Origin of the sequence: Streptomyces sp. NPDC002793, from assembly GCF_040295485.1 — a bacterium.
Classification (GTDB): Bacteria; Actinomycetota; Actinomycetes; order Streptomycetales; family Streptomycetaceae; genus Streptomyces.
Window position 1 is genome coordinate 1 of record NZ_JBEOVL010000033.1, and the last position, 55,644, is coordinate 55,644.

A 55,644-nucleotide genomic window follows, 5' to 3' on the forward strand; every position below is an offset into this window, starting at 1 on the left:
TCAAGGCGAGTTGGTCACGAGTTCTGTCCGCGATGCGCATACCACAACAACGACAACCGGAACGGGAAGCAACACCTTGATTCCCTGCAAGCCCTAAGCCGCCTCACGGCTGACTTCCGCACTCGGTCCGGAATGTGTCGTCCTGCTGACGACGCTTTTACGTGACGGCATGGGAACTCCATGTGGATGCGGAAAAGATTCAGAGATTCTCTTCGGGATGGGACTCGGGGGGCCGTCGACGGTCGGCCGCGCGGCGCCGCACGGTGCGCACCAGGGTGCCGGTCAGGGCCCCGGTCGCCAGAACCAGAAGGCCGGCGAGGTACTCGGGCCCCGTCTCTCGCAAAACGTCCATCATCATTGCAGGTCATCACGCATGCGGGCTGTCCCGATGCGTGCCCCCTCTCCGGGAGGTCTCGGACGGCGTGACGCCGCACCACGGCTACGGCCGGCTTCGGACGGGCCGTCTCGCCTCGTGTCCACGGTCGGATGAATATGAGGCTGCCCGCTTCTTGCTATTCTTATGGACACCCGCGCATCTCTTCACACAGTTCCGGGAAGCGCCACCCTCCGCCACCCTTGCGAGGAACTTCCGATCTCTGAATTCATCGCTGATGCGCGGTTTATGGGCTGCGCCACGCATGGTTGAGGATCGATTTCAGAGGCATTCCCCGGCCCGGGCGGTTCGTCCTGCGGGGCAGGTCGAAGAGGCGGAGCGGTGGAGCATCCCGGATCGGGTCGGCCTTGTCGGACAAGAGGGTGTCAGAGCGCCTGGACCGTCTGTGTGCATGCAGCCCACGGGCGGAGGCGGTCCAGGTAATAGGCCAGGCGGGTGCCGCGTGCGTCGGGGCCGCCGTCGGGGAGTGCCGCGGTGACGGCCCCCCAGCACACGGCAACCGCGTCCTTGAAGAACGCTGCGGACGTGGACTCGTGGTCGGTGCCGGTGACTTCCACCAACAGGCGTTGCGGGCCCCTCGGTCCTTGCTTCGTCGGGCTGTGCTCGGCAAGGTTCTCCGTCGTAGGCCGGTTGGGTAGGCACCGGCTCGTCTCCTGCGTCGTCGCGGAAGGAAGCTGTGGTGTGCGGAGTCCGGCAGCCGTCCGGGGGGAGGAGGCCGCTGTCAGGGAGGGCGAGGCTGCCGCGACGAAGACCCTCAGATGTTCGGCGAAGTCTGTCCCGGGCAAGGGAATTTCCAGGTCGGGGTGGCGGTCGTAGCCGATGGCGACAGCGGTGGCCACGAAGTCGATGACCGCGGTGGCGGTCTCTGTGTGCCGGCGCGAGGTGGCCTTGGTGAGGCGAACGAGGATCCGCAGGACGGTGGGGACGCTGGCGTCGGCGGTGACCATCCTGTTGGCGGGGGAGTCTCCCGCGCGTACAGCGTCTGTGCCGTCGTGGTGCGTTCCGGCATCGGCCTGGCGCTGCCACAGGGCGGCGGCGTGGCTGTCACCGTGGGCGAGGTGCTGCAGGTAGAGGCAGTAGGAGGCCGGCGCATCGTCGCCGCCGGCCGCGTACTGCCACCAGAAGCGGGCTCCGTCGTCGGCGCCGGCGAGTTGCAGGAAGCAGCCGAGGATCCAGGCGGCGCGTGGCTGCGGCAGTTGGTCGGTGAGGAAGTCGGTGAGCTGTTCGGCGGTGCAGTGTGCGACGACCGCCTCGCACAGGGCGGCAAGGCTCTGCGCGGCGCCGTCGTCGGCCAAGCCGTCGCTCCTGTAGCCGTCCCATGACGGGACGGTGTCGTCGGCGAACGCGTGGTAGGCCGTGTCGTCGTAGAGGACGACATCGGAGGGAACTCGGGGGGCATCCATCAGCAGGGACTGGGCGAGGAGGTCGTCGACGGTGCTCAGGGTGATCACTCCCGTGTGTCGGTGTGGGGGTACAGGCCGTTCAGTGCCCCTCGGGCGTGGTGGTCCAGGGTGTGGGCGATGGCCAGGGGCAGACCGACGATGCCGGGCACGGCGTCGGCGTCGATTCCGCACAGATATCGAAGAACGGTGACATCCAACTGGTCCTGCGGCAGGCGTGCGACAGCGTCGAAGAAGTCCGCGAGCCTGCCGATGCGGGCCATACGTTCGGCGAGATCGTCGATTTCGGCCTGCCCCGCCGTCTGGAACGCCGCCGCACGCAGGTCCGGGTGGTTTTCGCGCTGAAAAGCGCGGGACATGACCCTGGAACGCAACAGTAGCCAGGCGTGACGGGGCGTGTCAGGGCTGGCAGTGGCCTCTCTCCAGTTCACCCAGAGAATGTCGAAGGTCTCCGCGACCACCCACTGGGCGCGTTGGTCGGTCTGCAGGAAGGCGCGCGCGTACGTGGTGTAGGGACGGCGCATGGCCTGCGTGAAACCGAGGTGGGCGGTGGGCGGTTCCTCGGGGCCGAGTGGCTGCACTGCGTGAATGCCGTTCCTGATCCAGACAGAGTCCTTCCGGGCCTCCCTGGCGGCCGCGCTCCACAGCCGACGCACCGGCCACGGGGGCATGTTCAGGGCCTTGACCACGCTGTAGGTGATCTCCCAGCCGGGATAGTAGCCCTTGCCTCGCAGGAGTTCGGACAGCCGGGTCTTGGAGTAACCGGATCGGCTGACGAGGTCATCGAGAGTCAGGCCGCTCTCGGCAAGCCGGCTGCGGACCGACTCCAGCCACGTCCGATGTGCCACACCGGCAGCGTCGCAGATCGGCTCCGGCGGGCGTCCCCGGCGGCTGGGAGGTTCCCCTCCGGACTGGTCCTGCGCCGTGGGCGGCTTCACCGTGCAGACTCCTGACTTACGGCCGACGAGGCCGTCGCCATGTCCAGCGGTGGATCCGCGCCTTCGAACGCAGAGACGATCTGCTGGGCGAGGAGCCCGGATATGGAGAACAGTGCGGCCGTGGCGGTGAGGCACCCGAGCCCGGTCATCACCGCGCTCCACACGAGGGCCGGCGCCGGTCCAGCGACCGTCATCATCTGCCTGCTTGTCATCGCACCTTCCCTGAACGGAAAATGGGTCTGGAAGGAGGCTTCTTCGCAGCGGTGCTGAAGCGCCGTGAAGAAGTCGGAACGACAGCATGGAGCGCCGACGTCCCACGACTCAACGTGATCATGGAGTTACGGAACAATGGCCTCACGTCACCCGTACGGCTTAGTGGTCAGCACGCGAAGTCCTTCGGGGGTTGATCATGCTGCGAGTGCGGTGGAGGATCTTTCCTGTCGGTCGGTGAGTGTGTGCCGGTCGAGTCTGGTCAGTAGATCGTCCAGGTCGGTGGTGGTGAACTTCCACTGGAACGGCTGTGCCGTGGCGTTATAGCGGTCTTCGAATGCTCGGAGCCGGTCCCGGACCTCGTCGAGGTTCGTGAAGTCGTTGGGTGAGACGACCTTGCGTTGCACGATGGAGAAGAAGATCTCTATCAGGTTCAGCCAGGAGGCGTGGACGGGTGTATGGACCATGACGGCGTTCGGGAACCTGCTGTCCATGCGGTTGATGGCTGACTTGCCGCGCTGCGAGGAGCCGTTGTCGACGATCCAGTACACGCGTTTCGCGCTGGCGTAGGGCTCGATGGTCATGACCTGCTCGACCAGTTTCATGAACGGCACGATGCCGGTGGTCTGTTCGCAGCGGCCGAAGACTTCGGCCCGGTGGATCTCGTAGGCGGCCAGGTAGGCCAGGGCTACTCCGCGCCCGTAGGTGTGGTTGACACGCATCGCGCGGGCCTGGCCCGGCGCCAGGGTGGGGTGACAGCGGCAGCGGGCCTGGACAGAGGTCTTCTCATCCGCGGAGATGACGTACTCGTCATCGCCGAGCGGAGCGCCCTCGAAGACACGGCCATACAAGTCCAGGATTCGCTGCGCGGTGCCCTGGTGCGGAGTCTTGCGTTCGTAGGCCATCTTCTTGAACCGGTGGCGCTCGAAAGCGGTCAGCTCCACGGGCGCGGCGGAGCACACGGGCATGGAAGGAGAGCGGCCCATCTCTCGGAGGCGGTAACGGGAGCGGCAGCGCCTGCTTCCTGCACCGCCTGCGGGAAGCCTTCGCGGCGCATCGACCAACGTTCGCCCCGTAGTGGCGCGCTATTTGAAGGATGTGGCCGCAAGAGGGGAAAGCCCCGGCCAACTCCGGAGGCCGGATGCTCCATTGCTGCTGAAACGGTCATGAGGTCAGCGGTTGCCGTCCGTGGAGCTGGCGGAGGTTCGAGGACTGTGAGACTGGCGGTGGCGTGCGTGGTGAGGTTTTCGCCGTCCTCGGTGGCTTAGCGGGATCCCGCCGGGGCACGGAGCTGTTCGGCCAGCCGCTCGAGTTCGGCCGTCGTGGCAGACGAGGGTGCGTTGAGTCCGCTGTGCGCAGCCGTCGGGCTCTTCAGGAAGCGCCGGAGCACGGCCGCGAGGAGTCCTTGCGGCAGCATCTGCAACGCGGTGAACGCGCGGGGCACCGGCGGCGTCTTCATCGCGGCGAGATTTTCTCGCATGCGGTGGAGCATGCCGCGGACCGCGTCCGGGTCGTCGGCCAGCATTGCCGGACCACCCGCCGCGTGTACCGCCTGCCCGAGCGGGACTTCGAAGGCGGCGTGCGTCTTGAGCCAGGCATCCATGTGCGGCTCGGCCTTGGCGGTAATCCCGGCGGTGCGGAACGTCTCCACGATCCGTTCGATTCTCGGGGTGGTGCGGCCGTCGGGTTCGCCGATCGGCATCGCCACCCGGCGGGTCATGAAGTTGGTCTTGCGGTAGCGGACCACGTCGCCGTCCATGGTGCCGGCGGCCGCGGGGAAGCCGAGCAGCACCCGCTCGTGGCCGATCACCGCGCCCAGCGGCTCCGGGCCGGCGGCCCAGTTGTGAAGGAACAGCACGTCACCTTGGACGCCGACGAGTGATTCCAGCACCGCATCCACCTGGTGGGTGCGCACGAGGACGGTGATCAGGTCGTAGCCGCCGTCCGGGTGCTCTATCACCCGTACCGGCACCCGCCTGACCGGGCCGCCCTCCTCGGCGAGCTGCACTCCCCGCCGGCGCAGGGCGGTCAGCCGTTCGCCCCGAGCGAGGAGCGAGACGTCGTGGCCGACCTCATGCATGCGGGCGGCGAACAGGCTGCCGAGAACCCCGGCGCCATACACAAGTAGCTTCATAGCGAATCCTCACTCATGCGTTCGTTTGAATCATACGTTCGTTTCATTGAAACATATGTATCGTCCTCTATGTGGCAACCCCAGACACCCGCACCCAGATCCTCGACGCGGCCGAGCACCTCTTCGCCGAGCACGGATACCGCGGCACCTCCATCCGCGCGATCACCAAACTCGCCGGAGCGAACCTGGCCGCCGTCGGCTATCACTTCGGCTCGAAGGCGGAGCTGATGGCGGCAGTCGTCCGCCGCGTGACCGAGCCCGTCACCGCCGCCCAGAGCGCCGGGCTCGACAAACTCCTCGCCCGGACCCCCGACCCACCGGTCAGCGAACTGGTGGAGGCATTCGCGGGGCCGCTGTTCGACGAGATGCCGACCGGCGACGAGGGCGGCGCCCGGACGTCCCGGCTGATCGTGACGATCCTCAGCGACCCGGCCGAGGAGGCACGCAGCTGGACCGGCCCAGCCGAGGACTCGGTCCGTGAGCGCTACTTCGCAACCTTCGCGCGCGTACTGCCCGGCCTTTCCCCGGATGAGCTGTCGTTCCGGATGCGGGGGATCTTTGCCGTGACGGCCGTCGACCGCCTCCAGGTCCACCAGCAGCCCTCCCCTGGCTGCGCGTCCCCGGTAGCGGGCGAGGCGGCCCGGCGATGGGCTATCACGTTCCTGACGGCAGCGATGAGTGCACCACCGGTCCGCCCCTGACGACCCAAGACAGACGCCGGCGGCGCGAGTCACGCGGGTCAGCACGCTGCTCGAGTGTTTGCACGCGGCGAGCCGCGAGGTCAGGGAGTCACAGCACAGGGTCGTACCGCTGAGCTCCGGAACCAAGCGGCTGCGTCATCCTGCCCTCAGGGAGATCGAGTTGGAGCACGGCGTGCTCCAACTCGCCGACGATCCCGAGCAGAAACTGATCACCTTCAACGTCACCGACCAGGACCAGGCCTGGATCTCCCAGCTGTTGTAGACGAGCCTCACCCTGCCAGCCTGCGAAGACCACACGGCCAGATCTCCGGTCAACCCCCGAAGGACTTCGAGCGTCGACCACTTAGTCAGTCCATACTCGATGACGGCCCTCGATATAGGCAAAACATGACTGAATGAATGTCTTTGGTGGCAAGGTCGCACTTCTCGTTGTGGCACGCGTCGGAGAGTGCACCATGGGTAGCGGACGCCTCTTCAGGCGTGCACCTTCCGGTCTGGAAGGCCGCGCGGGACCCTTGTGCTGAGAGAACGACCAGAGGGGACCGCCCCGCTTCCGTCCAGCCGACCACGTGCTGGGCGGAAGCGGGCTCGGAGGAAACTCGGGTCTCGACGTCGGCCGCGCTCCCGCGCGGCCGGCTGGGTGATCTCCTGGCGCGGGTCCACCACCCGTCGGACGCGGCGAACCGGCTGCCCCGGGAGCCGGGCGACGCCCATGCCGTCACCACCGACCCGCGGCACCCCTGCACCCGGGCCCTCTTGCTCTCCGCCCCCGTGGCCGACGTCGCGGAGCAACGACGGAGCAGGGACTCGGCCGCCGCGCTCCGCCGTTCGGCGGTGCCCTCGGGCGCGGAAGTGACCTGAGTACGCGTCAGGAGGCCCGGGGACCCGCCGTCCAGGCTCCGTGCCCGGGGACGCACCGCGCGTAGACTGCCCCTTCCCAAAGCCGGGGAAGCGGTCCAGGATTGTCCCTCCGCGACGCAGGCCGCGACGAGCTGTGCCCCGCGTGCGCCAGGTGTCAGTACGTCGAGTAGGAGCATCTGTCATGGATTTCGGACTCGTCCTGCAGACCGACCCGCCCGCCTCGGCCGTCGTCGGACTCATGCGCCGCGCGGAGCGGAACGGCTTCCGCTACGGCTGGACCTTCGACTCCGCGGTGCTGTGGCAGGAGCCCTTCGTCATCCACAGCCGGATCCTGGAGCACACCGAACGACTGATCGTGGGCCCGATGGTGACGAATCCGGGGACCCGCACCTGGGAGGTCACCGCCTCCACGTTCGCCACGCTCAACGAGATGTACGGCAACCGCACCGTCTGCGGCATCGGGCGCGGTGACTCCGCGATGAGAGTGGCCGGCCGCAAGCCCGACACGCTGGCCCGGCTGGGCGAGGCCATCGAGGTGATCCGGGACCTCGCCGAAGGGCGCGAGGCCACCGTCGGCGGCCGGCCGGTCCGGATCCCCTGGGTGAAGGAGGGCCGGCTGCCCCTCTGGATGGGCGCGTACGGGCCCAAGGCCCTCGCGCTGGCCGGGGAGAAGGCCGACGGCTTCATCCTCCAGCTGGCAGACCCCTACCTTGCCGAGTGGATGATCAAGGCGGTGCGCGACGCGGCCGCCGCCGCGGGCCGCGACCCGGACTCCGTCACGATCTGCGTCGCCGCGCCCGCGTACGTGAGCGAGGACCTGGATCACGCGCGTGAGCAGTGCCGCTGGTTCGGCGGGATGGTCGGCAACCACGTGGCCGATCTCGTCTCCCGGTACGGGGAGCACTCCGGAATGGTGCCCGACGCCCTCACGGAGTACATCGCCGGACGCTCCGGCTACGACTACAGCCACCACGGCCGCACCGGGAACCCGGACACCGCCTTCGTCCCGGACGAGATCGTGGACCGCTTCTGTCTGCTGGGTCCCGCCGACGCCCACATCGAGAAGCTCCGGGTCCTGCGGGACCTGGGCGTCGACCAGTTCGCCCTCTACGACATGCACGACGCGCGTGAGGCGACCATCGACGCCTACGGCTCCACGGTCATCCCCGCGCTGTCCCGCTGAGCCCCTCGGTCGCCCTAGGAGACCTTGCTCAGGGCAGGATCGGTGCGCCAGACGAACGCCAATTCGGACAGCGGTACGCCGAGGACCTCGCTGAGCCGGACGACGGTGCCGAACGCGGGCGTGGGCAGCCGGCCGGTCTCGATCTTGCGGAGGGTCTCCGGCGAGATCTCCGCCGCCACGGCCACGTCGACGAGGCCGCGTCCGGCCCGGGCGGTGCGCAACGCGGCCCCGAGACGACGGCCCGCCTCGATCTGTTCGGGGGCGAGCGGATGACGAACCATGCGCACATGCTAGAGCGGCGGGCGTTCCGGCAGCAACCACTCCGGCCCCTGGTATAAATATACCTACCAGTGCCCCGGAGACATCGAGGATCGCAGTGATTGAGCACAAGACCCCCCAGGACATCGAGCGCATGCACGTCACCGGGCAGTTCCTCGGGCAGGTGCTGGCGGAGCTCGGGGACCTCGCCGCGGTGGGGGTCAACCTGATGGACCTGGAGCACCACGCGCGCCGACGGATCAAGGAGCGCGGCGCGGAGTCCTGCTACTGGGACTACGAGCCCTCGTTCGGGAAGGGGCCGTTCCGCAACGTGGTGTGCCTCTCGGTCAACGATGCCGTGCTGCACGGCCTGCCGCACAGCTACACGCTGCGCGACGGGGATCTGCTGACCATGGACATGGCGGTGGTCCTCGACGGCTGGGCCGCGGACTCGGCCCACTCCGTGATCGTCGGTACCCCGGCCCCGGAGGACCTGCGGCTGATCGAGGCCACCGAGGTCGCCCTGGAGGCCGCCATCGAGGCCGCTCAGCCGGGCAACAGGCTCGGGGACATCTCGGCGGCCATCGGCGGGGTCGCCGCCCAGTACGGCTACCCGGTCAATCTGGAGTTCGGCGGTCACGGGATCGGCCGCACGATGCACGAGGACCTGCACATCCCCAACGACGGCCGTCCCGGCCGCGGCTGGAAGCTGCGTCCCGGCCTGACCCTCGCGATCGAGCCCTGGTTCGCCGCCGGCACCGACAAGATCGTCTACGACCCCGACGGCTGGACGATCCGCTCGGCCGACGGCTCACGCACCGCTCACTCCGAACACACGGTCGCCATCACCGAGACCGGCCCGCTCGTACTCACCCGCCGCCCGCAGAGCACCTGAGGGCCGGGAGGGACGGGCCGTAGCTCCCGTCCCTCGCGCCGGGCGGCCGTGCCGCCGCCCTACTTCGCCCGCGCCATCTCCTGCACCCGGCCGCGGACGACGAACCAGCCGCCGACCAGGGCCGCGGCGATCAGCGGCAGGCACATCACGGTCGTCCGGCCGACGCCGCCGCCCCACCACATCAGGAACGCCACCCCGACGAGGAACAGCAGGGTGACGATCTGGGTGTAGGGAGCCCAGGGCAGGCGGTAGGCGGGCCTGGTGACCCGGCCGTCCTGCGAGCGGTGCCAGAACACCAGGGAGCAGAGCATGATCATGCCCCAGGTCCCGAGGATCCCGATCGACGCGAAGTTCAGCACGATCTCGAACGCCTGGCCGGGAACCACGTAGTTCAGTCCCACCCCCAGCACCCCGAAGCCCGCGGTCAGCAGGATGCCGCCGTAGGGGACCTGCCCCTTGTTCATCAGGCCGGTGAAGCGGGGTGCGGAACCCGACAGGGCCATGGAGCGCAGGATGCGGCCGGTGGAGTACAGGCCCGAGTTCAGGCTCGACAGGGCGGCGGTCAGCACGACCAGATTCATCACGCCGGCCGCACCCGGTACACCGAGCTTGTCCATGACGGTGACGAACGGGCTCTGATTCCCGGAGTACGCGGTGTAGGGCAGCAGCAGCGCGAGCAGCACGACCGAGCCGACGTAGAACAGTCCGACGCGCCACATGATGGAGTTGATGGCGCGGGGCATGATCTTCTCGGGGTTCTCGGTCTCGCCGGCGGCGACGCCGCACAGCTCCACGGACGCGTAGGCGAAGACGACGCCCTGGATCACGAGCAGCATCGGAAGTGTGCCGAGGGGGAAGACGCCGGAATCCGAGACGGTGGACAGGCCTGGGGTGTGGCCGTCCACCGGATGTTGGGTGACCACGAGGAAGACACCGATCAGCATGAAGGCGACCAGGGCCGCCACCTTGATGATCGCGAACCAGAACTCCATCTCGCCGAAGTACTTCACCGAGATCAGATTGGCCGTGAGCACCACGGCGAGGGCGATCAGGGCGAGGATCCACTGCGGGATGTCGCTGAACATGCCCCAGAAGTGGGCGTACGTCGCCGCCGCGGTGATGTCCGCGATCGCCGTGGTCGACCAGTTGAGGAAGTACAGCCAGCCGGCCGCGAAGGCGCCCTTCTCGCCCATGAACTCACGGGCGTAGGAGACGAAGGCGCCGGACGAGGGGCGGTAGAGGATCAGCTCGCCCAGCGCGCGGACGACGAAGAACGCGAAGACACCGCAGACGGCGTAGGCGATGGCGAGGGAGGGGCCGGCGTCGGCGAGACGTCCGCCCGCACCGAGGAAGAGCCCGGTGCCGATCGCGCCGCCGATGGCGATCATGTTGATGTGGCGGGACTTGAGGTCCTTGCTGTAACCGGCGTCGCCGGCGTCCACGTGGGGGGAGCTCGCCGCCGGTGCGCCGGAGGCGGGCTGATCAGCTGCCGTGATGCTGCCGTCACTCATGGAGGGGGTTCGCCTTTGAGAGGGGGGAGACGGCCGGTTCCGGCCAGGGCTCCGTGGGGGAGCGACCCGGCGTCGGCCTTACGTTCATGATCAGGAACCCTGTGATTCTGGCAGCGCGCTCTGCCCGGCGGAAACAAATCTGAGGTATTCCAGAGGTTTCGGCACGGTAAAGGAGGTGAGCGCATGGGCCCCCTCAGGTGCGCTCAGCCGCCCCGTCGACGGGGACACTCAGCCGGTCGGCCACCGCGGTGAGGGCCGGGCCCAGCGGCAGTGCGACGCGGGTGGTGGCGTACCGGTCGCCCCGTGTCGGGTCCCGGTTGACGATCAGTACCGGCTTTCCCGCCTCGGCCGCCTGGCGGACGAACCTGAGCCCGGACATCACCGTCAGTGAAGAGCCCAGGACCAGCAGCGAGGACGCCTCGCGGACCAGTTCGCGGCAGAGTTCGACCCGCCGCGGGGGCACGGCCTCGCCGAAGAAGACCACGTCCGGCTTGAGGACGCCGCCGCAGACCACGCAGGGCACCACGTGGAAGTCCCCGACCTGTTCGTCGGTGAGGTCGGCGTCACCGTCCGGGTTCATCGCGGCGGCCACGGGCCTGAAGCCCGCATTGGCCTCCTCCAGCCGCCGGGCCAGTTCGCGGCGCGGGCTGAGCGCGCCGCAGGACAGGCAGACCACCCGGTCCAGGCTTCCGTGGAGCTCCACGACGCCCTCGCTGCCGGCGGCCTGGTGCAGACCGTCGACGTTCTGGGTGATCACACCCGAGAGCAGACCGTGCCGTCCGAACGCGGTCACGGCCCGGTGTCCCGCATTGGGGCGGGCGCGGCCGAAGGTGCGCCAGCCGAGGTGGCTGCGCGCCCAGTACCGGCGCCGGGCCTGGGCGCCGCCGGTGAAGTCCTGGTAGGTCATCGGGGTGTGCCGGCTCAGGCTCCCGCCCTCGCCCCGGTAGTCGGGGATGCCCGACTCCGTGGAGATGCCCGCCCCGCTGAGCACCAGCACACCGCCGGAGCCCAGGGCCTCGGTGACCGGCTCCGGATCCGTGGTGCCCGGCGGCAGGTCCGCGGCGGGGGTCCAGCTCAGGGTGGGGCGCATGCGCATGCCCTCCAGCGTACGGAACGGGCTGCCCGGTGCGGCGGCCCTGGGGATATCCCCCGCAGGAGTCCTGCGGGCAGCAGGCTGTGCGGGCACCGCGGCCCGCGGGGAGGCTTGATCCATGGCACTCTCGCACCGATCACCTCACCTGCTCCGGTTACCTCTGCTCCTGCTCCTGCTGGTGCTGACGCTCGCGTTCACCACGTCGACCGTCGCCACCGGACGGGCGCACGCGACCGCGGCGACCACCGCCGATCCGGTACGCGACCTGGCCCGCGCCGCGCACCCGCTGCGCTTCACGGAGCCCGGCGCCCCCGACGGCGACCTGCGCGCACTCGGCCGCATGACCGGTGCGGCGAAGATCGTCGGGCTGGGTGAGGCCACCCACGGCTCCCGGCAGTTCTTCACGATGAAGCAACGCGTCTTCCGGTACCTCGTCGAGGAGAAGGGCTTCACCACCTTCGCCCTGGAGGCGCCCTGGTCCACCGGCCTGGTCCTCAACGACTACGTACTGCACGGCAACGGCGACCCGGAGCAGATCATGCGGAAGGAGTTCCAGAGCTCGTACCGGATATGGAACACCCGCGAGTACCTCGATCTGCTGAAGTGGATGCGCGCGCACAACGTCCGCCATCCCGGCCGCCCCGTGCAGTTCATGGGTAACGACAACGGCTACGCGGGGCCCGAGCTCTTCGACGCGGTCACGGACTACGTGTCCGCGCACCACCCGGAGCTGCTGCCGGAGTTCCGCCGCCTCTACGACGGGTTCCGGCCGACGAAGAGCGTCGAGGAGACCGTCTACGAGAACATGACCCGACCCCTCGCCGAGCGTGAACGGACGGCCGCACTCGTGGGGCACGCCTACGAGCTGCTCCGTGAGCAGGGCCCGGACGGGGACCGGGAGGCGTACGCGTGGGCCCTCCAGCACGCCAGGGCCATCTCCCAGACCGGCACCCTGTACGCGTACTACGACTTCTCCGACCCGGCGAAGATCGCTCAGGCCATGCTCCTCCGCGACCGGACCATGGCGGAGAACACCGCGTGGTGGCAGCGTCACACCGGTCACCGGATGCTGCTGTCGGCCCACAACGGCCATGTCTCCTACGAGTCCGACAATCCCGAGCAGTATCCGAGGACCCAGGGGGAGTTCCTGCGTGAGGTGGTCGGCGCCGACTACATGAACATCGGCTACACCTTCGGGCAGGGCTCGTTCAACGCGATGGACCTGACGGACCCGGAGGAGCCCTACCGCCGTTTCTCGGTGGGACCGCTGGGCGCGGGCAGCAACGAGGAGGTGCTGGAGCGGGTCATGCGCCGTGACTACTACGTCGATCTGCGTGCCGTACCCGGTCCGACCCGGGGCTGGCTGTCGGAGAAGCGGCTGACCCGGTCCATCGGGAACGCCTGGCCGGAGGACGCCTACCAGACCTCGCTCGGGCGCCAGTTCGATGTGCTGGTGCATCTCCACCGTGTCACCGCCGCGGACCTCCTGCCGACCGGCTGACGGCGCCCGGGCCGCGCCGGGCCCGGCTGTCAGGACTGAGCCGGAGCCCGGCCGAGCAGGGCGCTGACGTCCACCGTCTCGTCGGCGGGCGGCGTGGCCGTGGGCACCGGCTCGTCGAAGCCGGAGAAGTCCACGGCCGCGTCCGCCCCGTCGCCCCGTACGGTGATCCGCACCGGGTGGTGCGCGCCCTCGGTGTCCACGTAGGCCGTCAGCCGTTGTCCGTGGAGCGTCCTGGTGACGGGGACGGTCCTCACGCCGTCGACCGTCGTCACCTCACCCTTGGTGAACGACCCCGCGGCCGTGCCGGCGTTGTCGGTGACCAGTTCGCGGAAGGTGTCCAGATCGCACGCCTCCACGACGGGCCGCAGCCTGGCGTCCTCGGCCGACCCCTTCATGTACCGTCCGGCGAGGACGGCGTCGAAGGCCGAGCCGCCGACCGGTACCTGGTTCTCCCAGAAGTCCGCGTCCGGCTTCAGCCAGACCGAGTCGCCCCGCTTGACGATGTCGACCGTGCCCTTGCCCTCGCCCAGGTCGACGTCGCCCGCGCAGTTGCCGTCCCGGTCCAGGCTGAGGTCGGCCGTCATGGGGGAGCGGCCCTCCCCGAAATCGCCCCGTGCCTCCATGCGCAGGGACCGGACGTCCAGCAGGGCGTCACGGGATCGGTCGGCGATCTGCTCCGCGGGCAGCGACTCGATGTCGTCGTCCGCCTGCGCCACGGTGCCGCCGCTGACGGCGAGCACGACCACTGCGGTGCACGCCGCGGCCCGTGCGGCGATGTGCTGTCCTGTCACCGCGCCTCCTCGGAAACATCCCTGGTCAGGGCCCTTGCGAGCGAGGTTCACCCTATGGCCGAGGCTACGCCCGCGCACGGTCGCCCGCGCGGCGGGCCGGGCGTGGCGGATGGGCCGGAACCCGTTGCGCGCGGAAGCCGCTCCCGTCGCGCCGCGCCGGACAGGAGTGGCCGGTTCCGCCGGAAAGGGCGCGGGCCACTGTGGAGAGGGGACGGCCGAGGAGATATCTTGATGTCAAGCAATGTTGCAGACGTGGAGCGGAGCACCCGGTGACTGACTCGACCATCATCTATACGCACACCGACGAGGCCCCTGCCCTGGCGACGTACTCGTTCCTGCCGGTCATCGAGGCCTACGCCTCGACCGCGGGTGTCACGGTGGAGCGCCGCGACATCTCCCTGGCGGGGCGGATCATCGCCGGCTTCCCGGAGCGTCTCAAGGCCGATCAGCGTATCGATGACGCGCTTGCCGAGCTCGGCGAGCTGGCCAGGACTCCCGGCGCGAACATCATCAAGCTGCCCAACATCTCGGCCTCGATCCCGCAGCTGAAGGCCGCGATCGCGGAGCTGCAGGAGCAGGGCTACGCCCTCCCGGACTACCCGGACGACCCGCAGACCGACGAGGACAAGGACGTCCGCGCCCGGTACGACAAGGTCAAGGGCAGCGCGGTGAACCCCGTCCTGCGTGAGGGCAACTCCGACCGCCGTGCCCCCGCGTCGGTCAAGAACTACGCGAAGGCGCACCCGCACCGCATGGGTGCCTGGACCGCCGACTCGAAGACCAACGTCGCCACCATGGGTGTCGACGACTTCCGCTCGACGGAGAAGTCCGTCGTCATCTCCGAGGCCGGCTCGCTGCGCATCGAGCTCGCGGGCGACGACGGCACGACCACCGTGCTGCGTGAGTCCGTCCCGGTCCTCGCCGGTGAGGTCGTGGACGCGGCCGTCATGCGCGTCGCCGCGCTGCGTGAGTTCTTCACCGCCCAGGTCGCGCGTGCCAAGGCCGAGAACGTGCTGTTCTCCGTGCACCTCAAGGCCACGATGATGAAGGTCTCCGACCCGATCATCTTCGGCCACGTGGTCCGCGCCTTCTTCCCCAACACCTTCGCCAAGTACGGCGACGTGCTCGCGGCGGCCGGCCTGACCCCGAACGACGGTCTCGGCGGCATCCTCAAGGGCCTCGACTCCGTGCCGCACATCGGCGCAGAGATCAAGGCGTCCTTCGAGGCCGAGCTCGCCGAGGGCCCCGCCCTGGCGATGGTCGACTCCGACAAGGGCATCACCAACCTGCACGTGCCGAGCGATGTCATCGTCGACGCGTCCATGCCGGCCATGATCCGTACGTCCGGCCACATGTGGGGCCCGGACGGCAACGAGGCCGACACCCTCGCGGTCCTGCCGGACAGCAGCTACGCCGGCGTCTACCAGGTCGTCCTCGACGACTGCCGCGCCAACGGCGCCTTCGACCCGTCGACCATGGGCTCCGTACCCAACGTCGGCCTGATGGCGCAGAAGGCCGAGGAGTACGGCAGCCACGACAAGACCTTCGAGATCCCCGCCACCGGCACGGTGCGTGTCGTCGACGGCAAGGGCGACGTCGTCCTGGAGCAGGCCGTCGGCGCCGGTGACATCTTCCGGATGTGCCAGACCAAGGACCTCCCGATCCAGGACTGGGTCAAGCTCGCCGTCACCCGCGCCCGCGCGACCGGCAACCCGGCCGTGTTCTGGCTCGACGAGGGCCGCGCGCACGACGCCAACCTCATCGCCAAGGTCAACACCTACCTGGCCGACCACGACACCGACGGCCTGGACATCTCCATCCGTACGCCGGAGGAGGCCACCGCGTTCTCCCTGGAGCGCATCCGCCGCGGCGAGGACACCATCTCGGTCACCGGCAACGTCCTGCGTGACTACCTCACCGACCTGTTCCCCATCCTCGAGCTGGGCACCAGCGCGAAGATGCTCTCCGTCGTCCCGCTCATGAACGGCGGCGGACTGTTCGAGACCGGCGCCGGCGGCTCCGCGCCCAAGCACGTCCAGCAGCTGGTCAAGGAGGACTACCTGCGCTGGGACAGCCTGGGTGAGTTCCTCGCGCTCGCCGTCAGCTTCGAGCACCTCGCCACCACCACGGACAACGCGCGCGCCAAGGTGCTCGCCGAGACCCTGGACCGGGCCACGGGCACCTTCCTCAACGAGGACAAGTCCCCGAGCCGCAGGCTCGGCGGCATCGACAACCGTGGCAGCCACTTCTACCTGGCGCTCTACTGGGCCCAGGAGCTGGCGAAGCAGAGCGACGACGCCGCGCTCGCGGAGGCGTTCGGGCCGCTCGCCAAGACGCTGGCCGAGCAGGAGGAGACCATCGTCGCCGAGCTCGTCGCCGTCCAGGGCAAGCCGGCCGACATCGGCGGCTACTACCAGCCCGACCCGGCGAAGGCGGAGGCCGTCATGCGTCCGTCGGCCACCTTCAACAAGGCCATCGCGACCCTGGGCTGATCCCGGCCGCGTACCCGCACGGAACGGCCGCCCCGGCAGGCACACGCCTGCCGGGGCGGCCGTTCCCGCGTCAGTGGGCCGGGAGCGCCGGGTCCCTTACGGCACTCGCGCCGTCCACTCCGCGCTGCTGAACTTCGTCGCGGCCAGTTCCTCCGCACGCGCCAGCTCCTCGCCGGTGACGCTGCCGGGTGCCAGGCCGTAGCGGTCGTGGAAGGACTGCACCATGCGGTCGATGACAGCCTCCCTGGGCAGGCCCGTCTGACGGCGCAACGGATCGACGCGCTTCTTGGCGGACTTGGTGCCCTTGTCCGACATCTTCTCCTTGCCGATGCGGAGGACCTCCAGCATCTTTCCAGCGTCGATGTCGTAGGACATGGTGACGTGGTGGAGGATCGCGCCCGGTCCTCCGTCCGGGCCGACCATGCGCTTCTGGGCTGCGCCCGCGATCTTCCCGACATCCGTGGCGATGTCGTTGAGAGGCTGGTACCACGCCTTGATTCCCATGTCTCCGAGCGCCTCCAGGACCCATTCGTCGAGATAGGCGTAGGAGTCGGCGAAGGAGAGTCCCGATACCAGGGACGAGGGGACCGACAGGGAGTACGTAATGGTGTTCCCCGCCTCCACGAACATGGCTCCGCCGCCCGAGATACGGCGTACGACGGTGACGCCGTGGCGTGCGGCGCCCTCGGCATCGACCTCGTTGCGGAGGGACTGGAAGCTGCCGATGATGACGGCGGGGGCGCCCCACTCCCAGACGCGGAGCGTCGGGGGCCGACGCCCGGCGGCGACCTCGGTGGTGAGCACCTCGTCGAGGGCCATGTGCAGAGCCGGGGCCTGTGGGCCCGCGTGGATGAACTGCCAGTCGTAGTCGGTCCAGTCGGTGGCCTGCGCGAGCGCCCGGCGCACCGCCACCGCGACCCCCTCGGCGGTGATCCCGTACATCACCGTGCCCTCGGGCAGTGCCGCTTCGATGCGGGCGGCCAGTCCGGTGGCGTCGGTGTCGGCGGGGGCACCTTCCAGGGCTGCGTCGATCGCCGCGATCGCCTCGTCGGGTTCCAGGAAGAAATCGCCCGCGACCCGGACACCGCGCAGTACGCCCCCTTGGTTCTCCAGGTCGACCACCACGAGTTTGCCGCCAGGAACCTTGTATTCGCCGTGCATCGTCTGGCCTCCGCTGAGTGTGAATCCCTTCCACGTTAGCGCGCGGCGACCGGGTTCTCTTCCCTGTGCGGGACGGGCCGCCAGTCGGTCGTGGCCATTCGCCCTCACCGAGTGGGGCACCGGAAACCACCGAAGCTGGACACACTGCTCACCGAGGCGGAGAACGCGGTGCTTGTGCCTCTCTGACCTCGCCGGAACGCGAGCAGCCGGCCCAGCTCCTCACCGTCCTGGTGGACCATCACGGCCAAAACATGTGAACGAGTGACGCCGCAGTCCCTCGTGGCTGAAGGGCTGAAGGGCTGGAGCGGCCAGGGGTGGCCATTCTTCGGCCGCCCGGCGGATGCGAGCGAGATCGGGCAGCTCGACGCCGACGGATGCGTATTCGGCTGTTCCACCACAACTGAGGTCAGCCGCGAGGCAGGACGCCCATGAGGGTCGCGGTCAGGGCCAGCTTCAAGGAGATTGCCAGCTCCAGGTGGAAGCGGGCCAGGACCGGCTCGGCCTCGTAGGCGGCCCGCAGGCTGGGTGGGGGTGTGCTGTACGCCGACAGCGCGCCGGCCATGACCATGGTTTGCAGGGCGAACAGGGTCGCGTTCTCGCCCAGCTCCGGCAGGTACCTCTCGATCAGGGCGGTCATGGTGGTAAGGCGGTCCAGCGAGGCGTGCTTGTAGCGTGCCACGACCTCGACGGAGACGTTGTGTTCCAGGACGCTGCCCTGTGCGCCGAAGAGGTCGCACAGCACCGGTCGGCCGGAGAGTGAGCGGCTGAGGATCTCGGCCACCGCTGCCGCCCGCTCGGACATGGGTAGATCTTCGTGGACGCCGGCAGCCAGCTCGTCCGCCAGTTCCGTCAGCCACTCCTGCAGGAAGTGGTCCAGCAGTTCCAGCAGCACCGCCTCGCGCGACTCGAAGTAGCGCAGCACGTTCGGCTTCGCCAGGCCCACCCGGCGGCTGAGCTCGTTCAGGGTGACCGCGGCCACCGGCATCTCGTCGAGCATCGCCGACGCCGCGTCGAGGATCGCCCGTCGCCGGACCTCCCTCTGTTCTTCGGTTCGCGCCCGCTGAAAAGTCACGATCACCAGCCTAACTTAAGTACCTTCGGTACGTTGGCAACGTACCGAAAGTACTTTAACGTCGGCATGGAAGATACCTCCGGTACGATAAAGCAGTTGGGGGCCTGACATGAGCGACAAGTGGACGACGGCGAACGTTCCGGACCAGCGCGGGCGGGTGGCCGTGGTGACCGGGGCCAACACCGGACTGGGGTACGAGACCGCCAAGGTGCTCGCCGAGCGTGGGGCGTCCGTGGTGCTCGCCGTGCGCGACGTCGAGAAGGGCGAGCGGGCAGCGGCCCGCATGACCGGCGATGTGACCGTGCAGGCGCTGGACCTGACCTCGCTCGAGTCCGTCCGGACCGCGGCGGCGGCGCTGCGGTCCCGGCTCGACCGGATCGACTTGCTGATCAACAACGCCGGCGTGATGTACACCCCGAAGCAGACCACCCGGGACGGCTTCGAGATGCAGTTCGGCACCAACCACCTCGGCCATTTCGCGCTCACCGGGCTGCTGCTGGACCTGATGCTGCCGGTGCCGGGCTCGCGCGTGGTGACGGTCAGCAGCACCGGCCACCGCATTCGGGCCGCGATCCACTTCGACGACCTGCATTGGGAGCGGTCGTACGGTCGGGCCGCCGCCTACGGTCAGTCCAAACTGGCCAACCTGATGTTCACGTACGAGCTGCAGCGTCGGCTCGCCACGCGCGGCACCACCGTCGCGGTGGCCGCGCACCCCGGCATGTCCAGCACCGAGCTCGCCCGCAACACCCCCGCCGCCCTCCGGCTTCCGCTCACCTGGCTCGCGCCGCTGATCACCCAGACGCCGGCCATGGGCGCGCTGCCGAGCCTGCGCGCCGCCACCGACCCCGGCGTGCTCGGTGGCCAGTACTACGGTCCCGGCGGACGCAACGAGGTCAAGGGCCACCCCCGCCTGGTCACCTCCAGCCCGCAATCGTACGAGGTGGCCGTCCAGCAGCGGCTGTGGGCCGTCTCCGAAGACCTCACCGGGGTGAAGTTTCCCGTCGTCCAACCCGAGCAGCACGCGTCACCGGCCATCACCCTCGATCACTATGCGCGCCTCATGCCGTAGGGGGTCGCAGAGGGCGACAGGCGATCGATAGCCTGCTCGGCGATCAGGTGAACGACCTTGCAGGGTGAAACTCCCCAGATTCTCCCCAAGCCCGATCGTGAGCCGTGATCGGCCCGTCTGACCCGCACAACTGGCAAGGTGACGCGCGATGTTCACGACCCGGCCCACCCTCCAGGGCACCTTCGGCATGGTGTCCTCCACCCACTGGCTCGCCTCGCAGTCCGCGATGGCCGTCCTGGAGGGCGGCGGAAACGCCTACGACGCGGCCGTCGCCGCCGGATTCGTCCTGCACGTCGTCGAACCGCACCTCAACGGCCCGGCCGGCGAGGTCCCGATGATCCTGGCGCCGAAGGACGGCGACGTACAGGTGCTCTGCGGCCAAGGCCCCGCCCCCGCGGGGGCCTCCGCCGCGCACTACCGCTCGCTCGGCCTGGACCTGGTCCCCGGCACCGGCCCGCTCGCCGCCGCCGTGCCGGGCGCGTTCGACGCCTGGATGCTGCTGCTGCGAGACCACGGGACGAAGACCCTCGCCGAGGTCCTGCGCTACGCGATCGAATACGCCGAGGACGGCCATGCCCCCGTCGAGCGGGTCGGCCGGACCGTGGAGACCGTCCGCGCGCTCTTCGAGACGGAGTGGCCGAGCTCCGCCGAGGTCTACCTCCCCGGAGGAGAGGCGCCCCGGCCCGGCACGCTGTTCCGCAACCCGGCCCTCGCCGCGACCTGGCGCCGTCTGCTGGCCGAGGCCGAGGAGAAGGGCGGCCGGGACCGGGACGCCCAGATCGACGCGGCCCGCGCCGTCTGGCGTACGGGGTTCATCGGCGAGGCACTGGTCCGCCAGGCCGCCGTCCCCACCATGGACACCAGCGGTACCCGCCACACCGGCACACTCACCGCCGCCGACCTGGCGGACTGGTCCGCGACGTACGAGGCGCCCGCCACCTACGACTGGAACGGCTGGACACTGGCCAAGGCCGGAGGCTGGAGCCAGGGCCCCGCCTTCCTCCAGCAGCTCGCCCTCCTCCCGGCCGAGCTCCCGGCGTACGGTTCCGCCGACTACGTCCACCTGCTCATCGAGGGCTGCAAGCTCGCTATGGCCGACCGTGAGGCCTGGTACGGCGACGCCACCGGCGTACCGCTCGACACGCTGCTCTCCGGGCCGTACAACGACGAGCGCCGCGCCCTGATCAAGGACACCGCCTCCCTGGAGCTGCGCCCCGGCAGCCCCGACGGCCGCACTCCGCTGCTCAGCGCGCACGCCCGCGCCGTCGCCTCCGGCTTCGGCGCCCTGGGCGTCCCGGCGGCCGGAGCGGGCGAGCCGACGGTGGCCGAGGACGGCGCGACCCGGGGCGACACCTGCCACCTCGACATCGTCGACCGCTGGGGCAACATGGTCGCCGCGACCCCCAGCGGCGGCTGGCTCCAGTCCAACCCGGTCGTGCCCGGGCTCGGTTTCCCGCTCGGCACCCGGCTCCAGATGGCCTGGCTCGACGAGGGCCTGCCGAACACGCTGACCCCCGGCCGCCGCCCACGCACCACCCTCACCCCGTCCCTCGCCCTGCGCGACGGGGTCCCCGTCATGGCCTTCGGCACCCCCGGCGGCGACCAGCAGGACCAGTGGCAGCTGCACTTCTTCCTCGCCGTGGCGCTGCGCGCCGAGGTCCGGGGCGGGCTCGACCTCCAGGGCGCCATAGACGCCCCGAACTGGCACAACGACAGCTTCCCGGGCTCCTTCTTCCCGCGCGGGATGCGCCCGGGCAGCGTCACCGTCGAGGACGGCATGGACCCGGAGGTCGTCGGAGAACTCCGCCGCCGCGGCCACCACGTCACGGTCGGTGACCCGTGGTCCGAGGGCCGGTTGTGTGCCGTCGCCCGTGACCCGGAGACCGGTGTGCTGTCGGCCGCAGCCAATCCCCGGGGGATGCAGGGCTACGCCGTAGGCCGCTGACCACCTGCCCGGGGCGCCCCCGGCGGACCGTGCTTAGCTGGAGTCATGATCGATGACTTCCTGTACGGGACCGCCGGGCACGCCGGGCAGACGGCCGAGGTGGAAGCAGTGGTCCGCGCGGCGGCCGCCGCCGAGATCCTGCCCCGCTACCGGCAGCTCGCCGCACACGAGATCGTCGAGAAGAGCGGCCCGCACGACCTGGTCACCGCCGCGGACCGGCTGGCCGAGGAACACCTCACCGCGTCCCTGACCCGGCTGCTGCCGGGCTCGGTCGTGGTCGGCGAGGAAGCGGTCCACGCCGACCCCGCCGTCTACGACGCGCTCGGCGGCGACGCGCCCGTGTGGATCGTCGACCCGGTCGACGGCACCCGCCAGTTCGTGCACGGCGAACCCGGCTTCTGCACCCTGGTGGCCCTCGCCCTGCACGGCGAGGTGTACGCCTCATGGACGTACGCCCCCGTCCTCGACGAGATGGCGGTAGCCGTGAAGGGACGGGGCGCCACGCTCAACGGCACCGCGCTGCACAGCGGTTCGCCCGCGCCCGGCGCGGTGCTCAAGGTGGCCATGTCCCACCCCGACTACACCTCCGACGCCCAGAAGCGTGCTCTGCTCGGCCTGCGGACCGACGGCATCGACGCCCGCGCGTGCGGATCGGCCGGCCTGGAGTACCTCGCCGTGGCGTGCGGCGCGCAGGACGCGGTGGCCTTCAACTGGGAGTTCGCCTGGGACCACGCGGCGGGCCTGCTCCTGGTCACCGAGGCGGGCGGCTCGCAGTCGACGCTCTCGGGTGTCCCGTACCGCATCACCGGCGGCAACGACCTGCCGTTCACCGCGGCCAGGGACCGGGGGACGGCGGAGCGGGTCCTCCAGGCGCTACGGACCGGCCGGGGGCCGGCCGCCGGGGGCTGAGGAGCCGTCCAGCACCGCCCTCACCTCGCGTACGACACCGGCCGCCGTCTCCACGGAGGCCGGGCCCAGACCGCGCAGCGCCTCGGACACCCGGTCGGCGAAGCCGGCCGGGGTGGCCGGCAGGGCTGCGGCGGAGGCGAGCGCACCCTTCTCGTTGAGACACCAGACACGGTGGTGGGCGTGCAGGGCCTGGGCGAGGACCCCGAAGGCCTTCGACAGACAGAGGGCGACGTGGAGCGTGTCCCCGGACGAGGCCGACTTACGCGCGGCGGCCACGGAGAAGTCCGCCTCCCACGCCGTGTCGGTCAGCGCACGGCGCAGCGGGTCGGGGTAGACGCGCATCGCTTTCCGTAGGGCCGTGAGCCCGCCGCTCGGGTCCTCGACGACCTGGCCCAGGGCGACCTCGCCCACGTAGCACGGGGACCAGAAGCCCAGCGGGTGGCCGGGCTGGATGCCCACCTCGAAGCGCCCCGCCCGGCAGTCCGACCACACGGCCTCCACGCGGTCCAGATCGCGCAGGATCCAGTCGACGGCGACGCCGTCGACCGTCAGCCACGCCCCGCCGTTCACCCAGATGCCCCAATCCCCGGGTCCCGCCACCTCGGCGGGCGCCCCCTGGACCTCGGACGCCAGTGCGGTGAGAGCGGCCAGGTCCGGGGCACCCCGGTAGTAGACGCCGAGGTCCCAGTCGGAATCGGGGCGGTGGGTGCCCCGGGCCCGGCTTCCGCCCAGGGTGACGGCCTCGACGCCGGAGAGCCGGACGAGCCGGGAGGCCATCGCGGCGACGGCGGGAGAGGGTATGCATGCGTGGTTCATCGGGCGGGAGGTTACCCGGGGGCCCGATGTGGGTGCGCGCGAATATCCTGGGTTCCCTGGCCATCGGCTGACGAAGGAGTCCGAAGGTGCCATCGATGCTGGATGCCGTCGTCGTGGGGGCGGGCCCGAACGGGCTGACAGCCGCGGTCGAGCTGGCCCGCCGCGGCTTCGCCGTAGAGGTCTTCGAGGCGGGGGAGACCGTCGGCGGCGGTGCCCGCACGGAGGAGCTGACCCTCCCGGGCTTCCTCCACGACCCGTGTTCCGCCGTGCACCCGCTGGGCATCGGGTCCCCGGCCTTCCGCGCCATGCCGCTCGCCCGGCTCGGCCTCGAATGGCTCCACGCCCCGCTGTCGCTCGCCCACCCCTTCCCGGACGGCTCCGCCGCGGTGCTCACCCGGTCCGTCGGGGAGACCGCCATGTCGCTGGGCCCGGAGGACGCGGGCGCCTACCGCAGGCTGGTCGCTCCCTTCACGGGGCACTGGGACACCCTCGCGGAGGACTTCCTGCGCACTCCGTGGGACGGCCTGCCCAAGGATCCGCACCGCTACGCGCGCTTCGGGCTGGCAGCGGTCCAGCCCGCCACCCTTCTCTCCCGGCGTTTCCGGGGGGAGAAGGCACGCGGTCTGATCGCGGGGCTCGCCGGGCACGCCATCGCACCTGCCAGTGGCATCGCGACCGGCGGCATCGCACTGCTCTTCGCACTCGCGGCACACGAGAACGGCTGGCCGGTGCCGCGCGGCGGCTCGCAGGCCATCTCCGACGCGCTGGCCGCCTTCCTCCTCGAAGAGGGCGGCACCATCCGCACGGGCATCGAGGTCAGACGCCTCGACGAACTGCCGCCCGCCCGCGCGTACGTCTTCGACACCTCGCCGACCGCGCTCGCCCGTATCGCCGGGCTGGGCGGGGCGTACGACCACTACCGCTACGGGCCCTCCTGCTTCAAGATCGACTACGCGCTGTCGGGCCCCGTGCCCTGGACCGCCGAGGACGCCCGCCGCGCCGGCACGGTCCACCTCGGCCCCTCCGCAGCCGAGATCGACGCGGCCCTGCGCGCGGCGGGGGAGGGGCGGGACCCGAGCGTCCCGTTCCTGATCACCGCTCAGCCGAGCATCGTCGACCCGACGCGCGCCCCGGCGGGCCGCCACGTCTTCTGGGTGTACGGGCACGTCCCGTCCGGCTGGGAAGGCGACGCCACCGAGGTCATCGAGCGCCAACTGGAGCGATTCGCGCCGGGGTTCCGTGACCTCGTCCTGGCCCGCGCGATCGCCGGACCGCCCCGACTCGCGGCCCGTAACGCCAATTACGTCGGCGGTGACATCGCCACCGGCGCGTTCGCCGGGCTGCAGACGGTGCTCCGACCCAAGCTCGCCCGCGTGCCGTACGCCACCGCTCACCCCGCGGTCTTCCTCTGCTCGTCGGCCACCCCGCCCGGTCCCGGTGTGCACGGCATGTCCGGCCACCACGCGGCCAAGGCGGTGTGGCGGCACCTCAGGGCAAAGTGAGGTGGCGGAGGCTCTCAGCCCGTGGGCGCCAGCACAGCCGTGCGCCCGCCCAGTGCCCGGGAGAAGGTGTCCGTGACCTGGGCGAGGGCCTCGGCCGTGCCGGGGGCGACGGCCAGTGTGCCGTCCTCGCCGGTGGTGATGTCCTTGTCGAGCGTGAACCAGCCCGGGACGATGTGCGTCGCTCCCATGGAGCTGAGCACCGGGCGCAGCGCGTAGTCGATCGCCAGCACATGGGCCGTGCTGCCCCCGGTGGCCAGCGGCAGCACGGTCTTGCCGGTCAGCGCGAACTGCGGGAGCACGTCCAGCAGCGTCTTCAGCAGACCCGAGTAGGCGGCCTTGTAGACGGGGGTGCCGATGACCACCCCGTCCGCCGCCTCGAACAGTGCTGTGGCCCCGACGACGGCCGGGTGGCGGAAATCGGCGCCGAGCAGTGCCTCGGCGGGCAGGGTGCGCACGTCCAACGGCGTGACCTCGTGGCCCTGGTCCCGGAGCCGGTCGTCCAGGTGGCGCAGGAGGCGTGCGGTGCGGGAGGTGGCGGAGGGACTGCCGGAGACGGACAGGATGGTTGCCATGGGAGAGCCTTTCTCTACGGGGCGGACATCCCGGCGGTGCCGGGCGTGACAGGGGTTACCACGTGCTCGCTTCGACCGTGACGACCGGCACCAGCTCGTTGCGCACGGTCTCCAGGAAGGTGACGAGCTCCGCGGCCACCGAACGGTGCTGCGTGTCGTTCAGGACGTCGTGGTGTGCGCCCCGCACCACCGAGAGCCGGGCCTTCGGAAGGGACTTCGCCGTGCGCGCCAGTGCCTCGTGGTCCGCGAGCGGATCGGTGTCACCGGCCAGGAGCAGTACGGGGACGCCCACCTCACTGCCGTACGCCGACGAGAGCAGGGCCTCCGGCACCGCCCTGCCGAGCGCGCCGCGCCGGATCCCGGCGTCCTCGGTCAGGGCGCCCCGGTGGGCGGGGCACGCGGTACGCACGCCGAGCTCGTCCTCCCAGCCGGCCACGTCGGTGGCTGCCCCGAGGCCGGGCATGCCCGCGAGGACGACGGCGTCCGGCCGGGCGGCGGGCGGTACGCCGTCCCGGCCTAGGAGCGCCGCGACGACGGCGGCTCCGCTGTCGGCTCCGACGAGCACGAGAGGGCGTGCGACCCCCTCCTCGCCGGTGGCGGAGTCCTCCACGGCGGCGGCGAGGAGGGCGCCGAAGCGGAGCAGCGCCCCGGCCAGGTCCTGCTCGTCGAGGACGGGGGCGTCGACGACCCGCACGCGGTAGGCGTCGGCGGCCAGCCGGCTGCCGAGCCGGGTGTAGGCCGCCCGGGTCTCGCCCCGTCCGGGCACGACGAGGAGGGTGCCGCGTGTGCGGAGGCCCTCGGGGGCGTAGTGGTCGGTGTACTCGGTCAACTCGGTCTCCTGCGTGGGTGTGTGGGTGTGCGTGGGCGTTCGCGGTGCCCGTCGTCAGCCGTTCGCCGCCTCGCGCCCGGCGGTGTGGCGGTTCGCGGGGACGGGCAGGCCGAGGTTGCCGCGCAGGGTGTCGGCCTCGTACTCGGTCCGGAACAGTCCGCGCTGCTGCAGGAGGGGCACCACACCGTCCACGAAGCGTTCGAGGTCGGTGGTGTTGCGGAAGGCCAGGTTGATGCCGTCCAGGGTGCCCGCCTCCGACCAGTGCTCGATGGTGTCGGCCACGGTCTCCGGGGACCCGACGAACGGTGAGCGGCGGAACGCGTTGACCGACTCCGCTACTTGACGCAGCGTGAGTCTTTCTGCCGTCGCACGTTCGATGATCTTCCCCGCGCCTGTCCGGCCGCCCTTCTCCGCCAGGTGGGCGACGTCAGGGAACGGTGCGTCCAGGTCGTGCGTGCTGAAGTCGTACGCGCCGAAGGAGCGGCCCAGGAGTGCGAGGTTGCTCGCGAAGTCGTTGTCCTCCTCGAAGATCTCCCGCTCCCGGCGCCGTGCCTCCTCGTCGGTCGCACCGACGATCGGGCCGCCGTGGATGAACACCTTGATGTGGTCGGGGTCACGGCCGTGGGCCGCGGTGCGCTTCTTGATGTCGGCGTAGTACTCCTGGGCCGACTCCAGGGTGCCGCCCGGTGCGTAGATGCCCTCGGCGACGCGCGCGGCGAGGTCGCGGCCCTCGGCGGAGACCCCGGCCTGGAAGATGACCGGCTGTCCCTGGGGCGAGCGGGAGATGTTGAGCGGGCCCGCGACCTTGAAGTGCTCCCCGTCGTGGTCCAGCGCGTGCAGTCGTGACGGGTCGAGGAAGACGTCGCGCTCCACGTCGGCGGGGAACGCGTCGTCCTCGTAGGAGTCCCACAGACCGCGCGCGACCTGCACGGACTCCAGGGCGCGGCCGTACCGGGTGGCGTAGTCGAGGTGTTCGTCGAGTCCGTAGTTCTTCGACGTACCGGTGTCGAAGCTGGTCACGACGTTCCAGCCGGCGCGGCCGCCGCTGATGTGGTCGAGGGAGGCGAAGCGGCGGGCCAGGTTGAACGGGGAGTTGTACGTCGAGCTGGCGGTGCCGACCAGGCCTACGTGCCGGGTGTGGGTGGCGACCGCGGAGAGCAGGGTGAGCGGCTCCAGGCGGTTGAGGTAGTGCGAGGGGTAGGTGGCGTTGATGAACTGGCTGTCGACGACGAACAGCGCGTCGAAGAGGGCGTGTTCGGCTGCCTGCGCCTGCTGGATGTAGTAGTTGATGTCGATGCTGGCGTTCTTCGCGACGCCCGGGTCCTTCCAGAGGCCGTGCTGGCCGGGGCCGCCGACGCCGTACGGGTGCAGTGCGAGATGGATCCTGCGGGACATGGGGTGTTCCTCTCCTGGGGTGTGCGGGGGGCGGGAAGGGGCCGGGGCCCGGCGCGGTCAGCCGCTCAGCTGCGCGCGCAGGGCCTCGCGCTCGGCCCGGTCGGCGGCCCGGTCGGCGGTTCGCGAGCGCAGCGTCGGCGCGGAGCCGACGAGCAGGCGTGTGTACACGTGCCGTGGATGGTTGATGACGTCACGGGCCGTGCCCACCTCGACGAGCTCACCCCGGTAGAGGACGGCGATGCGGTCGGCGGTGCCCGCGACGGACCCGAGGTCGTGGGAGATGAAGACGAGGGACGTACCGGAGTCCCGGAGCTCCTTGAGGATCTCCAGGACCTGGACGCGGTTGGCGGAGTCCAGGGCACTGACCGGCTCGTCGAGGATGACCAGGGAGGGCTCGGTGACCAGGGCCCGGGCCACGGCGACCCGCTGGCGCTGACCGCCGGAGAGCTCACCGGGCAGCCGTCCGAGCAGGTCGGCGGAGAGCCGGACCCGATCGAGGAACGCCCGGCCCCGTTCGACCGCCTCCCCGCGCGGTACCCCCTGGACGAGCAGTGGTTCGATCAGGGAGTCCTCGACGGTGAGATCGGGGTCGAGACTGCGCAGCGGGTCCTGGAAGACGTACTGGACGGTGCCCCGGCGGCGCAGGGCGCGCCACTGACGGTTGCCGTACCGGGTCACGTCCTCACCTCCGATCCGGATCGAGCCGGCGGAGGTCCGTACGAGGCCGAGAACGGTGCGGGCCAGCGTGGACTTCCCCGAGCCCGTCTCGCCGATGACACCGACGGTCTCCCCCGGAGCGATGTCCAGCGAGACGCCTCGCAGGGCGATCCTGCCCCGGTGTCCCCGGCCGTAGCGGACCTCCAGGTCCTCGACAGCCAGGACGGGGACCGGTGCCCCTCCCTTCGGGCCTGGTAGGGCCGCTTCACGTGACGCGGTGGTCATGACGCCTCCTCCTCGGCCTTCTCGGTGTTCGGGGCGAGGAACGTGTCCAGGCCGTACTGCTCGTGCTCGGCCATGAGCAGCCGGGTGTACGCGTGCTGCGGATCGTGCAGCACCGATCGCGTCGGCCCCTGCTCCACCACCTCGCCCTGCCGCATGACCAGGACCTCGTCGCACAGCTGGGCGATGACGGCCAGGTCGTGGGAGACGACGACGAGCGCCAGACCGGTGCGTTCGCGCAGTTCGGCCAGCAGGTCGAGAATCTCGGCCTGGACCGTGACGTCGAGGGCCGTCGTGGCTTCGTCGGCGATGAGGGCCCTCGGTTCGACGGCGATCGCGGCCGCGATCAGGACGCGCTGGAGCATGCCCCCCGAGAGCTCGTAGGTGTACTGGCCGTAGACCAGCTCCGGGTCCCGCAGCCGTACCGCCGTGAGGAGTTCGAGGGCCCGCCGACGCGCCTCGCGGCGCTTCGCACCCGTCTTGACGCGGATGACCTCGGCTATCTGGGCGCCCACCCGGATCGACGGATTGAGATAGGAGGCCGGGTCCTGGAACACGGCGCTGATCGTGGTGCCGCGCAGGGCCGTCCACCCGCGTGGCGTCAGGGTCTCGATGTCGGTGCCGTCGATCTCGACCGTTCCGCCGGATACCTCGAAGTGCGGGGGCAGGATCCCGAGGACGGCACGGCAGGTGAGGGTCTTGCCGCTGCCGGACTCGCCGACGATGCCGATGGCCTTGCCGGGCGTGAGATCGAAGCCGATCCCGTGGACGATCTCCCGGTCGGTGACGCGGTCGGTGATGTGTACGTCGCGGACGGCGATGACCGGGGGTGCGACCGGGGTCGCCGACGCCTGTGCGCGGCCACGGTCGAGGGCGGCGTTCCGGGACAGGGCGTTCCGGGACAGGGTCCTCATCGGGAACCTCCCAAGGGGACGGGGGCGGATGTGCCGGTGCGGGTTCGGGCCCTGCGCCGGTCGAGCAGGGCTCGGCCCGCCTCACCGGAGACGTCGCGGATGGTGTCGGCGAGCACGTTGCACGCCCAGACGGTGACCATGATCAGCAGGGCGGGTGCCACGGGAGCCCAGGGCCGGTGACTGAGGTAGCCGAGATCCGAGGCGAGCAGACCGCCCCAGGTGGGAGCCGGCGGCTGGACGCCGATGCCGAGGAAGGTCAGGCTCGACACGATGACGAATCCCACGCCGATGGTCTGGGCGAGCGCCACCGCGATCGGCGGCAGCACCTTGACCCACACATGGCGGCGTACGACCCAGCCGGTCGAGGCGCCCGAGATGATCGCGGCCTCCACGTACGGCGACCGGGCGACCGCCAGCGTGGCGGCGCGGGACACCCGGTAGAAGAGCGGGGACACCAGGGCACCCGTGACGAGCATGGCCTGCGTGATGCCGTTGCCGAGCAGCGCGATCACGGCGATGGCGAACAGCAGGAACGGCAGGGCGACCAGGGTGTCGGCCAGACGGAGGGTCAGCCATTCGAAGACCCGGCCCGAGTAGACCGACAGGATGCCGGGGACCGTCCCGACGACGAGGGCCGTCAGTGCCACCTCCAGCGATCCGAGCACGCTGACCCGTGAGCCGTCCAGCAGGCGGCTGAACACGTCACGGCCCAGGTGGTCCGTCCCGAGCCAGTGGGCCCCCGAGGCCGATGCGAGTGTGTGGTCGCTGGTCGCGAGGGGGTCCTGCGGGGCGATCCAGGGCCCGCAGACGGCGAGCAGAGCCACCAGCAGCAGGATCCCCACGGCGATCCGGCCGAATGTGAGTGAAAGGACGCGGCGCACCATCGTCATACCCCCCGCTGGGATGCCGGCATCACACGCGCCAGCACCAGATTGATGATCAGGTTGAAGGTGACGACCAGCACGATCGACACCACGAGCACGCCCTGCACCGCCGGTACGTCACCGGCCTGGGCCGAGTCGTTGGCGAACCTGCCGAAGCCCTGGAGCCCGAAGATCCACTCCGTGATCACGGAGGCGCCGACCAGCGCCGGGAACTTCTGTCCGACCGTGGCGAGCGCGGGCCCGAGACCGTTGCGCAGGACATGTGCGAAGAAGATCCGCCGCGGGCTCAGGCCCCGGACCACCGCGCCCGTCACGTAGTTCTCGCCGTAGGCGGCGACGAGGCTCGACCGCAGCTGACGCGCGACGTCGGCGATGACGTCGAAGCTCAGCGCGAGTGCGGGGAGCGTGATGTGGGCGAGCCAGGGGCCGGTCCCCTGCTCGGCCGGGACGTAACCGGCCGAGGGGAACAGACCGAACCCCACCGCGAGGACCGACACCAGCACGATGCCGACGACGAAGGCGGGCATCACCGAGATCACGGTGACGAACCCCGTGATCGCCCGGTCGACGGCGGTGGTGCGCCGGAGTGCCGCCACCGTGCCGAGGGCGAAGCCGACGACCGCACCGATGATCAGCGCGAACGTCGCGACCGAGAGGCTCACCCCCAGGCCGAGGCCGATCAGGGTGGAGATGTCGGCCCCGTTGACCCAGCTGGTGCCGAGTTCCCCGTGCAGGACACCGGAGAACCAGTCCCCGTACTGGGCCAGGAAGGGCTTGTCGAGCCCCCACTCGGCCTCGATGCGCTGGATCGCCTCGGGAGTGGCCTCCTCGCCCAGCTGGATGCGTGCCGGGCTGAGTCCGCTCATGGACCGCAGGGCGAAGGTCACGAAGGTCGCCACCAAAAACACCGGCACGAAGATCGCGACCGACCGGCCGAGCACGGACACCACCCGACCTGCCGCGTGCCGCGCCCTGCTCGTGGCCACCCGGCGGCGGCGTTCAGGAGTGAGTTCCGGCGTGGTCGTCGTCATGGGGCTGCCCCCTCTCTGGAGTGGATGGGGTGGAGGGACGGTCAGGAACCGCCGGCGATCTTCACGCCGGTCCAGTCGATGTGGGCGGGGTTCTCCGGCAGGTCGGAGAGCGCCTTGCTCTTGGCGAAGAGGTTGGGCGAGGAGAAGGTGAAGATCAGGGCCCGGCTCTCCAGGCCCGCACGTGTCGCAGCCTGCAGGACCTGCGCGTAGGCGGGTGCGTCCAGAGGCGTCCGGCGGACCTCGGCGACGGCCTCCTCGAAGCCGTCCGGCTCGTACGGAGTGCTCAGGTTCAGCGGGCCGTCGGGGCCGAAGTGGGCGGTGAGCGTCTGCACCGCGGAGTCGCGGCCCGTCGTCGAGTACAGGGAGAAGGCCAGGTCCTTGGCGAAGAACGGAGTGGCCCAGTTCTTGTCGATCTTGATCGTGACCTTGATGCCCACCGCCGCGAGCTGCGACTGGACGATCTCGGCCTGCGGGTCCTCCGCCGGGACGACCAGGTCCAGCTTGATGTCGCCGGGCCGGTGGCCCGCCTCGGCCAGGAGCTTCTTCGACTTCGCAGGGTCGTAGGGGTAGGAGTTCTCCGACTCGGCGTCGTACGCCACATAGCCCTTGGGGAAGGGCTGGTCGGTGGGCTCGCCGTGCCCGAACGTCAGCTTGTCGACGAACTCCTCGCGGTTGACCGCGTGGCGGAGCGCGTCGACCACCCTGTCGTCGTCGAACGGCGCCTTGTTGACGTTCAGGCTGATGTTGGAGGCGTTGAAGCCGGGCTGGGAGAACACGTCCAGACCTGCCTCGTCGGCGGCGGAGGCCTGACTCGGGTCGATGTCGGCGAAGTTGTAGACGCCGGTCCGGAGCCCCGACACGACGGTCGAGGCGTCGGGGGCGGAGACCAGTTCGACGTGGTCGATGTGGATGTTCTTCGCGTCCCAGTAGTCGGGGTTCTTCCGCAGGACCGCCTTGGTGCCCGGGATCAGCTGGTCGATGACGAACGGTCCGGCACCGACGGGCTCCTGGTCCAGCTTCGCCGGGTTCGCGGCTGCCTTCGGGCTGGCTATCTGCAGGACCCGCTGCCCGAGCAACTGCGGTATCTGGTAGTCGACCTGAGTGAGACTCAGCGTGGCGTCCAGGCCGTCGGCCTCAACCGACCCGATCGACGTCAGGTCGCCGAAGAGCGCGGAGTTCTTCTGCTTCTGCGCCCGCTCGATCGCGGCCTTCACCGCCGCGCCGTCGACCGGCTCGCCGTCGCTGAACTTCAGCCCGGGACGTACGTGGAAGGTGATCCGGTCGCCCTTCTCGTTGTACTCCCAGCTCTCGGCGATGTCCGGGACGGCCTCACCCTTCTCGTCCGTACGAGTCAACGATGCGTACACGAGCGAGAGTTGACGGAACTGTGCGCCGCTTCCCCCCACCACGGGATCCCAGTGGCCCGGGAAGTAGGAGGAGGCCCATTTCAAGGTGGCGCCGCCGGCCGACGACGAGCCGCTGCCACCGCAGGCGCTCAGAGCCGGCACCAGCAGGGCGATGAAGGCGGTTCCGAGGGCGGCGACCCTCAGGCCACCCGCCTGTCGGGCCGACCGGGCGTCCGGTCGGCGTCGGATCGTGAGTCGTGCGGGCATCTCGTTCTCTCTGTCGGGTCCCGGCCCTGAACAGGGCAGCAGGAAGCGGGGGATCGGGAGTGCGGCACCCGGCGCGGAACCGTCGTCGCGTACGTGGCCATGCGCCGCCGAGGAGTCGGCGCATGGCTGAGCAGGGGTGAGCCCGGGCGGGGCGTCGAGGAACGCACGGACCCGTACGGGATGCGACGAAAGGGCGCGACGGAGGGCGGGGGAGCCGAAGCCGGGACAGGCGCGGATCAGTGGACCGGCGGGCAGCCGGTGCTGCCGACGGAGGTCAGACGGCGCCTGTGGAGCGGGGGTGGTGGGCGGTCAGCGACAGAGTGCGCTGGAGGTGCGCCGCAGGTCCACGTAGCGGCACACCACACCGGGGTGCGTCGTGAGCATGGGCACATCCTGGCGGCAGCCGTCCGCGCCTGTCAATGGACACCCTTTGGTGTCTCATTCGGCGGGACGGGGCCTCAGCCGCAGCTCAGAGCGGTACGGCGCGGGGCGAGATGGCCCGGGACGTGCTGATGCCTCATCAGGATGCAGCCACAGAGGGCCGTTGCCGGTCTCCAGCGGGATCGCCCCCGGCGGGGGCCACGCCCCTTCCGCCAGCAGGTGGCGCTCCGGTTCGGTGAGGCTCCCGTGGAGTTCCAGCGCCTCGGCGGGGGAAAGCGGCGCGGCCGGACCCAGAAGTCCCGGGAAAACCTCCTCGACGGCCGCCGCGTAGGTCGTGTACGGCCGCCAGCCGGGGACCACGCGATGACCCGAAGGGGCGCGCAGCAGGAGCGTCGGCAGTGCGTAGCGGTACCCGCCCCCGGACGCCTCCTTGGCGGTGCCGGGATGCGGCGATCCGCTCCGTACGGCCAGGACTTCGGGGACCGGCCGCCGTGCCTCCGCGCGGTCGGCGCGCACCCGCTCCAGCGCCCCGGGTGAGGCCGCGTCGGACCTCAGCCGGTCCGGGTCCAGACCCGGGACGCCGCGCGTGGCGGCCACCGCGGCCTCCAGGGTGTCCGCCGGCTCGCCCAGCGCGAAGACGGTCTCCCGCAGTCGGCGCAGGACCCGCTCGGCCACTCCGCCGCCCTGGAGCTCGGCGGCCACGGCCACGAGGGACGAGGGCCAGGAGCTCGCCGCGACGCGGCTCAGCCGCGCGGCCCGGGGTGCGCGGGTGTGCGCGCTGATCCGCTCGACGTAGCCGGCGTAGTACGCGGTCTCGGCCGCCGGATCGGGCGCGGGGTCGTCCTCGTCGTCGAAGAGGACCGCGTACGCGCGCCGCCAGTGGACCCGGCCCGCCAGTGCGGTACGCAGCCTGCGGAAGGCGGGTTCCGACCCCCAGGCCCACGGGCACATCGGGTCGGTGTACTCCACCACCTCCACCGGGGACGGATCCGGCCCGCCGGTCACGCGGCACCGATCGCGGACGGCTGCTCGCGAGCCCCGTCGGCCAGCAGCGCCGCCAGGGACAGCCCCCCGAGCACCGCCGCGGCCTCCGACTCGACGCGCCTCCACACCCCGGGCAGGCCCCCCGCGGGGCCGGGGTAGTCGAGGGCGGCCAGCGACGCGCCCCGCAGGGTGATGAGTTCGCCGTCGACAGCGCGGACGACATCGAGCAGGGAGATCTCCCCGGCAGGTCTGCCGAGCCAGTAACCGCCCTCGCAGCCACGCTGGCTGCGCACCAGTCCGGCTTTGCGCAGTTCGCCCACCACGGACTTCAGGAACCTGAACGGAATCTCCTGCGAGGAGGCGATGGCCTCACAGGAGAGCGGACGGCCGGGATCACTCGCGAGCTCCAGCAGGGCACGCGTGGCGTAGTCCGCCTTCGCGGAGATATGCATCCCCACATCATGCCCCGGCGTAGGGGTGCGGGCGAAGTTCCCCGGCTGCTCCCGCCCGCACCAGGGCCCGCATTGCGGGAACGTTGCCGCAGGTGAACGGTATAGGACACCTCTTGACATCCTTTTCGCCGCCGTCCTAGCGTCCCTGCCATGAGCGAGCCGTTGACGACCCCCGGAGAGGGCTTCCACCCTCATCTCCATGAAGCCCCGGGCCGCCCGGCGGCGCCCCTGCGCACCCGTCTGCACCACATCCGCGCGGACGCGCTGGACGGCGACACGGCGCAGACCGGGGGCATGCGCAGGTTCGGTGCCGTCAGCGGCAGGACCGTGGGTTCCGAGAAGCTGTGGATGGGCCAGACCCATGTGGCTCCCGCGACCGCGTCCTCCGATCACCATCACGGGGAGTCCGAGACCGCCATCCATGTGGTCAGCGGGCACCCGGAGTTCGTCTTCCTGGACGACTCCGGGGAGGAGCCGGAGGAGGTGCGGCTGCGCACCTCACCGGGCGACTACATCTTCGTACCGCCGTTCGTGCCGCACCGCGAGGAGAACCCGGACCCCACCGAGGAGGCCGTGGTCGTCATCGCCCGCAGCACCCAGGAGGCGATCGTGGTGAACCTGCCGCGTCTGTACGCCCTGGAGCCCGGCGCGACCGACTGATCCCGTCCCGCGCTCACGGTCGGCCGGGCTGTTCCTCCTCCTTGGAGGAGTCGCCGCCCCGCTTGTTCCACGGGATGTGGGTGGCGAGTACGTCTCCCACGGTGCCGACCACGTTGACGGTGATCGAGCCGACGACCTTCACGACCCGTACGATCGCCGAGCCCGCGACCTCTTCCATGGTCCGATCCCTCCGTGTCCGTCTCCCCGGCCTACATCGATCACGGAGACCCGATCCGCCGTCGCCGGGTTGCCCGCCGGGGCCGGACGGGCCGACGCCCTCCGCCGGTCCGTCCGAGTGGGGCGGGCGGACCGGCGAGGGGCGTCGGTGGTCATGTCCGGTGCTGTGCCTACGGATTGACCTTGTCGCCGCCGAAGGTCACGGCGAGGGAGCCGTCCTCGGCGAACGCCCAGTCCATCGCTCCGGAGTAGTCGGCGCACTTGGAGCCGTTCGTGCCGGTCCAGAACTGGTTGGAGCTGTCCGCGTCGCCCACGGTCTTGTCGTTGGAACCGTCGTCGCTGCGGCAGGAGACGTTGTTGCGGTACACCGAAGTGCCCTTGTCGAAGGAGAAGTTGCGCTCGGCGTTGTCGATGCTGATGTTGTCGGACACCGTCATCGAGCCGGGGTTGCTGTTGTAGGTGAATCCGTGCTTTCCGTTGTCGTAGGCGATGTTGCGCCGGACGATGTGATCGACCTCGATGTCGTCGCCGCCGAGCTTGTAGCCGTTGCGGTCGCCGTCGGAGTTCACGGTCCCGTCGGAGAGGGTGCCGTTGTCGTAGGAGAGGGAGTCCTCGATGGTCACCGGGCCGATGGGGCCCGTCTCCGACTTGGTGTAGAGGTCCCAGCCGTCGTCGATGTTGTTGTGGGCCACGGTGTGGCGGAAGACGTTGCCGGGGCCCGAGGTGAGCTTCGAGGCGAACCCGTCGGCGTCCTCGCCGTCGGAGTCGGCGTTGTCGTGCGATTCCGAGCTGAGGACGAGGTTGTTCGCGGGCCACTCGTCGTCCGGGGTGTCGGAGGCCATGCGTGAGATCTGCAGGCCCGAGTCGTGGTTGAAGCGTGTGACCACGTGCTCGATGACGTTGTCGCTGCCGCCGACGAAGATCCCGTTGTCACCTGCGTGTTCGACGACGATGCCGTCGACGTGCCAGTACGCGCCGTTCACGGCGAGCCCGCGGTTGGCCGGGTCCTCGGCCATGGCCGAGAAGTTCAGGACAGGTGACTCGTCCGGGTAGGCGGCGAGCGTGGTGCGGGCGCTCGCGGTGCCGTCGTTGCCCGGCGGGATGGTGACCGTTTCGGAGTACGCGTACGTCCCGCCGCGCAGGTAGATCGTCCCGCCGGAGGTGACGCGGCTGATCGCCGAGGGGAGTGTCGTCGGATCCGCCTCGGTGCCGGCCGCGTCGTCACTGCCGTCGGGCGCCACGTGGAGGGCGTCGGCGGCCACGGCGGCCGGGGCGGCCACCGCGCCGGTGCGGAGGGGGGAGCCGCCGGGGGCGGACGTGGCCTGGGCCATGGTTCCGGACAGCGCGAGTGCCGAGCCGGCCAGCAAACTGATACACGCGATGACGGACTTCTTCTTCTGCATCGATGTCTCCAGATCGGGTTGGGGCGGCAGTCGTGTCGGTTCGTCCCGCTGTACAGACAGGACTGCCGGGGCCCCTCTGGGTTAGGGGGCAAGCGCTTTCTGCGACCGTAAATGGCTGTCGTGAGCGCGTCAATGCATGTGTACGTGATTGGCGTTCATCGATCTGAACAACCACTCTCGGGTGTCCACACAAGGTCCATGTCGGATTTCCGCCAGCGGACCGGCCCCTCCGCCCCCGATGCTTGGACCATGCACACCGACACCGAGCGCTGCGTGCGGGCCGTACAGTCGAAGGACGCCCGCTTCGACGGCTGGTTCTTCACCGCGGTGCTGACCACCCGGATCTACTGCCGGCCCAGCTGCCCCGTCGTGGCACCGAAGGCCCGGAACATGACCTTCTACCCCAGCGCCGCCGCGTGCCAGCAGGCCGGATTCCGTGCGTGCAAGCGGTGCAGGCCCGACGCCAGCCCCGGATCCCCGGAGTGGAACGCCCGCGCCGACTCCGTCGCCCGGGCCATGCGCCTCATCCAGGACGGGGTCGTCGACCGGGAAGGCGTGCCGGGACTCGCCGCCCGGCTCGGATACTCCGCCCGGCAGATCGAGCGCCAGCTCCTCGCCGAGCTGGGCGCGGGACCGCTCGCGCTGGCCAGATCACAGCGCGCGCAGACCGCCCGGGTTCTCATCGAGACCACCGGGCTCCCCATGGCCGAGGTGGCGTTCGCAGCCGGGTTCTCCTCGATCCGTACGTTCAACGACACCGTGCGGGAGGTCTTCGCGCTCTCCCCGGGCGAGCTGCGCACCCGGGCGGCACGAGGACGCCGCACACCCGGGACACCCGGGGGCATCACCCTGCGCCTGCCGTACCGGGCCCCGCTGAATCCGGGCAACCTCTTCGGCCACCTCGCCGCCACCGCCGTCCCCGGTGTCGAGGAATGGCGCGAGGACGCCTACCGCCGCACCCTCACCCTGCCGCACGGGCACGGCATCGTGGCGCTGTCCCCGAAACCCGGCCACATCGACTGCCGGCTCTCCCTCACCGACCTCCGAGACCTCACACAGGCGATCAGCCGCTGCCGCAGACTCCTCGACCTGGACGCCGACCCGGTCGCCGTGGACGACCAGCTGCGGGCGGACGAACTGCTCGCCCCGCTGGTCGACGCGGGACCGGGGCGCAGGGTGCCCCGTACGGTCGACCCTGCCGAGTTCGCCGTACGCGCGGTGCTCGGTCAGCAGGTCTCCACCGCCGCCGCCCGCACCCACGCGGCCCGGCTGGTCGCCGCCCACGGCATTCCCGTGGAGGACCCCGAAGGCGGGCTGACCCATCTCTTCCCGACCCCCGAAGCACTGGCCGGCCTCGACCCCGATGCGCTCGCCCTGCCGCGCAGCCGCCGCACCACGCTCACCACCCTCGTGCCCGCCCTCGCCGACGGCTCCCTGAGCCTGGGGGAGGGCACCGACCGGGAGGAGGCGCGCGCCGAGCTGGCGGCACTGCCGGGCTTCGGCCCCTGGACGGTCGAGGTCATCGCCATGCGTGCCCTCGGGGACCCGGACGCCTTCCTCCCCACCGACCTGGGCATCCGCAGGGCGGCCGGGCACCTGGGCCTCCCGGCGACCCCCGCCGCCCTCACCGCACGCGCCTCGCGTTGGCGCCCGTGGAGGGCGTACGCGGTGCAGTATCTGTGGACCGTCGACAACCACCCCATCAACCACCTGCCCGTCCCGAGGCACGAGGACCGCACATGACCACCACACCCACGACGACCAGGCAGCACACGGTCGTCGACAGCCCGTACGGGGCGCTCACCCTGGTCGCGACCGACGGTGTGCTGTCCGGTCTGTACATGACCGGGCAGCGGCACCGCCCGCCCGAGGAGACCTTCGGCGCGCCGGACCCCCGGCCCTTCGGCGAGACCGTCCGCCAGCTCGACGCCTACTTCGCGGGCGAGCTGACGGAATTCGACCTGCCGCTGCACCTGCACGGCACCACCTTCCAGCGCGGGGTCTGGGCCGAGCTCGTACGCATCCCGTACGGGGAGACCCGCTCCTACGGAGAACTGGCGGACCGCCTCGGCAAGCCCGGCGCCTCCCGCGCGGTGGGCCTCGCCAACGGCAAGAACCCCGTCGGCATCATCGTTCCCTGCCACCGCGTCATCGGAGCCTCCGGGAGCCTGACGGGATACGGCGGCGGGCTGGACCGCAAGCAGCGGCTGCTCGCCTTCGAGCGGGGAGCTGAGGGCGAGGTGCCGGCGCTGTTCTGAGCGCCGGCGGGGGCCGGGGTCAGCCGGCCCCCTCCTGTCCGTTCAGCCGGTGAAGATCTCGACGGCCGACCAGATCGCCAGAGCGAGCATGCACAGGCCGCCGATGCGCTGCACCGTCTTCAGAGGCACCCGCTTGGCGATGAACCGCCCCGCCAGCAGCGCCAGCGCGGACACCGACATGAGCGCGGCGGCCGCGCCGATGGCGGTGGACCAGGGGCCGTTGCCCGCGGCGAGGTTCGCGGTGGTGATCTGGGTCAGATCGCCCCACTCGCTGATGAACACCGCCATGAACGCGGTCGAGTAGACCGGCCAGAAGCCGGTGACGGTCTTGATCTCCGCGTCCTCGTCGTCGTCATCGCCACCGCTGCGCAGCAGCATGAACGCGCCGAAGGCGAAGAGGAGGGCCGAGACCAGGCTGACGGTCCAGTCGGGCAGCAGACCGATCAGCCCGCCCGCTCCGACCGCGATCGCGACGTGCACGATGAACGCGGACGACGTGCCGAACCAGACGTACAGCGGGCGCATGCGCGTGCCCATGGCCAGCGAGGCGAACATCGTCTTGTCGGGGAGCTCCGCGAGGAAGATCAGCCCGAAGGCGGTGAGGATCGCCAGGGGGTCGAGATGCATTCCGGGTGGCTTTCTGTGAGAGCCGGGCCCCGGGTCTTCCGCGAAGTGCCACTCGGGCTTCTTCGGAGGACCACTCGGCCCGGCATGACCGCAGCACCCGCAGGGCGCGGGCGTTGTCATACCTGACCGAAGGTCTCGCCCGCCCGCAAGGATCTACGGGCCCGGCCACCGGGAACCCGAGGGCTCCAGTGTGTCGACGACCGGTTTGCGGGGCTACTCCCCTTCGCAGCCGTCAACGATACCCCACCGGACCTGTGGGGGAGTGTCTCGGTACAGTCCTACGATGATCAGTCACGCCGCGCCCGGGAGCGCCCCCGCATGAGCCGCCGACCGCGCAAGGCCGCAGGCCCCGGCCCGTCCCGGCCCACGGTGAGCGTCTGCCGGGGCTGCTGCTGCGGCACCCCCAAGATCCCCGGTGTGGACCACGCCGGGCAGCTCGCGCAGTTGCGGCGGTCCCTCGACGGGGCCGCCACCGTGCGCGCGGTGGGGTGCCTGGACGCGTGCGAGCACGGCAACGTCATCGTCGTGCAGCCCTCGGCCGAGGGCCGCCGGGCGGGCGGCCGGCCCGTCTGGCTCGGGCTGGTCAACGACCCGCACGCCGTCGCCGACATCGCCGCCTGGGCGGCGGAGGGCGGGCCCGGCGTCGCGGACGCGCCGGAGATCCTGGACCTGTACGCGTTCAGCCCCTCCCGCCGTATCCGCGCGGGTCTGGACGGCGAGGAGTCGTGACGGTCGTGACGCACGGCGTGAGGGGCCGGCGCGGCCGGGCGGCACTCCTGCTGGTGCTGGGCGGGCTGCTGAGCGGATGCGGGCCCGCCCCGGCACCCGCACAGTCCGCCCCCGCAGAAGAACGGCCTTTCTGGCAGGACGAGTTCGACGGGGCAGCGGACACCCGCCCGGCGGAGAGGTTCTGGACCACCGAAACGGGGAACCGGGACGCCGAGGGGTGGGGCAACAACGAGCTGCAGTACTACACGGACGACGCGGCCAACTCCGCTCTCGACGGCGCCGGTCATCTGGATATCTCGGCGCGGCCGGCCGCCGAAGGATCCGAGCTGCCCTGCTACACGCAGGAGTTCTGCACCTGGACGTCGGCCCGTCTGACCACCGAGGGAAAAGTGGCCCTCACCCATGGGCGCGTGGAGATACGCGCGAAGATGCCGACCGGCACCGGACTGCTGCCGGCGATCTGGATGCTGGGCGACAACGGGGTCGAATGGCCCGGACAGGGCGAGATCGACATCTGCGAGGTGGTCGGCGCGGAACCGCGCACGGTGTACGGCACGGCGCACGGGCCGACCTACTTCAACGAGAACGGGATCGGCGGCTCCACCACACTCCCCGCCGACGCGTCGCAGGCGTTCCACACCTACGCCGTCGACAAGCAGCCGCGTCGCATCACCTGGTCCGTCGACGGGGAGCCGTACTTCACGTTGACCCCGTCGAAACTTCCCGCACCGAGCGACTGGGTCTTCGAGCAGGACATGCACCTGCTGCTCAACGTCGCCGTCGGGGGCGACTGGCCCGGAGCCCCCGACGCCACGACACCGTCGCCCGCGACGATGACGGTCGACCACGTGCGGTTCTACGGCGAGGGCCACGCGTAGGGGACCGGGCTCGACGGTCCGGGTCCGACGGTCCGGGCTCGACGGTCCGTGAGAGACCGTTCAGCCCGACTCCGCGGCCAGCCGCTCCAGCAGTGCGGGCAGAGCCGTCCCGATGGGCTCACGGACGGTCTCCTCGGCCAGCCCGTCGTACGGGGTCGGCTCGGCGTTGACCACGATGAGCCGGGCCCCGTGCTGCACCGCGATCGCCGCCAGTGAGGCCGCGGGCTGCACCTGGAGCGTCGTACCCACCGCGATGAACACCTGGCTCGCCTTGGTGATCGCCATCGCCTCGGCCAGCACCCGCGGATCCAGGCGCTCCCCGAACATCACCGTCGCCGACTTCAGGATCCCGCCGCAGACGGCGCACGGGGGGTCCGTCTCCCCGGCGTCCACCCGCAGCAGCGCGTCCGCCATCGCCGACCGGGCGTGGCACCGGGTACAGACCACCTCGCGTGCCGTGCCGTGGAGTTCGACGACCTTGCGGGCGGACAGACCGGCGAGCTGATGCAGCCCGTCGACGTTCTGTGTGATCACCCGGACCGGTGTGCCGGACCGCTCCAGCGCCGCCACCGCGCGATGGGCGGTGTTCGGCTCGGCGCCCCACGTCGCACCGGTGCGGCGCATCTGCCAGGAGCGGCGCCGGATCTCCGGATCGGCCATGTAGAAGTCATACGTGACGAGCTTCTCCGCCTCCGGGTCCTTCCGCCAAAGGCCCTGCGGCCCGCGGTAGTCGGGGATGCCGGAGTCCGTGGAGATGCCGGCGCCGCTGAGGATCGCGACGAGAGTCATGGCCCGAGCCTACGGACGGTCCACGCCGGCCGCGACGGCATTTCCCACCGGGCGGTCTCCCTCACCTGGCCTGCTCGGCGGAACGGTGCTCCCGCCGACGCGCTCGTGGCCCCCGGTGCCGGCCTCATCGCCCACGAGGAGTTCCTCACCCCGCCCACGCCCTGCCCCGGCAACGCCGCACAATGGGGCGCCGAGGAACCGCACACCGGGGCGGGGCGGCACCCGGCATGACGGAGGGTTCGATCGACGTGGACGAACAGGACCGAGGCCGCACGACGACAGCACAGCCGGCCCGTCGGCACGCAGTGGCGCTGCTCGCGGCCCTGATGCTGGCCGCCTTCACCTTCAACACCACCGAGAACCTTCCGATCGGGCTGCTCGACGTCATCTCGGCCGACCTCGAGGTGTCCCTCCCGGCGGTGGGCTATCTGGTCACCGCCTATGGTCTGACCGTCGCCCTGGTCTCCCTGCCGATCGCGCACGCCACACGCTCCATGCCACGTCGGCACGTGCTCACCGTGCTCCTGGCCGCGCTCGTCCTGTCCAGCCTGGTGTCGGCGCTGGGCGCCGGCTACTGGCTGCTCCTGGCCGCCCGGCTGGTGACCGCGCTCGCCCAGGCGCTGTTCTGGGCGGTGATGGGACCGGTCGCGGTCGGACTGTTCCCACCGGAGGTCAAGGGCCGGGTGATCGGCGTGCTGTCGGTGGCCGGTTCGCTGGCCCTGGTCCTCGGTGTCCCCGTCGGCACATGGCTGGGCCGGCAGAGCACGTGGCAGGTCCCTCTGGCCGTGCTGGCCGGTCTGGGACTGGTCTCCCTCGTGACGATCGCCGCCCTGCTCCCGACGTCGCGCCCGGGGGAGGGCCACGCCGCTCACGGCTCGGCACCCGACCGGCGACGGTTCGGGATCGTGCTGGTGACCACCGCTCTGTCCGTCACCGGAGCTTTCACGGGCTACACGTACATCGTGACGTTCCTGGATGACGTGAGCGGCTTCTCCGACACCTCGGCCGGCGCCCTGCTGATGGTCTCCGGCATCGCGGGCGTGCTCGGGGTGACGGCCGCCGGGCCCCTCCTGGACCGTTTTCCGCGCGGGACGCTGGTCGTCCCGGTGGCCACCCAGGCGGCCGGTCTGCTGGGCCTGTACGTGGTCGGCACCGGCCAGGCCGCAGCGATTGCCTGCCTGGCGCTGCTGGGAGGCTCGCTCGGCCCGGTGTTCATGGCGACGCAGAACCAGATGCTCCGGGTCGCCCCCGGCCGCACCGAGATCGCGCTGGCGGCCAATTCCGGTGCCTACAACGCCGGGATCGCGGCAGGGGCCCTGCTCGGCGGCATGATCCTGTCCGCGTCGGACGTACGGGCCACGTTCCTCGTGGGCGGGCTGCTGACCCTCGCGGCCCTCGCGGCTCTGCTCACCGAAGGCCTCGGCCGCGCGGTTTCGGACAGCCATGGGCAGATCAGGGGTGGTCCGGATAAGGTCGTGGCGGCGCGACTGCCTGTTCGAAAGCAAAGGGATGCAAGGTGACGGACGGAGCAGTGATGGAGACCCCCCACGTGCTCGTGGCGGCGGACAAGTTCAAGGGCTCCCTGACGGCCGTACAGGTCGCGGAGCGTGTGACGGCCGGGCTGCGGCGCGTCGTCCCCGGCGTGCGGGTCGAGACCCTGCCCGTCGCGGACGGCGGCGACGGTACGGTCGCGGCGGCGGTGGCCGCCGGGTTCGAACGGCGTGAGGCCCGCGTGACGGGGCCGCTCGGTGATCAGGTCACCGCGGCGTACGCGGTGCGCGACACCACCGCCGTGGTCGAGATGGCCGAGGCGTCGGGCCTCCAGCACCTGCCCGCGGGGGAGTTCGCCCCGCTCACGGCGACGACGTACGGCTCCGGGGAACTGCTGGCGGCAGCGCTCGACGCGGGCGCCAGGACCATCGTGTTCGGCGTCGGCGGCAGCGCCACGACGGACGGCGGCGCGGGCATGCTCGCCGCGCTCGGGGCGCGTTTCCTGGACGGCGACGGCAAGCCCGTCGGCCCCGGCGGCGGCGGACTCGCCGAGCTGGCCGAGGCCGACCTGTCGGGCCTCGACCCCCGGATCGCGGACGTCGACCTGATCCTGGCCAGCGACGTGGACAACCCGCTGACCGGCCCGAAGGGCGCCCCTGAGATCTACGGACGGCAGAAGGGCGCCACCGAGGACGACATCGCGGTCCTCGACGCCGCGCTCGTCCACTACGCGTCCCTGCTGGGGCCGGAGACCGCAGCGCTGCCCGGAGCGGGCGCCGCCGGAGGCATCGGCTACGGCGCGCTGGTCGCCCTGGGCGCACGCTTCCGGCCGGGCATCGAGGTCATGCTCGACGTCCTGGGCTTCGCCCCCGCGCTGGCGCGGGCCACGCTCGTCGTCACCGGCGAGGGCTCGCTCGACGAGCAGACCCTGCACGGAAAGGCCCCGGCGGGTGTCGCCGCCGCGGCCCGCGCCGCGGGAGTGGAGGCCGTCGCCGTCTGCGGGCGCCTCGCCCTGCCGCCCGAGGCACTGGGCCGGGCGGGCATCCGACGGGCCTACGCCCTGACGGACCTCGAACCCGACCCGGCCGTCTGCATGGCCCAGGCCGGACCCCTGCTGGAACGCGCGGCCGAGGCGATCGCCCGCGACTTCCTTTCCTGACGCACCGTCATGAGGGGGTGCCCGTCGGGCATCCCCTCACGGCTGCGGAGCCGTCAGCCTGAACGCGTCCAGGGCCAACGTCATCTCGATCAGTTCGCGCGGCCGTGACAGCGACCGCGAGGTCAGCCGCTCCAGCCTCCGCAGACGGTTGAGCACGGTGTTGCGGTGGCAGTACAACCGCCCCGCGGCCCGCCCCGCGGACCCGCCGCACTCCAGCCACGCGTCGAGCGTCCGCACCAGCAGGGCCCGGTCCGCCGGGTCCAGTGCCAGCAGCGGGCCGAAGACATCCGCGACCAGCCTGGCCGAGAGCTCCGGCTGGCTCACCAGCAGTGCCGCGGGCAGCCGCTCCTCCAGCCGGACGATCTCCGCCGCGTCGGGCGGACAGGTCAGCAACGCCACCTCGGCGAGCCGCCGCGCGGCCCCCAGCCCCGCGAGACCGTCGGCCACCGGGCCGATTCCGCCGGCCCCCGGACACCACCGCACCAGCAGCGCGGCGAGTGCCGCCGTGTCCCGGTCACCCAGGGCGACCACGAGGACCTCCCGGCCCGCCCGCTCCTGCCGGAGGCACCGCAGCCCGTCCGCCTCCATCGCCGCGCCCGCCGGCCCGCCCCCGCCGCCCCGGAGCACGGCCACCGCGTAACGGCCCTGCTCCGGGAGATCCAGACCGCTCGCCGCGCGCGCCGCGAGGCCCGGCTCCGACCGGTCCTCCAGCAGGGCGTCGAGCAGTGCCCGGCCCCGCTCGTCACTGCGCCGCCGCATCTCATCGCTCCGTTCCGCAGCCGAGCCGCTCATGCCTGGTGAGGATGCCACCGGCCGCACCCGGGACGGCCGCGCATCACCTCCCTCTGTGCAGCCGCACAACCGGGCCGTTCGAAGACTGGTCACCCGCAGCGATTGAGCCCGGGACCGTGGACGCGCGCCGCGCCCGCTGCTGGTCTGTGGCACCACAACGACCAGTCGGAAGGAGGAGGACGCATGGCAACGCTCGAGATCCGCGAACTGTCCGTGGGCTACGGCCCGGTACGGGCACTGCGCGACGTCTCCGTCGACGTGCCGGCCGGCGCGATCACCGCTGTACTCGGTGGCAACGGCGCCGGCAAGACAACGCTGCTGCGGGCCGTATCGCGGACCCTCGGCTTCCACCGCGGCACGGGCACGGGCACCATCCGCTTCGACGGCCGTCCCCTGGACGGGCTCCGCCCCGCGCAGGTGGTGGCGGCGGGAGTGATCCAGGTGCCGGAAGGGCGGCAGGTGTTCGCCCGGATGACGGTGGCCGACAACCTGCGGGCGGGCGCACTCGGGGCGCGCGGCGGACGCAGGGAAGCGGCCGTCGCCCTCCACCGCGTACACGAACTGTTCCCGGTGCTCGCCGAGCGCGCGCACCAGCGGGCCGGGCTGCTGTCCGGCGGTGAGCAGCAGATGCTGGCGATGGGCCGGGCCCTGATGGCCGCGCCCCGCCTGCTGCTGCTGGACGAGCCGTCCCTCGGTCTCGCCCCGCTGATGGCGGCGAAGATCGCCGAGACGATCCAGGAGATCAACGCGAGCGGCACCTCCGTCATGCTCGTCGAGCAGAACGCGGCCATCGCGCTGCGGCTCGCCTCCACGGCGTACGTCCTGGACGTCGGCGAGGTCGCACTCGACGGCCCGGCCGACGAGCTGGCCGCATCCGACGAGGTGCGCCGGCGCTACCTCGGTGTCGTCGACGAGGCCGCCGCCGAGGACGCGGTCCAGGCGGAAGGCGCCACCCGTGCCCTGAGCAGGTGGTCCGCGTGACGACCGCCCCGGCTCCCCTCGCCGTACGCGACGTGACCGTACGCTTCGCCGGACTCACCGCCCTCGACGCGGTGTCCTTCACCGTCGAGCCGGGCAGTGTGCACGCCGTCATCGGCCCCAACGGCGCGGGCAAGTCCACCACCTTCAACGTGCTTTCCGGCGTCTACCGCGCCACCTCGGGCAGTGTGCACCTGGGTGACACCGAACTCACCGGTCTCGCCCCGCACGAGATCGCCGGCCTCGGCGTCGCACGCACCTTCCAGAACCTGGCCCTGCCACCGCACGCCACCGTCGCCGAAAGCCTGATGCTCGGCAGGCACCGGCTCACCCGCGCCGGCTTCGTGGCCTCCGGGCTGAGACTGCCCTCCGCGACCCGTGAGGCCCACCGGCACCTCGAACGGGTGCGTGAGATCGCCGAGTTCATCGGTCTGGACAAGGAACTCGACTTCCCCGCAGCCGCCCTCCCGTACGGGAAGCAGAAGCTCGTCGAGCTCGGCCGCGCCCTGTGCATGGAGCCCGAGGTCCTGCTCCTGGACGAGCCCATCGCGGGCATGACCGCCGACGAGCGCCGCCGCACCGCGGCCGTCGTCGCCGGAGTGCGCGACAGCCTCGGCATCTCGATCGTCATGGTCGAACACGACATGGGGGTGGTGATGCGGCTCGCGGACGCCGTGACCGTACTCGACTTCGGACGCAGGATCGCGGGTGGCACGCCCGCCGAGGTGCAGAACGACCCGGCCGTCGTGCAGGCCTACCTGGGGGCACAGGAATGACCACCTTCATCGAACTCCTCCTCGGCGGCCTCTCCATAGGGTCGGTCTACGCACTGATCGCCCTGGGCTTCGTCGTCATCTTCAAGGCGACCGAGGTCGTCAACTTCGCCCACGCCTCCCTGCTCCTGGCGGGCGGTTACGTCACCGCCGTGCTCCACGACGACATCGGCTTCTGGCCGGCGCTCGGCGTCGGCATCGCGGGTGCGGCGGTCGTCGGCTCGGCGGTCGAGTTCCTCGTGATGCGCCGCTACCGGGGGAGCGACCAGAGCATCCTGGCCATCGTCACCATCGGCGTCGACATCCTCCTCACCACCGAACTCGTCCGGCGCATGGGGACGGACGTGATGTCGCTGGGCGACCCCTGGGGTGACGACGTCGTCACCATCGGGGGTGTCACCCTCGCCGAGACCCGCATCGCGGCGTTCCTGGTCGCGGGACTGCTCATCACGGTGTTCCTGCTCGCCTTCCGCTTCACCTCCTGGGGCGTCTCCATGCGGGCCGCCGCCGAGAACCCGCAGACCGCCGCGCTGATGGGCATCCGGCTCGGCCGGGTGTCCCTCTCCGCCTGGGCGGTCGCGGGAGCCCTCGCCGCCGTCGCGGCGCTCTTCCTCACCGTCTTCCCGACCCCGGGCCTCGAACGCGCCACCTCACTCGCCGCGCTCAAGGCGTTTCCCGCCGCGATCCTCGGCGGCCTCGACTCGACGACCGGGGCACTCGTCGGTGGGCTCGTCGTCGGGGTCACCGAGTCACTCGCCACGGGCTACCAGAGCGACCTCTCCTTCCTCGGACGTGGCATCGGTGATCTCGCGCCGTACCTGGTGATGGTGGTCGTCCTGCTCATCCGGCCGGCGGGACTCTTCGGTACGAAGGAGCTGTCCCGTGTCTGAAGCCGCCAAGGACACCGCCGCCGCGGGAAGCACGTTCGCGGACCGACTGCGCCGCCCCGCCCCCTACCTCTGGCTGGCCGGCTCCGTCCTGCTCCTGCTGTTCCCGTTCTACCTCGACCGTTTCTGGCTCCAGGCCGGACTGTTCGCGATGGCCGCGGCGATCGGGGCGATCGGGCTCAACCTGCTCACCGGCTCCACCGGCCAGCTCTCCATGGGGCACGCCTTCTTCCTCGCCGTGGGCGCCTACAGCTACTGCATCCTGGCGGGGGAGAGCAGCACCGAGAACGGGCACGACCTCACCGGCCTCGGCCTCCCCACCTGGCTCGCGGCCATCCTCGCCGTACTCCTGGCGGGGGCCGCGGGCGGTCTCTTCAGCCCCATCGCGGGGCGGTTGAGCGGCGCCTACCTCGGTATCGCCACGCTCGCGCTGATCTTCATCGGCCAGCACGTGCTGTTCAACGCGGGCTCGCTCACCGGCGGCTTCAACGGCCGTCCGGTGCCGCCTCTCTCACTGTTCGGGTTCACCTTCGACGACGCCGAGGTGCTCGTCGCCGCGGTGCCCTTCCAGTCGTCCGAGAAGCTCTGGTACCTCGGACTGGCAGCACTCCTGGCCAGTGGGCTCTTCGCCCGTGGTGTGCTGCGCGGCAGGCCCGGCCGGGCGCTCAACGCCATCCGGGACCACCGGATCGCCGCCGGCGTCATGGGGGTGCCGGTGGCCAGGTACCGCGCCGGTGTCTTCGTCCTGTCCTCGATGTACGCGGGCCTCGCGGGCGTCCTGCTCGCACTGGTCTTCCAGCGGACCGTGCCCGAGTACTTCGGCATGATCCTGTCCCTCGAATACCTCGCCATGATCGTCATCGGCGGGCTGGGCAGTGTCGCGGGAGCCGTCATCGGCGCCGCGTTCGTGTCGCTGCTCCCGCAGGTGCTCACCCACTACAGCGACTCCCTCCCCCTGGTGTCCGCCCCCGGTACGGGCGGAATCGCACCGGGCGAGGCGTCCCGCTATCTGTACGGCGCCGCGGTCGTCGCGGTCGTCCTGTTCCTGCCCGGCGGCATTGCGCGTCTGAAGAATCCAGGGGAGAAGAAGAAATGAAGCTACGTGTAGTCGGAGCCGTTGCCGCGGCTCTCACGCTCACCCTCGTGGGATGCAGCGAGAAGGCGAAGTCGTCGGACGACGGCGCCGCGGACAAGAGCGGTGTGAAGACCGGGGAGGGCGTCACCGAATCGAAGATCACCCTGGGTGCCCTCACCGACATGACCGGGGTGTACGCCTCGCTGGGCAAGAGCGTCACCCAGGCCCAGCAGCTCTGGGTGAAGGAGACCAACAAGGCCGGCGGCATCTGCGACCGGCAGATCGAACTGACCGTCCGTGACCACGGATACGACCCGCAGAAGGCGATCGGCGCCTACACCGAGCTCGAACCGGAGGTGCTGGGCTTCACCCAGTTCATCGGCTCGCCCTTCGTCTCCGCCGTCGAGTCGCGCATCGACGGCCAGGACAAGGCCATCGTCCTGCCCCAGGCATGGTCGGCGAACCTGGTCGGCTCCAAGTACGTCCGCGTCATCGGAGCCACGTACGACGTCGAGACGATCAACCTGATCGACTTCCTGCTCACCGAGAAGCGCATCGCCAAGGGCGACAAGATCGGCCACGTCTACTTCGAGGGCGACTACGGCGAGAACGCCCTGGCCGGCTCGGAGCACGCGGCGAAGGAAGCGGGCCTCACGGTCGTCGAGCAGAAGATCAAGCCGACCGACAACGACATGACGGCCCAGGTCTCCGCGCTCAAGCAGGCGGGCGTGAAGGCTGTCATCGTGAGCGCGGGACCGCGTCAGGCGGCCTCCCTGGTGGGCGTCGCCGCGGCCACCGGCTTCGACGTCCCGGTCGTCGGCAACAACTCCGCGTACGCCCCGCAGCTCCTGGCGACCCAGGCGGGCGCGGCCCTGCAGAAGGACTACTACGTCGGCGCCTCCACCCTGCCCATCGGCGACGCGGCGGAGGGACCGGCCGCGCTCGCCAAGGCCTACGCGGCCCAGTACCCGAAGGACGGCCTCGACAACGGCGTCATCGCCGGATACAACGCCGCGTCCGTCTTCGGCGAGGCGCTGGAGAAGGCCTGCGAGTCGAAGGACCTCACCCGTGAGGGCGTCGACAAGGCCCTGCTCACGATCAAGGACTTCGGCGGGGACTTCGGGATCTCGCACGACTTCACCGACCCGGCGGCGCCCTCCACCCGCCAGACCGTCGTCATGAAGCCGGACGCCAAGGCCCCCGGCGGCCTCAAGGTGGCCCGCCCGGCCGAGGTGGCCCCGGCCGCCGAGTCCTTCACCCTCGCGCCCTGACACCTGGCGCTCCACCAACGGGTCCGGCCGGTCGGCCGGGCCCGTTCCGGTGTCCGGGGGCACCGGCGGGGCGGCCCGGCGTCAGTCCGCCTCCCGCAGGGCGTTGATCAGGAGCAGCGCGATGTCGTCGGTGCCGGGCGTGGCCTGTTCCGCGTAGCGCACGAGTGTGTCGGCGACGGTGTCCATGTCCTGGTCCGGGGCGAGGGCGAAGCGCGCGGCCAGTTCGGCGGTGGCGTCGTCGAAGTCGATGCCCGGTGCCTCCACGAGCCCGTCGGTGTACAGGGCGAGCGCGGCGCCGGGAGGCAACGGGACCTCCGTCGTCGGGTAGCGCGACGCGGGGTCGATGCCGAGCAGCAGACCGGGCGGCAGGTCGAGGACCTCGGTCCGCCCGTCCGGATGCCGCATCAGCGGTGGGGGGTGGCCCGCGGTGGCCAGGCACGCGGTGTGCCGGGCGAGGTCGAGACGGATGTAGAGGCAGCTGGTGAACAGGCCGGGATCGAGGTCGGTGAGCAGACGGTTGGTGCGGGCCAGCACCTCGTCGGGGGGCGCTCCTGCGGAGGCGTGCACGGCGGTGCGGACCTGTCCCATGAGCGCGGCCGCGTTCACGTTGTGGCCCTGTACGTCGCCGATGGTCGCGGCGGCCGTGGTGTCGTCCAGCCGGATCAGGTCGTAGAAGTCGCCGCCGATCCCCATGCCCCGGGTCGCCGGGAGATAGCGGGCCGCGACGTCGAGACCGGCGATCTCGGGCAGGGCGTGGGGCAGGAGGTGGGCCTGCAGGCTGTGCGCGAGCCGCTCCTTGACGTCGTAGAGGCGGGCGCGGTCCAGGGCCTGGGCGACCAGCCCCGCGATCGAGGTGAGCAGGGCGCGTTCGTCGGGCTCGAAGGAGTGCGGCCGGTCGTACGCGAGGACCAGCGAGCCGACCGGGCGCCCGGAGACGGTCAGCGGGAGGAAGGCACAGGCCGCCACGGCGTTGCGGAGGCCTGCCGACGGGTACGCCCGCCGCAGTTCGGCGAAGGTGGGGTAGAAGTCCGGAACGCCCGTCGTCAGCACGTGCGCGGCGGGTGTGTGGGACGTCAGGGGCGCACCGTCGAACCGGTCCATGAGCGTGGGGTGTCTGCCCCGCCGGCCCTCGACCCGCAGGCGTCCCTCCGCCGCCGTCATGATGATCAGTGTCTGGCTCCGGAACGCGGGCATCACCTGGTCGGCGGCCTGCTCGATCACGTCCCGCGTGCCGACGGCCTCGGCGAGGGTCGCCGCCAGGTGCATCAGGTGGTACAGGGCGGTGGCCCGACTGTGCACGGACGAGCCCGGCCGCGGCGCCAGGGCCGGGACCTCCGTGGGGCCGGGCTCCGAGGTGGGCAGGATCCGGACGCTGATACCGGTGGCGTTCGGGAACAGGTGGAAGGACAGCCACCGGTCCGGTGGTCGCAGCACGGTGAAGCCCGTCTGCTGCCGGCTGATGACGGCGGCCCGGTAGTGATCCTCCACGGCGGGGTCGTGCAGCCAGGGGAGCGACACCCAGGGCAGCGTGCCGCACACCTCGTCGGCCCGGGCCCCCAGCAGCGCCGCAGCCGCTTCGTTGAGGTAGGTGACGGTCCCGTCGAGCGCCAGCGCACAGCTTCCGCCGGGCAGCCGCTGGACGAACTCCGCTGCCACCGCGGCCTCGCCCGGGGACGGCTCGGGCGGCTCGGGCGGAGGCATCACCCGTGGCGAGATTCCCGGGACGACGGGGTATCCGCCGGCCTCGGCCTGCCGCAGGAGTGTGCCGATGCCACGGCATCCCCTCGCTACGGCGTCCCGTTCGGCGGGCGACATCTGCGAGGAGTGCGACCCGGGCCAGAGCAGCACCAGCCCGCCGCGCCCTGCGGACGCGGTGCGGATGGGGGCGGCGGCCAGCGCGAACCTGTACGGCAGGACGAGCGCGGCGCGGGAGTAGCGGTGTGCCAGGTCCTCCTGGCTGCCGAGCCAGATCAGACAGTCGAGACGTACGGCGTCGGCCACCGGCATCGGCGCGGTGAGCGGGATCCGTGTCCACGGGGCGGCCAGCTGACCGGGTATCCCGGCGAGCACGGTCAGGTGCAGCGTGGTGCTGCCCTCCGGGAGCAGGTACAGCATCGCGACAGACGCGCCGGTCTCGTGCACGAGGTGGGCCACGGCGCTGTCCAGCAGCTCCGTGCCCGAACCCGTGGCGACGGAGGCGGCTCGGTCCTGCACACAGTCCAGCCTCCCCCGGGGCGGGCGGCGACGCACCCGCTGCGGACCCGGGCACGCGCGAGGGCCCGGATGCCAGGAGCATCCGGGCCCTCGTCACAGGGTGTTCCGCGGGTTACGGGAGCTGCGCCGCCCGAGCCTCGCGCCGGTTGTCACGGAAGGTGTTCACCCGCCGTGCCGTGGCGAAGAGCGGGATCACCGCTCCCAGGACGACCTGCAGCGCACAGCCGGTCTGGAGGAGCAGCTGGCCACCGGGGGCGTCGAACGCCCACGCGGCGAGGAGCCCCATCGCGCCCACGATCCAGCTGAGCATCGCCACCGCGAGGACGCCTCGCGGCTTCGGGTACTCGACCCGGCTGACCATGAGCCACGCCACTCCGATGATCGCGAGGAGCGTCGGTACGAACGGCAGCTCCAGCAGCACGATCGAGACGACCGTGAGCGCTCCGAAGGGGCTCGGCATGCCCTGGAACATGCCGTCCTTCAAGGTCACGCACGAGAACCGCGCAAGCCTGAGCACCACCGCCAGCAGCACCACGATCGCGGCGAGCGCCGACACCCGCTGGTGAGCGTCATCCGCGACCATCCCGTACACCAGTACGAAGTAGGCCGGTGCGAGGCCGAAGCTGATGAGGTCGGAGAGGTTGTCCAGCTCCGCGCCCATCGGGGAGGAACGCAGCTTGCGCGCCACGAGCCCGTCGAACAGGTCGAACACGGCGGCCATGAGCATGAGGATCACCGCGGTGGCCGCGGAGTGCCTGGCCATGCCCGACTCGTCACTGCCCGTGAGGTGCGGGATGAGGATCCCCGTGGTGGTGAAGTACACCGCCATGAAACCGCACGTGGCATTACCGAGCGTGAGCGTGTCCGCTATCGACAGGCGCATCGAGAGCGGCATGTCCTCGGCGTCGTCGTCCTGCTCCTCCGCCTCGGGCACCCAGCTCGCCTGGGTATCAGGATCAATCACGGTCAATTCGAGTCACCCCCGCGGTGGTGGCCTGACCGACCTCGACCGCGACGTCGACACCTTCCGGAAGGTAGATGTCCACGCGCGAACCGAAGCGGATCAGACCGATGCGTTCGCCCTGCTCCACCTTCGTTCCCTGCGGGATGTAGGGGACGATGCGACGGGCGACCGCTCCCGCGATCTGCACCATCTCGATGTCGCCGAGCTCGGTGTCGAAGTGCCAGACAACGCGCTCGTTGTTCTCGCTCTCCTTGTTGAACGCCGGGACGAAACCACCTGGGATGTGCTCGACCGAGGTCACGGTGCCGGACAGTGGAGCCCGGTTGACGTGAACATTCAGCGGGCTCATGAAGATGGCGACGCGGGTGCGCCCGTCCTTCCACGGCATGATGCTCTGCACCACACCGTCGGCCGGCGAGATGACGCGACCCTGGGTGATCTCGCGCTCGGGGTCGCGGAAGAACCAGAGCATGCCCGCCGCGAGCGCGGTGGTGGGCACGGCCACGGCGGCCCAGCGGCCGGACTTGCGGGCCCGGGCGAGGCTGAGTGCCGCGGTGGCGACGGTCGGGAGGAGCCACGGCGATGCTCCGCGCGCAAGGCGGACCCCGCCGCGTGGTGCAGAGATTTGGCTGTCGGGCATGGATGACCTTCGTAGCGGATGATGCCGCGCTGGCAACGGGGGGACGGCGGCTTTCCGGCGATGCTATCGGGTGCGAGCGGCAACTGGGCAAGCCAGCAGCCGAGTCGGACGGCTGAAACGCTCCGCACAGGGGTGATCGGGTGTGATGTTCTTCGCCACCAAATCACCTCGTAAGGGACATTCAGCCCTGGAACCGGTACTCCTCGAGCAACCGGCGACCGATGATCATTTTCTGGATCTCGGCGGTACCTTCACCGATCAGCAGCATCGGGGCCTCGCGGTAGAGGCGCTCGATCTCGTACTCCTTGGAGAAGCCGTAACCGCCATGGATGCGGAAGGCGTCCTCGACGACTTCCTTGCAGTATTCGGAGGCGAGGTACTTCGCCATCCCTGCCTCCAGGTCATTGCGCTCCCCGGAGTCCTTTTTGCGTGCCGCATTGACCATCATCGCATGGGCGGCTTCGACCTTGGTGGCCATTTCGGCCAGTTTGAACTGGATGGCCTGGTGCTGGGCGATCGGTTTTCCGAAGGTCTGGCGCTGCTGGGCGTACGACACGCCCAGTTCGAACGCACGTTGTGCGACGCCACAGCCACGCGCGGCGACATTCACCCGGCCGACCTCGACGCCGTCCATCATTTGGTAAAAACCCCGGCCGGTGGTGCCGCCGAGTACACGATTGGCCGGAATACGTAGTCCGTCCATGATGAGCTCGGTCGTGTCGACGCCCTTGTAGCCCATCTTGTCGATCTTCCCCGGGATCGTGAGACCGGGCCGGACCTCTCCGAAGCCCGCCTCCTTCTCCACGAGGAACGTGGTCATCGACTTGTGCGGAGCGGTCCCCTCCGGGTGTCCTTCGTCACTCTTGCAGAGCACGGCGACCAGCGTGGACGTCCCGCCGTTCGTCAGCCACATCTTCTGGCCGTTCAGGACGTACTCGTCGCCCTCCCTCACGCCCTTGGAGGTGATCGCGGAGACGTCCGAGCCCAGCGCCGGCTCGGACATCGAGAACGCGCCCCGGACCTCGCCCAGCGCCATCCGCGGCAGG

54 protein-coding genes (1 of these 54 only partly in view) are annotated in these 55,644 nt (G+C 70.8%); 22 read left to right on the forward strand and 32 right to left on the reverse strand.

The window, feature by feature from the left end; translation table 11 throughout:
* Positions 1-199: 199 nt before the first annotated feature.
* The 6 genes from ABT001_RS26695 to ABT001_RS26720 all read right to left on the reverse strand — a co-directional run bounded on the left by ABT001_RS26695 (position 200) and on the right by ABT001_RS26720 (position 5,076).
* Complete coding sequence (locus ABT001_RS26695) at positions 200-343, reverse strand: hypothetical protein (protein WP_351282292.1); 144 nt, start codon at positions 341-343, stop codon at positions 200-202.
* Positions 344-759: 416 nt separating this feature from the next.
* Positions 760-1,845 carry a hypothetical protein gene (locus ABT001_RS26700; protein ID WP_351282295.1) on the reverse strand — a complete coding sequence of 362 codons (1,086 nt, stop codon included), beginning with the start codon at positions 1,843-1,845 and terminating at the stop codon, positions 760-762.
* Positions 1,842-2,642: a helix-turn-helix transcriptional regulator gene (locus tag ABT001_RS26705; protein WP_351282297.1), complete on the reverse strand. Its 801-nt coding sequence runs from the start codon at positions 2,640-2,642 to the stop codon at positions 1,842-1,844. Before ABT001_RS26705 ends, ABT001_RS26700 begins: the two co-directional genes overlap by 4 nt.
* A gap of 86 nt (positions 2,643-2,728) precedes the next feature.
* Positions 2,729-2,944 (reverse strand): hypothetical protein, encoded by a 216-nt coding sequence (locus ABT001_RS26710; protein ID WP_351282300.1) that lies wholly within the window; start codon positions 2,942-2,944, stop codon positions 2,729-2,731.
* A 195-nt stretch (positions 2,945-3,139) separates the two neighbouring features.
* Positions 3,140-3,910 carry a transposase gene (locus ABT001_RS26715; protein ID WP_351282302.1) on the reverse strand — a complete coding sequence of 257 codons (771 nt, stop codon included), beginning with the start codon at positions 3,908-3,910 and terminating at the stop codon, positions 3,140-3,142.
* Between the two features lie 296 nt (positions 3,911-4,206).
* Complete coding sequence (locus tag ABT001_RS26720) at positions 4,207-5,076, reverse strand: ketopantoate reductase family protein (protein ID WP_351282305.1); 870 nt, start codon at positions 5,074-5,076, stop codon at positions 4,207-4,209.
* A gap of 71 nt (positions 5,077-5,147) precedes the next feature.
* Here ABT001_RS26720 and ABT001_RS26725 point away from each other — a divergent pair, with 71 nt between their 5' ends.
* From ABT001_RS26725 to ABT001_RS26735, 3 genes are all read left to right on the forward strand, one after another.
* A complete protein-coding gene (locus ABT001_RS26725; RefSeq protein ID WP_351282307.1) occupies positions 5,148-5,777 on the forward strand; it encodes a TetR/AcrR family transcriptional regulator in 630 nt (209 codons plus the stop codon).
* Positions 5,755-6,039, forward strand: coding sequence for an MmyB family transcriptional regulator (locus ABT001_RS26730; RefSeq protein WP_351282310.1), 285 nt, complete (start codon positions 5,755-5,757; stop codon positions 6,037-6,039). The genes ABT001_RS26725 and ABT001_RS26730 overlap by 23 nt, the downstream gene beginning before the upstream one ends.
* 780 nt (positions 6,040-6,819) lie before the next feature.
* Entirely contained in the window at positions 6,820-7,821 is a 1,002-nt protein-coding gene (locus ABT001_RS26735; RefSeq protein WP_351282312.1) for a TIGR03842 family LLM class F420-dependent oxidoreductase, read from the forward strand.
* A 14-nt stretch (positions 7,822-7,835) separates the two neighbouring features.
* Here the strand turns inward: ABT001_RS26735 and ABT001_RS26740 are convergent, their stop codons facing one another.
* A complete protein-coding gene (locus tag ABT001_RS26740; protein ID WP_351282314.1) occupies positions 7,836-8,102 on the reverse strand; it encodes a helix-turn-helix domain-containing protein in 267 nt (88 codons plus the stop codon).
* Between the two features lie 95 nt (positions 8,103-8,197).
* Between ABT001_RS26740 and map the strand changes: the two genes are divergently transcribed.
* On the forward strand, positions 8,198-8,974 hold the full coding sequence (map, locus tag ABT001_RS26745) for a type I methionyl aminopeptidase (protein ID WP_351282316.1): 777 nt from the start codon (positions 8,198-8,200) through the stop codon (positions 8,972-8,974).
* A 59-nt stretch (positions 8,975-9,033) separates the two neighbouring features.
* Here map and ABT001_RS26750 read toward each other — a convergent pair whose 3' ends face one another.
* Positions 9,034-10,485, reverse strand: a complete 1,452-nt coding sequence (locus tag ABT001_RS26750) for an amino acid permease (protein WP_351282318.1) — start codon at positions 10,483-10,485, stop codon at positions 9,034-9,036.
* A 193-nt stretch (positions 10,486-10,678) separates the two neighbouring features.
* Positions 10,679-11,581, reverse strand: coding sequence for an NAD-dependent protein deacetylase (locus ABT001_RS26755; protein ID WP_351282320.1), 903 nt, complete (start codon positions 11,579-11,581; stop codon positions 10,679-10,681).
* A gap of 115 nt (positions 11,582-11,696) precedes the next feature.
* Between ABT001_RS26755 and ABT001_RS26760 the strand changes: the two genes are divergently transcribed.
* Positions 11,697-13,079, forward strand: coding sequence for an erythromycin esterase family protein (locus ABT001_RS26760; protein ID WP_351282322.1), 1,383 nt, complete (start codon positions 11,697-11,699; stop codon positions 13,077-13,079).
* Between the two features lie 29 nt (positions 13,080-13,108).
* Here the strand turns inward: ABT001_RS26760 and ABT001_RS26765 are convergent, their stop codons facing one another.
* The gene (locus tag ABT001_RS26765; RefSeq protein ID WP_351282327.1) at positions 13,109-13,870 is read right to left on the reverse strand and encodes a hypothetical protein; all 762 of its coding nucleotides are present in this window, start codon (positions 13,868-13,870) and stop codon (positions 13,109-13,111) included.
* Between the two features lie 269 nt (positions 13,871-14,139).
* Between ABT001_RS26765 and ABT001_RS26770 the strand changes: the two genes are divergently transcribed.
* Positions 14,140-16,362, forward strand: coding sequence for an NADP-dependent isocitrate dehydrogenase (locus ABT001_RS26770; protein ID WP_351282330.1), 2,223 nt, complete (start codon positions 14,140-14,142; stop codon positions 16,360-16,362).
* A 96-nt stretch (positions 16,363-16,458) separates the two neighbouring features.
* Here ABT001_RS26770 and lplAB read toward each other — a convergent pair whose 3' ends face one another.
* Together lplAB and ABT001_RS26780 are read right to left on the reverse strand one after the other, a co-directional pair.
* Entirely contained in the window at positions 16,459-17,523 is a 1,065-nt protein-coding gene (gene lplAB, locus ABT001_RS26775) for a lipoate-protein ligase LplAB (RefSeq protein ID WP_351282332.1), read from the reverse strand.
* 406 nt (positions 17,524-17,929) lie between these two features.
* A complete protein-coding gene (locus ABT001_RS26780) occupies positions 17,930-18,595 on the reverse strand; it encodes a TetR/AcrR family transcriptional regulator (RefSeq protein WP_351282335.1) in 666 nt (221 codons plus the stop codon).
* Positions 18,596-18,704: 109 nt separating this feature from the next.
* Between ABT001_RS26780 and ABT001_RS26785 the strand changes: the two genes are divergently transcribed.
* The 3 genes from ABT001_RS26785 (at position 18,705) to ABT001_RS26795 (ending at position 22,521) form a co-directional block, all read left to right on the forward strand.
* On the forward strand, positions 18,705-19,667 hold the full coding sequence (locus tag ABT001_RS26785; RefSeq protein WP_351282337.1) for an SDR family NAD(P)-dependent oxidoreductase: 963 nt from the start codon (positions 18,705-18,707) through the stop codon (positions 19,665-19,667).
* 148 nt (positions 19,668-19,815) lie between these two features.
* Entirely contained in the window at positions 19,816-21,612 is a 1,797-nt protein-coding gene (locus ABT001_RS26790) for a gamma-glutamyltransferase family protein (protein ID WP_351282340.1), read from the forward strand.
* Positions 21,613-21,657: 45 nt separating this feature from the next.
* Entirely contained in the window at positions 21,658-22,521 is an 864-nt protein-coding gene (locus ABT001_RS26795; protein ID WP_351282342.1) for an inositol monophosphatase family protein, read from the forward strand.
* On the opposite strand, the gene ABT001_RS26800 is transcribed toward ABT001_RS26795, so the two are convergent.
* Complete coding sequence (locus ABT001_RS26800) at positions 22,486-23,337, reverse strand: nucleotidyltransferase domain-containing protein (RefSeq protein WP_351282345.1); 852 nt, start codon at positions 23,335-23,337, stop codon at positions 22,486-22,488. The two genes, ABT001_RS26795 and ABT001_RS26800, sit on opposite strands and share 36 nt — an antisense overlap.
* Positions 23,338-23,423: 86 nt before the next feature.
* Between ABT001_RS26800 and ABT001_RS26805 the strand changes: the two genes are divergently transcribed.
* Positions 23,424-24,839, forward strand: coding sequence for a phytoene desaturase family protein (locus ABT001_RS26805; protein ID WP_351282347.1), 1,416 nt, complete (start codon positions 23,424-23,426; stop codon positions 24,837-24,839).
* A gap of 14 nt (positions 24,840-24,853) precedes the next feature.
* Here ABT001_RS26805 and ssuE read toward each other — a convergent pair whose 3' ends face one another.
* The 10 genes from ssuE to ABT001_RS26855 form a co-directional block, all read right to left on the reverse strand.
* Positions 24,854-25,411 (reverse strand): NADPH-dependent FMN reductase, encoded by a 558-nt coding sequence (gene ssuE, locus ABT001_RS26810; RefSeq protein WP_351282349.1) that lies wholly within the window; start codon positions 25,409-25,411, stop codon positions 24,854-24,856.
* 55 nt (positions 25,412-25,466) lie between these two features.
* Positions 25,467-26,240, reverse strand: a complete 774-nt coding sequence (locus ABT001_RS26815) for an alpha/beta hydrolase (RefSeq protein ID WP_351282352.1) — start codon at positions 26,238-26,240, stop codon at positions 25,467-25,469.
* A gap of 54 nt (positions 26,241-26,294) precedes the next feature.
* Positions 26,295-27,635 carry an NtaA/DmoA family FMN-dependent monooxygenase gene (locus ABT001_RS26820; RefSeq protein ID WP_351282354.1) on the reverse strand — a complete coding sequence of 447 codons (1,341 nt, stop codon included), beginning with the start codon at positions 27,633-27,635 and terminating at the stop codon, positions 26,295-26,297.
* A 57-nt stretch (positions 27,636-27,692) separates the two neighbouring features.
* Complete coding sequence (locus ABT001_RS26825) at positions 27,693-28,577, reverse strand: ABC transporter ATP-binding protein (protein WP_351282357.1); 885 nt, start codon at positions 28,575-28,577, stop codon at positions 27,693-27,695.
* A complete protein-coding gene (locus tag ABT001_RS26830; RefSeq protein ID WP_351282360.1) occupies positions 28,574-29,488 on the reverse strand; it encodes an ABC transporter ATP-binding protein in 915 nt (304 codons plus the stop codon). The genes ABT001_RS26825 and ABT001_RS26830 overlap by 4 nt, the downstream gene beginning before the upstream one ends.
* Complete coding sequence (locus ABT001_RS26835) at positions 29,485-30,372, reverse strand: ABC transporter permease (RefSeq protein WP_351282362.1); 888 nt, start codon at positions 30,370-30,372, stop codon at positions 29,485-29,487. The genes ABT001_RS26830 and ABT001_RS26835 overlap by 4 nt, the downstream gene beginning before the upstream one ends.
* A gap of 2 nt (positions 30,373-30,374) precedes the next feature.
* A complete protein-coding gene (locus tag ABT001_RS26840) occupies positions 30,375-31,403 on the reverse strand; it encodes an ABC transporter permease (RefSeq protein WP_351282364.1) in 1,029 nt (342 codons plus the stop codon).
* A gap of 41 nt (positions 31,404-31,444) precedes the next feature.
* Entirely contained in the window at positions 31,445-33,016 is a 1,572-nt protein-coding gene (locus ABT001_RS26845; protein WP_351282367.1) for an ABC transporter substrate-binding protein, read from the reverse strand.
* A 438-nt stretch (positions 33,017-33,454) separates the two neighbouring features.
* On the reverse strand, positions 33,455-34,402 hold the full coding sequence (locus ABT001_RS26850; protein WP_502967529.1) for a DsbA family oxidoreductase: 948 nt from the start codon (positions 34,400-34,402) through the stop codon (positions 33,455-33,457).
* On the reverse strand, positions 34,399-34,833 hold the full coding sequence (locus tag ABT001_RS26855; protein ID WP_351282369.1) for an RrF2 family transcriptional regulator: 435 nt from the start codon (positions 34,831-34,833) through the stop codon (positions 34,399-34,401). The genes ABT001_RS26850 and ABT001_RS26855 overlap by 4 nt, the downstream gene beginning before the upstream one ends.
* A 150-nt stretch (positions 34,834-34,983) precedes the next feature.
* On the opposite strand from ABT001_RS26855, the gene ABT001_RS26860 reads away from it, so the two are divergent.
* The gene (locus ABT001_RS26860; RefSeq protein WP_351282372.1) at positions 34,984-35,493 is read left to right on the forward strand and encodes a cupin domain-containing protein; all 510 of its coding nucleotides are present in this window, start codon (positions 34,984-34,986) and stop codon (positions 35,491-35,493) included.
* Positions 35,494-35,506: 13 nt separating this feature from the next.
* Here the strand turns inward: ABT001_RS26860 and ABT001_RS26865 are convergent, their stop codons facing one another.
* The gene (locus ABT001_RS26865; protein WP_351282375.1) at positions 35,507-35,671 is read right to left on the reverse strand and encodes a hypothetical protein; all 165 of its coding nucleotides are present in this window, start codon (positions 35,669-35,671) and stop codon (positions 35,507-35,509) included.
* 169 nt (positions 35,672-35,840) lie between these two features.
* Positions 35,841-37,073 (reverse strand): right-handed parallel beta-helix repeat-containing protein, encoded by a 1,233-nt coding sequence (locus tag ABT001_RS26870; protein WP_351282377.1) that lies wholly within the window; start codon positions 37,071-37,073, stop codon positions 35,841-35,843.
* A gap of 249 nt (positions 37,074-37,322) precedes the next feature.
* Here ABT001_RS26870 and ABT001_RS26875 point away from each other — a divergent pair, with 249 nt between their 5' ends.
* Together ABT001_RS26875 and ABT001_RS26880 are read left to right on the forward strand one after the other, a co-directional pair.
* Positions 37,323-38,816 carry an AlkA N-terminal domain-containing protein gene (locus ABT001_RS26875; RefSeq protein ID WP_351282380.1) on the forward strand — a complete coding sequence of 498 codons (1,494 nt, stop codon included), beginning with the start codon at positions 37,323-37,325 and terminating at the stop codon, positions 38,814-38,816.
* On the forward strand, positions 38,813-39,331 hold the full coding sequence (locus ABT001_RS26880) for a methylated-DNA--[protein]-cysteine S-methyltransferase (RefSeq protein ID WP_351282383.1): 519 nt from the start codon (positions 38,813-38,815) through the stop codon (positions 39,329-39,331). The genes ABT001_RS26875 and ABT001_RS26880 overlap by 4 nt, the downstream gene beginning before the upstream one ends.
* A 42-nt stretch (positions 39,332-39,373) precedes the next feature.
* Here ABT001_RS26880 and ABT001_RS26885 read toward each other — a convergent pair whose 3' ends face one another.
* Entirely contained in the window at positions 39,374-39,958 is a 585-nt protein-coding gene (locus tag ABT001_RS26885) for a TMEM165/GDT1 family protein (protein ID WP_351282385.1), read from the reverse strand.
* Between the two features lie 318 nt (positions 39,959-40,276).
* Between ABT001_RS26885 and ABT001_RS26890 the strand changes: the two genes are divergently transcribed.
* Positions 40,277-40,687 (forward strand): (2Fe-2S) ferredoxin domain-containing protein, encoded by a 411-nt coding sequence (locus ABT001_RS26890; RefSeq protein ID WP_351282388.1) that lies wholly within the window; start codon positions 40,277-40,279, stop codon positions 40,685-40,687.
* Positions 40,684-41,565: a glycoside hydrolase family 16 protein gene (locus tag ABT001_RS26895; RefSeq protein ID WP_351282390.1), complete on the forward strand. Its 882-nt coding sequence runs from the start codon at positions 40,684-40,686 to the stop codon at positions 41,563-41,565. The genes ABT001_RS26890 and ABT001_RS26895 overlap by 4 nt, the downstream gene beginning before the upstream one ends.
* Positions 41,566-41,625: 60 nt before the next feature.
* Here ABT001_RS26895 and ABT001_RS26900 read toward each other — a convergent pair whose 3' ends face one another.
* Positions 41,626-42,354 (reverse strand): SIR2 family NAD-dependent protein deacylase, encoded by a 729-nt coding sequence (locus ABT001_RS26900; RefSeq protein ID WP_351282392.1) that lies wholly within the window; start codon positions 42,352-42,354, stop codon positions 41,626-41,628.
* Positions 42,355-42,680: 326 nt separating this feature from the next.
* Here ABT001_RS26900 and ABT001_RS26905 point away from each other — a divergent pair, with 326 nt between their 5' ends.
* Positions 42,681-43,874 (forward strand): MFS transporter, encoded by a 1,194-nt coding sequence (locus tag ABT001_RS26905; RefSeq protein ID WP_351282464.1) that lies wholly within the window; start codon positions 42,681-42,683, stop codon positions 43,872-43,874.
* Between the two features lie 14 nt (positions 43,875-43,888).
* On the forward strand, positions 43,889-45,004 hold the full coding sequence (locus ABT001_RS26910; RefSeq protein WP_351282394.1) for a glycerate kinase: 1,116 nt from the start codon (positions 43,889-43,891) through the stop codon (positions 45,002-45,004).
* Between the two features lie 36 nt (positions 45,005-45,040).
* On the opposite strand, the gene ABT001_RS26915 is transcribed toward ABT001_RS26910, so the two are convergent.
* Positions 45,041-45,796: a PucR family transcriptional regulator gene (locus ABT001_RS26915; protein ID WP_351282395.1), complete on the reverse strand. Its 756-nt coding sequence runs from the start codon at positions 45,794-45,796 to the stop codon at positions 45,041-45,043.
* Positions 45,797-45,979: 183 nt separating this feature from the next.
* On the opposite strand from ABT001_RS26915, the gene ABT001_RS26920 reads away from it, so the two are divergent.
* Genes ABT001_RS26920 through ABT001_RS26940 form a run of 5 tightly spaced genes read left to right on the forward strand, consistent with a single transcriptional unit; the run spans position 45,980 to position 50,780 of the window.
* On the forward strand, positions 45,980-46,777 hold the full coding sequence (locus ABT001_RS26920; RefSeq protein ID WP_351282397.1) for an ABC transporter ATP-binding protein: 798 nt from the start codon (positions 45,980-45,982) through the stop codon (positions 46,775-46,777).
* Positions 46,765-47,550, forward strand: a complete 786-nt coding sequence (locus ABT001_RS26925) for an ABC transporter ATP-binding protein (RefSeq protein WP_351282400.1) — start codon at positions 46,765-46,767, stop codon at positions 47,548-47,550. The genes ABT001_RS26920 and ABT001_RS26925 overlap by 13 nt, the downstream gene beginning before the upstream one ends.
* Positions 47,547-48,437 carry a branched-chain amino acid ABC transporter permease gene (locus ABT001_RS26930; protein ID WP_351282406.1) on the forward strand — a complete coding sequence of 297 codons (891 nt, stop codon included), beginning with the start codon at positions 47,547-47,549 and terminating at the stop codon, positions 48,435-48,437. The genes ABT001_RS26925 and ABT001_RS26930 overlap by 4 nt, the downstream gene beginning before the upstream one ends.
* Positions 48,430-49,530 (forward strand): branched-chain amino acid ABC transporter permease, encoded by a 1,101-nt coding sequence (locus ABT001_RS26935; RefSeq protein WP_351282409.1) that lies wholly within the window; start codon positions 48,430-48,432, stop codon positions 49,528-49,530. The genes ABT001_RS26930 and ABT001_RS26935 overlap by 8 nt, the downstream gene beginning before the upstream one ends.
* Complete coding sequence (locus ABT001_RS26940; protein ID WP_351282411.1) at positions 49,527-50,780, forward strand: ABC transporter substrate-binding protein; 1,254 nt, start codon at positions 49,527-49,529, stop codon at positions 50,778-50,780. Before ABT001_RS26935 ends, ABT001_RS26940 begins: the two co-directional genes overlap by 4 nt.
* Positions 50,781-50,861: 81 nt before the next feature.
* Here ABT001_RS26940 and ABT001_RS26945 read toward each other — a convergent pair whose 3' ends face one another.
* The 4 genes from ABT001_RS26945 to ABT001_RS26960 form a co-directional block, all read right to left on the reverse strand.
* Positions 50,862-52,994 carry a PP2C family protein-serine/threonine phosphatase gene (locus ABT001_RS26945; protein ID WP_351282414.1) on the reverse strand — a complete coding sequence of 711 codons (2,133 nt, stop codon included), beginning with the start codon at positions 52,992-52,994 and terminating at the stop codon, positions 50,862-50,864.
* A gap of 112 nt (positions 52,995-53,106) precedes the next feature.
* A complete protein-coding gene (gene pssA, locus ABT001_RS26950) occupies positions 53,107-53,964 on the reverse strand; it encodes a CDP-diacylglycerol--serine O-phosphatidyltransferase (protein WP_502967530.1) in 858 nt (285 codons plus the stop codon).
* A complete protein-coding gene (locus ABT001_RS26955) occupies positions 53,951-54,598 on the reverse strand; it encodes a phosphatidylserine decarboxylase (protein WP_351282417.1) in 648 nt (215 codons plus the stop codon). Before ABT001_RS26955 ends, pssA begins: the two co-directional genes overlap by 14 nt.
* A gap of 181 nt (positions 54,599-54,779) precedes the next feature.
* On the reverse strand, positions 54,780-55,644 hold the 3' portion of the coding sequence (locus tag ABT001_RS26960; RefSeq protein WP_351282420.1) for an acyl-CoA dehydrogenase family protein. Its footprint extends 341 nt past the window's final position; 865 of the gene's 1,206 nt are visible here — the last part of the coding sequence; its start codon lies off the right edge, out of view — the gene reads right to left on this strand; it ends in the stop codon at positions 54,780-54,782.

What these genes read in the sequence shown, in the direction of transcription:
- ABT001_RS26715 (WP_351282302.1), bottom strand. Translation starts at nt 3,910, where the DNA reads ATGCCCGTGTGCTCCGCCGCGCCCGTGGAGCTGACCGCTTTCGAGCGC.
- ABT001_RS26710 (WP_351282300.1), bottom strand. Translation starts at nt 2,944, where the DNA reads ATGACAAGCAGGCAGATGATGACGGTCGCTGGACCGGCGCCGGCCCTC.
- ssuE (WP_351282349.1), bottom strand. Translation starts at nt 25,411, where the DNA reads ATGGCAACCATCCTGTCCGTCTCCGGCAGTCCCTCCGCCACCTCCCGC.
- ABT001_RS26955 (WP_351282417.1), bottom strand. Translation starts at nt 54,598, where the DNA reads ATGCCCGACAGCCAAATCTCTGCACCACGCGGCGGGGTCCGCCTTGCG.
- ABT001_RS26755 (WP_351282320.1), bottom strand. Translation starts at nt 11,581, where the DNA reads ATGCGCATGCGCCCCACCCTGAGCTGGACCCCCGCCGCGGACCTGCCG.
- ABT001_RS26820 (WP_351282354.1), bottom strand. Translation starts at nt 27,635, where the DNA reads ATGTCCCGCAGGATCCATCTCGCACTGCACCCGTACGGCGTCGGCGGC.
- ABT001_RS26750 (WP_351282318.1), bottom strand. Translation starts at nt 10,485, where the DNA reads ATGAGTGACGGCAGCATCACGGCAGCTGATCAGCCCGCCTCCGGCGCA.
- ABT001_RS26915 (WP_351282395.1), bottom strand. Translation starts at nt 45,796, where the DNA reads ATGAGCGGCTCGGCTGCGGAACGGAGCGATGAGATGCGGCGGCGCAGT.
- ABT001_RS26720 (WP_351282305.1), bottom strand. Translation starts at nt 5,076, where the DNA reads ATGAAGCTACTTGTGTATGGCGCCGGGGTTCTCGGCAGCCTGTTCGCC.
- ABT001_RS26865 (WP_351282375.1), bottom strand. Translation starts at nt 35,671, where the DNA reads ATGGAAGAGGTCGCGGGCTCGGCGATCGTACGGGTCGTGAAGGTCGTC.
- ABT001_RS26860 (WP_351282372.1), top strand. Translation starts at nt 34,984, where the DNA reads ATGAGCGAGCCGTTGACGACCCCCGGAGAGGGCTTCCACCCTCATCTC.
- ABT001_RS26785 (WP_351282337.1), top strand. Translation starts at nt 18,705, where the DNA reads ATGAGCGACAAGTGGACGACGGCGAACGTTCCGGACCAGCGCGGGCGG.
- ABT001_RS26885 (WP_351282385.1), bottom strand. Translation starts at nt 39,958, where the DNA reads ATGCATCTCGACCCCCTGGCGATCCTCACCGCCTTCGGGCTGATCTTC.
- ABT001_RS26905 (WP_351282464.1), top strand. Translation starts at nt 42,681, where the DNA reads ATGCTGGCCGCCTTCACCTTCAACACCACCGAGAACCTTCCGATCGGG.
- ABT001_RS26795 (WP_351282342.1), top strand. Translation starts at nt 21,658, where the DNA reads ATGATCGATGACTTCCTGTACGGGACCGCCGGGCACGCCGGGCAGACG.
- ABT001_RS26735 (WP_351282312.1), top strand. Translation starts at nt 6,820, where the DNA reads ATGGATTTCGGACTCGTCCTGCAGACCGACCCGCCCGCCTCGGCCGTC.
- ABT001_RS26845 (WP_351282367.1), bottom strand. Translation starts at nt 33,016, where the DNA reads ATGCCCGCACGACTCACGATCCGACGCCGACCGGACGCCCGGTCGGCC.
- ABT001_RS26855 (WP_351282369.1), bottom strand. Translation starts at nt 34,833, where the DNA reads ATGCATATCTCCGCGAAGGCGGACTACGCCACGCGTGCCCTGCTGGAG.
- ABT001_RS26890 (WP_351282388.1), top strand. Translation starts at nt 40,277, where the DNA reads ATGAGCCGCCGACCGCGCAAGGCCGCAGGCCCCGGCCCGTCCCGGCCC.
- ABT001_RS26880 (WP_351282383.1), top strand. Translation starts at nt 38,813, where the DNA reads ATGACCACCACACCCACGACGACCAGGCAGCACACGGTCGTCGACAGC.
- ABT001_RS26760 (WP_351282322.1), top strand. Translation starts at nt 11,697, where the DNA reads ATGGCACTCTCGCACCGATCACCTCACCTGCTCCGGTTACCTCTGCTC.
- ABT001_RS26825 (WP_351282357.1), bottom strand. Translation starts at nt 28,577, where the DNA reads ATGACCACCGCGTCACGTGAAGCGGCCCTACCAGGCCCGAAGGGAGGG.
- ABT001_RS26790 (WP_351282340.1), top strand. Translation starts at nt 19,816, where the DNA reads ATGTTCACGACCCGGCCCACCCTCCAGGGCACCTTCGGCATGGTGTCC.
- ABT001_RS26930 (WP_351282406.1), top strand. Translation starts at nt 47,547, where the DNA reads ATGACCACCTTCATCGAACTCCTCCTCGGCGGCCTCTCCATAGGGTCG.
- ABT001_RS26840 (WP_351282364.1), bottom strand. Translation starts at nt 31,403, where the DNA reads ATGACGACGACCACGCCGGAACTCACTCCTGAACGCCGCCGCCGGGTG.
- ABT001_RS26835 (WP_351282362.1), bottom strand. Translation starts at nt 30,372, where the DNA reads ATGGTGCGCCGCGTCCTTTCACTCACATTCGGCCGGATCGCCGTGGGG.
- ABT001_RS26740 (WP_351282314.1), bottom strand. Translation starts at nt 8,102, where the DNA reads ATGGTTCGTCATCCGCTCGCCCCCGAACAGATCGAGGCGGGCCGTCGT.
- lplAB (WP_351282332.1), bottom strand. Translation starts at nt 17,523, where the DNA reads ATGCACGGCGAATACAAGGTTCCTGGCGGCAAACTCGTGGTGGTCGAC.
- ABT001_RS26920 (WP_351282397.1), top strand. Translation starts at nt 45,980, where the DNA reads ATGGCAACGCTCGAGATCCGCGAACTGTCCGTGGGCTACGGCCCGGTA.
- ABT001_RS26910 (WP_351282394.1), top strand. Translation starts at nt 43,889, where the DNA reads ATGGAGACCCCCCACGTGCTCGTGGCGGCGGACAAGTTCAAGGGCTCC.
- ABT001_RS26800 (WP_351282345.1), bottom strand. Translation starts at nt 23,337, where the DNA reads ATGAACCACGCATGCATACCCTCTCCCGCCGTCGCCGCGATGGCCTCC.
- ABT001_RS26875 (WP_351282380.1), top strand. Translation starts at nt 37,323, where the DNA reads ATGCACACCGACACCGAGCGCTGCGTGCGGGCCGTACAGTCGAAGGAC.
- ABT001_RS26830 (WP_351282360.1), bottom strand. Translation starts at nt 29,488, where the DNA reads ATGAGGACCCTGTCCCGGAACGCCCTGTCCCGGAACGCCGCCCTCGAC.
- ABT001_RS26870 (WP_351282377.1), bottom strand. Translation starts at nt 37,073, where the DNA reads ATGCAGAAGAAGAAGTCCGTCATCGCGTGTATCAGTTTGCTGGCCGGC.
- ABT001_RS26940 (WP_351282411.1), top strand. Translation starts at nt 49,527, where the DNA reads ATGAAGCTACGTGTAGTCGGAGCCGTTGCCGCGGCTCTCACGCTCACC.
- ABT001_RS26900 (WP_351282392.1), bottom strand. Translation starts at nt 42,354, where the DNA reads ATGACTCTCGTCGCGATCCTCAGCGGCGCCGGCATCTCCACGGACTCC.